Here is a 57671-nt window from a genome sequence, read left to right as displayed (position 1 = left end):
TTTAACATGATTGTTAAACCATTTTAAACTTGACAAGGGCAATGAAAATACTCATTCCCTGTGAAGGTTCTGTATGTTGAGAAAACCAGACAATGTACATGCCGACACTTATTTAAGCAACAACCAAGTTCATAGCAAGAGGAGGTGAAAGTATGACCCCAATTATGATGGTTCTCATCTCCATTTTGCTGATTCTACTCGGTTTAGTTGTTGGCTACTTTGTTCGTAAAACCATTGCCGAAGCGAAAATTGCAGGCGCACGCGGTGCAGCCGAGCAAATTCTTGAAGATGCAAAGCGTGATGCTGAAGCACTGAAAAAAGAAGCTCTGCTTGAAGCAAAGGATGAAATCCACAAACTTCGAATAGATGCTGAACAGGAAGTTCGTGAAAGACGAAATGAGCTTCAAAAACAAGAAAACCGTTTACTCCAAAAGGAGGAAAACCTTGATCGGAAACATGAGGGAATAGATAAACGGGAAGCGATGTTGGAGAAGAAAGATCATTCTCTGAATGAACGACAACAACATATTGAAGAGATGGAAAGCAAAGTGGATGAGATGATTCGTATGCAGCAGTCAGAGTTGGAGCGAATTTCGAGCCTGACTCGTGACGAAGCTAAACAAATCATTCTTGAGCGGGTTGAAAACGAGCTTTCACATGACATCGCCATCATGACAAAAGAAACTGAAAACCGTGCGAAAGAAGAGGCGGATAAGAAAGCGAAAAACATTCTTTCACTCGCCTTACAGCGCTGCGCAGCGGACCACGTTGCCGAAACAACGGTATCAGTTGTTAATCTTCCAAATGATGAGATGAAAGGACGTATCATCGGACGGGAAGGGCGTAACATTCGTACGCTTGAAACGCTGACAGGAATTGACCTGATTATTGATGATACGCCTGAAGCTGTCATTCTTTCCGGATTTGATCCGATCAGACGTGAGACAGCAAGAATTGCTCTTGATAAACTCGTTCAAGATGGCCGAATTCATCCGGCACGGATTGAAGAAATGGTTGAAAAATCTCGCCGCGAGGTCGATGACTATATTCGTGAGATGGGTGAGCAAACGACGTTTGAGGTTGGCGTTCATGGCCTCCACCCAGATCTTATCAAGATCCTCGGCCGCTTAAAGTTCCGTACAAGCTACGGTCAAAATGTGCTTAAGCATTCCATGGAAGTCGCATTTTTGGCCGGTCTAATGGCATCGGAGCTCGGAGAAGACGCAAAGCTTGCTAAGCGCGCAGGCCTTCTTCACGACATTGGGAAAGCAATTGACCATGAAGTAGAAGGAAGCCACGTTGAAATCGGGGTGGAGCTTGCGACCAAATATAAAGAGCACCCAGTCGTGATTAACAGTATTGCGTCACACCACGGGGATGAGGAGCCGACTTCTATTATCGCTGTGCTGGTAGCTGCAGCAGATGCACTTTCAGCTGCAAGACCTGGCGCGAGAAGTGAGACGCTCGAGAATTATATTCGAAGACTTGAAAAGCTCGAAGAAATTTCTGAGTCCTATGAAGGTGTTGAAAAGTCATTTGCCATTCAGGCTGGACGCGAAGTGCGTATTATGGTGAAGCCGGATTCAATTAATGATCTTGAAGCTCACCGACTGGCGCGAGATATCCGTAAGCGAATTGAGGACGAGCTCGATTACCCTGGTCATATTAAAGTGACAGTAATCAGAGAAACTCGAGCCGTAGAGTATGCAAAATAAAGTGATGCGCTAAGCATCACTTTATTTTTTTGATGGACAAGGAACTTTGAAAAAGGAAGGATATGCAATATGAGAATTTTATTTATCGGAGATGTTGTCGGTTCACCAGGACGTGACATGGTAAAAGAATATGTCCCAAAGCTAAAAACAAAATATAAGCCTCACTTTACAATCATTAATGGTGAAAACGCCGCACATGGAAAGGGCTTGACAGAAAAAATTTATCACAGCTTTATCCAAGCTGGCGCAGATGCAATTACAATGGGGAACCACACATGGGACAAAAGAGAAATTTTCGATTTTATAGATGATGTTCCAAACTTGGTTCGCCCCGCAAACTTTCCTGAAGGAACACCGGGAAAAGGGATGACCTATGTGAAAGCAAACGGTAAAGAGCTTGCCATTATGAACTTACAGGGCCGTACGTTTTTACCGCCGCTTGACGACCCGTTTTTAAAAGTAGATGAATTAATTGCCGAAGCTGCGAAAAGAACACCGTACATTTTTATCGATTTCCATGCTGAAGCGACAAGCGAAAAGCTCGCACTCGGCTGGTATACTGACGGCCGGGCTTCAGCTGTTGTCGGAACTCATACTCACGTGCAAACAGCGGATAACCGCATTTTGCCGAAAGGTACTGCATATATTACGGATGTAGGAATGACTGGCCCATATGACGGTATTCTGGGGATGGACAGAGAGACGATTATTAAGCGATTCAAAACGAATCTTCCAGTCCGATTTACTGTCGCTGAAGGGAAAACAACACTGAGCGGTGTTGTCATCGATATCGATGATCAAACGAAAAAAGCTGTGAAAATTGAGCGTGTTTTAATCAATGATGATCACATGTTCTTTGAATAATTGAACATATGGTTATTTTATAAAAATATTAAAAAGAAAAGCAGGAATATAGCAACTTCTTAGTGAATATAGTAAAAATGGAAGGTAGCCCGCTATTTTTGAAAAGCATGTGGGGATGGCTTTTTGGATAGCAACATCTAATAATGATTGTTCTAATGAACACTCACTTATCCATTGTAAAACTAAGGGGGAGCAGAAATGGAAATCTTAAAAGTTTCAGCAAAATCGAGTCCAAATTCAGTGGCAGGTGCGCTTGCGGGTGTGTTAAGAGAACGAGGAGCCGCGGAGATTCAAGCAATTGGAGCGGGTGCACTAAACCAGGCTGTAAAAGCTGTGGCGATTGCCAGAGGATTTGTGGCGCCAAGCGGCGTTGATTTGATTTGTATTCCGGCTTTTACAGATATTCAGATCGATGGGGAAGAAAGAACGGCGATTAAATTAATCGTAGAGCCTCGCTAAAAACAAATAAAGCATTCACCTGTTTGCGTCATGCAAACAGGTTATTTTTCGTTGTTGTTATATTTTCTTCCGATAATATTCTTATGCATATTTATGGAAACTGTAAAAATCTGAAATGATCTAAAATATTTCAGGAAAAAATCCGCCTATTTTTCAAGACGGACACTTTTGTCTTTTTCAGAAAGACAGTGCTGTTTACGCTTATTCCATATCATGGTACAATCCGAATGTAACAAGAACTTTTTAAGGGGGATTGTACATGCAGGGTGGAAAGATGAAAGCGCTAATGAAAAAGGACAGGGCGTTCGGTGCTGTGCTGACTGAAGTTCCCATTCCTGAGATTGATAAACATGAAGTCCTCATAAGAGTAAAAGCTGCTTCCATATGCGGAACGGATGTGCACATCTATAATTGGGATCAGTGGGCGCAACAGAGAATTAAAACTCCTTATGTTTTCGGCCATGAGTTCAGCGGCATTGTTGAAGCTGTGGGAGAGAATGCCGGTCATGTAAAAGCGGGAGAACATGTATCTGCTGAGACGCATATTGTCTGTGGTGAATGTGCCCCTTGTGTAACCGGAAAATCTCATGTTTGCACCAATACTGCTATTATCGGAGTGGATACGGCAGGCTGTTTTGCGGAATATGTAAAAGTTCCTGCTAATAATGTTTGGAAGAACCCTGTTGATATGGATCCGGCGCTTGCTTCCATTCAAGAGCCTCTGGGAAATGCGGTTCATACAGTGCTCGAGAGCCAGCCGGCAGGAGGAACGACTGCAGTCATCGGGTGCGGACCGATTGGCCTTATGGCTGTTGCGGTTGCAAAAGCAGCAGGTGCTTCGCAGGTAATAGCGATTGATAAAAATGAATATAGGCTGGCGCTTGCTGAACAAATGGGAGCAATCCGTACTGTTTCTATTGAAAAAGAAGATCCGCTTAAAGTTGTAAGCGCTTTAACGGGTGGGGAAGGAGCGGATCTCATTTGTGAGATGTCGGGACATCCTGCAGCAATCGCCCAAGGTCTTTCGATGGCTGCAAATGGAGGGAGATTTCATATTCTCAGCCTGCCTGAACATCCTGTGACAATTGATTTGACGAATAAAGTAGTATTTAAAGGACTGACGATTCAAGGAATCACAGGAAGAAAAATGTTTTCAACATGGCGGCAGGTGTCTCAGTTGCTCAGCTCAAACGTGCTCGATCTTTCACCTGTTATTACCCATCAGTTTCCGTTAGAGGAGTTTGAAAAGGGATTCGAACTGATGAGAAATGGCAAGTGTGGAAAAGTGATTTTCATTCCATAAAAGGGGGATAAACATGACGAAGGAATTTGACTTTTTAAAAACAGAACTTGATAGGATGAAAGAAAATCATACATGGCAAGACATAAAACCGCTTGAATCCATGCAGGGCCCCTCTGTCACAGTGAATCACAAAAATATCATCCAGCTTTCTTCCAATAATTACCTCGGTTTTACTTCACACCCAAGACTCATCAACGCTGCACGGGAGGCAGTCCGGGAATTTGGAGCCGGCACTGGATCGGTCAGAACAATTGCTGGAACATTTACTATGCATCAAGAGCTTGAGAAAAAGCTGGCAGCCTTTAAAAAAACGGAAGCGGCACTCGTATTCCAATCAGGATTCACGACAAATCAAGGCGTTCTTTCAAGTATTCTTTCAAAAGACGATATTGTCATTTCAGATGAATTGAATCATGCCTCTATTATTGATGGAATCAGGCTGACAAAGGCGGATAAAAAGGTATATCAGCACGTCGATATGAGTGATTTAGAGAGTGTGCTGAGAAAGTCAATGAATTATCGGATGCGTCTGATTGTAACAGACGGCGTTTTTTCAATGGACGGCAATATAGCTCCTTTACCAGAAATTGTAGAGCTCGCTGAGACATATGATGCATTTGTGATGGTGGATGACGCCCATGCGTCTGGAGTGCTCGGCGAAAACGGCAGGGGTACGGTGAATCATTTTGGTCTGGATGGCAGAGTTCATATTCAGGTCGGAACGCTGAGCAAGGCAATCGGAGTGCTTGGCGGCTATGCTGCAGGTTCACAGGTGCTGATCGATTATTTGCGCCATAAAGGCCGTCCGTTTTTATTCAGTACATCCCATCCTCCGGCTGTCACCGCAGCTTGTATGGAAGCAATTGATGTCCTGCTTGAAGAGCCGGAGCATATGGAGCGCTTATGGGAAAATACAGCCTATTTTAAGTCAATGCTTCTAAAAATGGGTTTGACTCTCACGCGGAGCGAAACGCCGATTCTTCCTGTTTTAATAGGTGATGAAGGTGTGGCAAAACAATTTTCTGATCAGCTCCTTTCCCGCGGCATATTTGCTCAAAGCATCGTTTTCCCGACTGTAGCAAAGGGCAAAGCCAGAATTCGCATGATGATGACTGCTGAGCATACTAAAGAAGAACTGGATCAGGCGCTTGATGTCATCGAAAAGACGGCTAAGGAGCTCAAGCTATTATAAGAGGAAGAAGAGAACACTCTTCCTCTTTTGATTCCATATTGATTATTATTATCAACGAGTGTACAATGATAGGTTGCAGTTGTGCAGAGCGGCAATAACCTTTATACTGAAGGGTGGAAGTTTGGTTTGAAAGGAGAAATCATAACATGAATGAAAAACAAAAAGCAGAGAGCGGACAAGTTAATCCATCGGACAAAAAATCCGAGAAGGATTACAGCAAGTACTTTGAAGCTGTTTATATTCCGCCTTCCTTAAAAGATGCGAAAAAACGCGGCAAGGAAGCCGTTACTTATCATAATGACTTTAAAATCTCTGAACAATTTAAAGGATTGGGAGAAGGAAGAAAGTTCTATATCCGCACGTACGGCTGCCAAATGAATGAACATGATACAGAGGTCATGGCAGGGATCTTTATGGCGCTTGGCTACGAAGCGACAAACTCTGTTGATGATGCCAATGTTATTCTGTTAAACACATGTGCGATCCGTGAAAATGCCGAGAACAAGGTGTTTGGTGAGCTGGGGCACTTAAAAGCGCTAAAAAGAAACAATCCCGATCTGATTTTAGGCGTGTGCGGCTGTATGTCCCAAGAGGAATCAGTCGTGAATCGGATTTTGAAAAAGCATCCGTTTGTCGATATGATTTTCGGCACGCATAACATCCATCGCCTGCCAGAGCTTTTGTCAGAAGCATACCTTTCAAAAGAAATGGTCATAGAAGTTTGGTCCAAGGAAGGGGACGTAATTGAAAACCTTCCGAAAGTCCGGAACGGAAAAATTAAAGGCTGGGTCAATATCATGTATGGCTGTGACAAATTCTGTACGTATTGCATCGTGCCTTACACACGCGGAAAAGAAAGAAGCCGCCGCCCTGAAGAAATCATTCAGGAAGTAAGAAGGCTCGCCAGCGAAGGCTATAAAGAAATTACATTATTAGGCCAAAACGTCAATGCATACGGAAAAGATTTTGAAGATATGACATACGGTCTCGGTGATTTAATGGATGAACTGAGAAAAATCGATATCCCGAGAATCCGTTTTACAACAAGTCATCCGCGTGACTTTGACGACCATCTCATTGAAGTGCTGGCAAAAGGCGGCAACCTGCTTGACCACATTCATCTTCCGGTTCAATCAGGAAGCTCAGAGGTTCTTAAGCTTATGGCCCGTAAATATGACAGAGAGCGTTACATGGAGCTGGTGCGAAAAATTAAGGCGGCAATGCCGAACGCATCTTTGACAACGGACATTATCGTCGGATTCCCGAACGAAACGGATGAACAGTTCGAAGAAACACTTTCTCTTTATCGTGAAGTGGAGTTTGACAGTGCTTATACGTTCATTTACTCTCCGCGTGAGGGCACTCCTGCTGCCAAAATGAAAGATAATGTACCGATGCGTGTGAAAAAAGAACGTCTGCAGCGTTTGAACGCACTAGTGAATGAAACTTCTGCTAAAAAAATGAAGGAATACGAAGGCAAGGTTGTCGAAGTATTAGTTGAGGGTGAAAGCAAAAATAACCCTGAAATTCTTGCTGGCTATACTGAAAAAAGCAAACTTGTCAATTTCAAAGGGCCAAAGGAAGCTATTGGAAAAATTGTCCGCGTGAGAATCCAGCAAGCGAAAACATGGTCGCTTGACGGAGAAATGGTAGGAGAAGCAATCGAGGTGAAATAAGATGACGCTCTACTCAAAAAAAGACATTGTGCAGCAGGCTCGAAGCCTTGCAAAAATGATCTCTGAAACAGAAGAGGTTGATTTTTTCAAACGGGCTGAAGCACAGATTAATGAGAATGACAAAGTGTCTGCGATCGTTAACCAGATTAAAGCCTTGCAAAAGCAGGCTGTCAATCTGAAGCATTATGAAAAGCATGAAGCACTCAAACAAGTAGAAGCAAAAATTGACGCGCTGCAAGAAGAGCTTGAAGAGATTCCTGTCATCCAGGAATTCAGAGACTCGCAGATTGAGGTAAATGATCTCCTGCAGCTCGTGGCACACACCATTTCCAACCAAGTCACAAATGAAATCATCACGTCAACCGGAGGCGATCTGCTGAAAGGGGAAACCGGTTCGAAGGTGAAGCATTCAAATAATAGTTGTTCTTTCTAAACACGGTGCCTTATTAGGCCCGTGTTTTTTTATATTCACTCAGCTATAAAACGAACTAAATGATCTATGTACTAAATATTCATTATGTTTTTTGTGTTTAGCCGCTAAGAAACTTTATCGCACTTAAAAGTAAAGTTTCTAGGCACCAGTGCATACAATGAAACAGAAACTTGGTATTTTTATATTTTATTTATAAAAATGCACACTAGACAAATGCCCAGCATAAGATAACACGAAGAAGAACAAGGAGGCATGCCGGAATGTCTGAATACAGGGAAATTATTACGAAGGCGGTAGTAGCGAAAGGCAGAAAATTCACCCAATGCACCAACACGATCTCTCCTGAAAAAAAACCGAGCAGCATTTTGGGTGGTTGGATTATTAACCACAAATATGACGCTGAAAAAATCGGGAAGACAGTAGAAATTGAAGGGTATTATGATATAAACGTATGGTACTCTTACGCTGACAACACAAAAACAGAGGTTGTCACAGAACGGGTGAAATACGTGGATGTCATTAAACTCAGATACAGAGACAATAATTACTTAGATGATGAGCACGAAGTGATTGCCAAAGTCCTTCAGCAGCCTAACTGTCTTGAAGTGACCATTTCACCGAATGGAAATAAAATTGTTGTGCAGGCAGAAAGAGAATTTTTGGCGGAAGTGGTAGGAGAAACAAAGGTAGTTGTTGAGGTCAATCCTGACTGGGAAGAGGATGACGAAGAGGATTGGGAAGATGAGCTGGACGAAGAGCTGGAAGACATCAACCCGGAATTTTTAGTGGGAGATCCCGAAGAATAAAAAAGGGACTAGGGGAGACAATACCCCAAGTCTCTTTTTTATGTTGATATATCATTCTTTTATCACTTTTCGTTTATGTTATAATAAGGTTAGAAAATAGAAACGTTGATACATAGTGAGGGATTAAACAATGGCAGGTTATACGCCTATGATACAGCAATATTTAAAAATAAAGGCAGAGCATCAGGATGCCTTTTTATTTTTTCGCCTAGGTGATTTTTACGAAATGTTTTTTGATGATGCCAAAAAAGCGTCACAGGAGCTGGAAATTACATTAACAAGCAGAGACGGCGGTGCAGCTGAAAAAATACCGATGTGCGGGGTGCCGTATCATTCTGCTTCCGCGTACATTGAGCAGCTGATTAAAAAAGGGTATAAAGTGGCGATCTGTGAACAGACCGAAGACCCGAAAGCTGCAAAGGGTGTTGTGAAACGTGAAGTGGTTCAGCTTATTACACCCGGAACTGTAATGGACGGCAAAGGCATCCATGAATCAGAAAACAACTTTATCGCATCAGTTTCCACCTGTTCTAACGGATACGGGCTGGCGCTGTCTGATTTAACAACGGGAGAAAATTTAGCTGTCTTGATTGAACGGCTTGAAGATGTCATATCAGAAATTTATTCTGTCGGCGCACGGGAAATTGTTGTTTCAGGAAGCCTCGATGCCGATACCGTTACACAGCTGAAAGAGCGTTGCGGTGCAACAATCTCAATTGAAGATGGTCAAACAGATGAGCACATAACGATCATTGAGCACTTAAATAATAAAGAGATCACAAAAACGTTTTTGCGTTTATATACGTATCTGAAAAAAACCCAAAAACGCAGTCTTGATCATCTTCAGCCTGTACAGGTGTATGAGCTCGAGGAAGCGATGAAAATTGATTTGTACTCCAAAAGAAATTTAGAGCTGACTGAAACGATTCGCTCGAAAAGTAAAAAAGGTTCTCTTTTATGGCTGCTGGATGAAACAAAAACTGCCATGGGAGGCCGGCTGCTTAAACAGTGGATTGACCGTCCGCTTATTAGAGTCAATCAAATTGAAGAGCGTCAGGAAATGGTAGCAACATTGATGTCCCATTTCTTCGAACGAGAAGATCTGCGTGAACGATTAAAAGAAGTTTATGACTTAGAACGCCTTGCCGGCCGCGTCGCATTTGGAAATGTGAATGCACGGGATTTAATTCAGCTGAAGGAATCATTAAAGCAAGTGCCTGGCATTAAACAGCTGGTTGCTTCACTGCATCATGACAAGGCCAAGGAACGCGCGGAGCGGATTGACCCTTGCGGAGATGTGCTTGAATTGCTGGAAGAAGCACTGTACGCAAACCCTCCTTTATCGTTAAAAGAAGGGAACCTGATTAAAGACGGATACAATCAAAAGCTGGATGAATATCGTGATGCAAGCAGAAACGGAAAAGACTGGATTGCACGGCTGGAACAGCAGGAACGAGAATATACGGGCATTCGTTCCTTAAAGGTCGGCTTTAATAAAGTTTTCGGTTATTATATTGAAGTGACAAGAGCGAATGTACATTTGCTTGAGGAAGGGCGTTATGAGCGAAAGCAGACGTTAACGAATGCAGAACGCTACATTACACCTGAGTTAAAAGAAAAAGAAGCGCTCATTTTAGAAGCGGAAAACAACATCTGCGAGCTGGAATATGAACTATTCACCAAGCTTCGTGAGAAAGTGAAGATGTATATTCCGCGCCTGCAGCAGCTTGGCAAACAAATGAGCGAGCTTGATGCACTGCAATGTTTTGCAACGATCAGTGAAAATCGTCACTATACCAAACCGGAGTTTTCTACAGATGAAGTCGAAGTGATTGAAGGCAGACACCCGGTTGTAGAAAAAGTGATGGACAGCCAGGAATATGTTCCGAACAATTGTATGATGGGCGATAACAGACAAATGCTTCTCATTACTGGTCCAAACATGTCTGGTAAAAGCACGTATATGAGACAAATTGCGCTCATTTCCATCATGGCGCAAATCGGCTGCTTTGTACCTGCAAAAAAAGCGGTGCTTCCGATTTTCGATCAGATTTTCACGCGAATCGGTGCTGCAGATGATTTGATTTCCGGACAAAGTACATTTATGGTGGAGATGCTTGAGGCTAAAAATGCGATTGTCAATGCGACCAAAAACAGTCTTATTCTGTTTGATGAAATCGGCCGGGGAACGTCCACATATGACGGCATGGCGTTGGCACAAGCAATTATCGAATATGTTCATGATCATATCGGCGCTAAGACTTTGTTCAGCACACACTACCATGAGCTGACTGTTCTAGAGGATAACCTGCCTCAGCTAAAAAACGTACATGTTCGTGCTGAAGAATATAACGGTACGGTTGTCTTTCTTCATCAAATAAAAGAAGGTGCCGCTGACAAAAGTTATGGTATCCACGTAGCCCAGCTTGCAGAGCTTCCAGAAGATCTTATTTCGCGCGCTCAACATATTTTAAAAGAGCTTGAACATTCAGGGAACAAACCTGAGGTGCCTGTGCAGGAAGCTCAGGTGAAAGAAGAGCCTGCACAGCTATCTTTTTTTGATGCAGCGGAAAAGCCGGCTGAAGCGCCGAAGCTTGCAAAAAAAGAAAAACAAGTGCTCGATGCCTTCAAATCACTTAATATACTGGATATGACACCGCTTGAAGCGATGAATGAAATGTACAAGCTGCAAAAGAAATTACATTAAAACGGGGTGATGAATGTGGCAAAAGTCATCCAGCTGTCAGATGAGCTTTCAAATAAAATAGCGGCGGGCGAGGTTGTGGAACGGCCCGCCTCAGTCGTCAAGGAATTGGTGGAAAATGCGATCGACGCTGACAGCACAGTCATTGAAATCGATATTGAAGAAGCAGGTCTTGCATCCATTCGAGTGCTGGATAACGGCGAAGGAATGGAAAATGAAGATTGCAAGCGTGCTTTTCACCGCCACGCAACGAGTAAAATAAAAGATGAAAATGATTTATTCAGAGTAAGAACACTTGGCTTCAGAGGAGAAGCACTGCCGAGTATCGCGTCAGTTTCTCATCTGGAGATTACGACAAGCACTGGTGAAGGAGCGGGAACGAAGCTCGTGCTCCAAGGGGGAAACGTAATTTCTGAATCGCGTTCTTCCAGCAGGAAGGGAACTGAAATTGTGGTTTCCAGCTTGTTTTTTAACACACCGGCCCGCTTGAAATATATGAAAACTGTTCATACAGAGCTTGGGAATATCACCGATGTCGTCAACCGTATTGCGCTGGCGCATCCGGAGGTATCAATCCGCCTGCGTCACCATGGGAAAAACCTGCTTCAAACGAATGGAAACGGTGATGTGCGCCAGGTCTTAGCAGCGATTTATGGCACAGCAGTCGCAAAAAAAATGCTTCCGCTGCATGTGAACTCTTTGGATTTTGAAGTCAAGGGATATATCGCCCTTCCAGAGATTACAAGGGCATCAAGAAACTATATGTCGTCTGTGATCAATGGGCGTTACATTAAAAATTTTCCGCTCGTGAAAGCAGTGCATGAAGGATACCATACGCTTCTGCCGATTGGACGCCACCCAATTACTTTTATAGAAATTTCGATGGATCCGATTTTAGTGGATGTCAATGTGCACCCATCAAAGCTTGAGGTCCGTCTCAGCAAGGAAACAGAGCTTCACGATTTAATTCGTGACGGTATAAAAGGTGTATTTAAACAGCAGCGGCTGATTCCGAGTGCACAGCTCCCGAAAAAATCAGCATCTGCTATTAAAAATGAGCAGCAGTTCATCACTTTTGATGAAAAGCCTGCGGAAAGAAAGGTTCCCGAACAGGCACCTGCTCCATCTTATTCGCCAATGAAGCTCAGCTCAGTCGTGAAAGAGCCGGTTGATGTGGAGGAAGAATTGCCGCCTCTTCAATTTGATGCGCCTCCTATCGCTGATCATGAACAAAGTATTCAAGCACCTGATGATTCAGAAGAACAGCCTGAAGCCTTTGAGACTGAATACCAAGAGGAGCAGCCGCAGCCAACGTCGGAGCGGGTTCCAATTATGTATCCGATCGGCCAGATGCATGGGACTTATATATTGGCACAAAACGAAAACGGCTTATATATTATTGACCAGCACGCTGCGCAAGAACGTATTAAATATGAATATTTCCGCGAAAAGGTGGGAGAGGTTGAGTCTGAGGTGCAGGATATGATCGTGCCGCTGACGTTCCACTACTCTATGAACGAGGCACTGATTATCGAACAGCACAAACAAGAGCTTGAAAGCGTCGGTGTCTTTTTAGAATCATTCGGCTCTAACAGCTACATCGTCCGCTGCCATCCGGCCTGGTTTCCAAAGGGAGAAGAAGCTGAGCTGATAGAAGAAATCATTCAGCAGGTCCTTGATGATTCCAAACATATTGATATAAAAAAACTGCGCGAGGAAGCAGCGATTATGATGAGCTGCAAGGGCTCCATCAAAGCAAACCGCCACCTCAGAAATGACGAAATCAAAGCGCTTCTGGACGACCTTCGAAGCACATCAGACCCGTTTACATGCCCGCACGGCCGTCCGATTATCATTCACCATTCGACATATGAGATGGAAAAGATGTTCAAACGCGTGATGTAGCGGGGGTTTGGCGAAGGGGAATATACCCTTTGCCCATATATTTTGCCCATACATTTTTCAAGCATTGATTTATTCAAAGAATAGATCAATGCTTTTTTATATTGTTTATATATTGACTGTATGATAACAAACTCGTTCGCTTACATCATTACTTAAGATCAGCCCTGCTTTTTCATGAGAGAGGAGGAATCCTCCTCGGAGTTTTACTGCTCACCTTTAACGCTAAGAAAAGTAATGATTGCTGCTTCGTATTTGTGCTTTGAAATCATTACCGCCATTTTACGTTCTGGTTTATAAATGACAAAAAGCCCTTTTCCAGCGGAAAGGACTTTTATTTTTGTTATGTTACCTTTTGAGAGTCTTTGACGCTTTTTCTTTTTTCGGCCAAATAAAATAGCTGGCGGTAAAGAGGAAATCAATGCCTAGGATGACTGTCCACATTTTAAGAATGCCGCTCAATGCCACGGTACGAGCAGGATCATTGATGAAATAGATCATCCCTGCTAATAGCCCTCCGCCAATAAGGTAAGCCCGTACGTGCTTTATCCAGCTTTTTAGATAGTGTTTGGCGTGATCCATTCCATAGCGTTTCAGCGGTTTGCACCCTTGTTTTGTCACGTAATATTGAAATCTTTCATCCGCCCATTGAATCATTTGTTTCCCATAGGCGATCGATATTCCGATGTAAACTGCTGCGATCCCGTGTGCAGCAGTCGCTGAAGCTCCGCGATAAAGATCCGCACCGGTTGCCGCCAATAAAATCAAATCGATAACAGGAGTTAAGGCAAGAAACAGCAGTCCTAATGTACGCTGTTTGAATAGGTAACGTACAGCCAGCCCTAAAACAATCACAACCCAAAACGCAATTTCACAGAAGACAATCATCCATGCGATACCGTTCAATCCATTCCCCTCTTTTCAATACAGTTGTATTATTTAAATCATATGTTATCATCTTTATTTTTGCAACACAACTGTATTATAAAATTGCCCTCTTATTTTATTCTTGCTACAATAAGGCTATGCCAAAACAAATTGATCATGAAAAAAGAAGAAGACAAATTGCAGAAGCGACGTGGCGTGTGATTTTAGAACGGGGGATGGAGGGAGCCTCAGCGAGAAACATTGCAAAGGAAGCGGGACTGTCATTAGGTGCGCTGCGCCATTATTTTTCTACTCAGGATGAACTGCTTGTTTTTGCCATGAGGCTCGTTCAAGAAAAGGTAATGGCCCGAATTAAGGATATTGCTATGAAGGATTTGCCCCCTAAGGAAAAAGTGTTACATATTTTGCTTGAAATTGTCCCCACAAATGAAGAATCAAGTAGAGAGATGGAGGTGTGGTTTGCTTTTACGGTTTACGCCAGAACTAAAAAGAATATGTTTGATGCGAATCATGACGGGATTTACAGCGGTGTGCGGAATCTGATTGCCTATTTAGATGAAACCGATTTACTTAAGCGGAATGCTGATAAAGACATTGAAGCTGAAAGACTATACGCGCTTATTGACGGTTTGGCATTGCATGCGATGCTTGATCCTGTTCGAGTGAATACAGACAGGGTCACACGTGTCATTATGCAGCATGTTGAATCAATTTGCGTGGAAGAAGCATAAGAGACGAGAGGGAGGGAATATGAATAGTGCTGTAAAAAGAAACGGATCATGACGAAGTATAAAATGCATAAACGATGTACTCCGCGTGTTAGTTTTGAAAAAGATCCATTTAAAGAAAAGCGCCTTTGAATGAAAGCTCAAAGGCGCTCAGCTGTATGATTCTGAGAAAGGTGTCTGTCAGCTGTCCTGGATATCAATTGTATATACTGCGCGATCAGTTACAACCTTCAATCCTTCGTTTTCTTGGTGAATATGAATATCGCCTAATAAAGGAATTTCATAGGCGTTTTGCGGAAGCGGTACATCGCCTTCCTCCGTGTAAGTTGTTCCTTCGCCTTCTAGAACGAGTTCTTCTTTTGCAACATAATCATCAGGGTGATTTGTGCTGCGTATGCCCACTTTTTGAAGGTGGAGAATAATCTGATCCAAATCTGAAATTTCTTCATCATGGGTCAATTCACCTTTTCTAATATCAAGCGTCTGGCCGACTTTTGATTCCAGCCATTGAGAAAGTTGTGTATTCGTATGTGCCATCACTATTCCTCCTTTTACTCTACACGATACTATTCCCAATTGCCTCATCTTTTACACAGAAAAGAGCTGGCTCATTCTCTATGTATGAAACAATTTGCGGTTTTAACGACTTGATATAACGGCTTCGTCGGTATTTTCTTAAAAGCAGTAGAAATACGATTGAATTGGGTTTTACTCTGGCTGCTATTTCTGCAACTTCGGTGGCTGGATCGATTCCGATCGGCTCCCGCAGTAATGTGATCCCCAGTCAATGAATCCTTAAAGCCCTTTTGCCAGATCAAAGGTGAATCGAAAACTCTGGTTCAGTTTTGATGCTGTAAAGATGTTCTTCTTCCTCTTTAAGTGTTTTGAAAGTGTCCTTCGCCTTTTGAAAACCAGTCTCACAGCTTGGTTTTGAAAAACCCAAAAGGTTATTTGAAGGGTTTGTAAAGCTAGCTGCAAGATGCCTATCCTTACGGCCAATCTAGCTAATGATCAGAGTACCCGCCTATGTTATTTTCTTATGTTTTATTGCTTCTCTGTATACTCTATGAACAGACAGCAGGTATGTAAGTTTATTTGTCTTTTATAAATAGACGGTTAAGAGTTGTTTTAAGCATCTTCAAATCGGGTATGAAAGATTCAGAGTGTGAGAGAATCATTGATGATCGAATAAGAATCTAATTTCTGTTGCGATGTGGTCATATCAAACAGGCAAGGAGAGAGCGGTTGTAGGGATTTTTCTTGCATCGGTCCGCGGAAAGCCAAATACCAATCAGCACTATATAGTGAAGAAAGGCAGAATGAATAATAAAAGAGATGTAAGACAAAAAAGGAAAACGCAAATCAAAACTTATGTTTTTCGAAATAACAGATCAAAACCTTTTGTTGGTTTCGATCCTTTCCTGCGACTTTGTGAGAGCCAATAAACCGTTACCAGGCTGTTCGTCTCAGTAGTCGAACAGCTACTCATAACCTTCTCCTTATACCTCTTTATACTTAATTTCCAATTCAGGATAATACTACCTTTTCTTCTCTTTCTTCTCAATCTTTTTTCACTCTTGTATAAAACGAACTGCTATTAATCGTGACCATCAATTGATTTTTTGAAACCGGGAACATTTTCACTGATGATATCGTGTATACAATGGTAAGATAAAACCTATTGACTAGATCTCATATCAATAATCGTGCCATTCTTATGAAAGGAGTTACAAATGAGAAGATTTTTACTAAATGTTATATTTGTCTTAGTCATTGTCTTATTTTTGAGATATGCTCATTACTCACTAGAGCCTGAACCAACTAATCAACCAGATACATATGCAAATTTTAGCAGATTGGAAGAAAATGAAAGCTCAGCCGATTATGATATTTCTTATAATGAGAAAAAAGGAAGCAAAGTTTTAATTATGTCTCCTCATGGCGGAAGAATTGAAGGAGGAGTAAGCGAGCTTGTGCGGTTTTTCAATCATGAATACTCCACATACCTGTTTGAAGGGCTGAAGTCAGATGATAATCAAACGCTGCACATTACAAGCACTAACTTTGATGAACCCTTGGCTGAAAAGAAAATCAAAGAGCATCAATACGTTGTGGCGTTTCATGGTTATAAAGGAGAGAACAAGAATACACTTGTTGGAGGCACAGATCGAAAGCGGGCTAAAATGATCGTGCGAGCCCTTGAGAGAAGAGGATTTTCTGCTGAACTAGCACCATCCCAAAGCGGTCTTGCTGGATTGAGTGCCGGCAATATTAACAATAAAGGAGAAACAGGGCTAAGTATCCAGCTGGAGATCAGTCGTGAGCAGAGAGAAGCGTTTTTTGATGATTTTTATTATAAAAATAGGAAATACACAAAAAATAGGGAATTTTATGATTATGTGCGTGCAATCAAAACTGTCCTTGAAAGAGAGTATTCGTAACAAGCAGATCAGAAGACAAAATAAGTGGAGACCAGTAGACTGAAATAGGATTATAAAAGGAGGCAAGACATACGATGGCAGATCATCATTTTTATTTAAAAGCGGACTGGCCGGGCAACCGCAATGACGTCGGTACGATCGAAAGCGGAAACTTAGCCACATCCATTTCCATCCCTAAAGAAATGGATGGACCGGGAGAGGGGACCAACCCAGATGAAATGCTTCTCGGGGCGGCGGCGACCTGTTACATTATTACACTTGCTGCAATGATGGAAAGAAGCGGGCTGGAAAAGAAAAACCTGCAAATGGAGTCGGAAGGTATTGTTGACGTCACAAAAGGAGTTTTTACATACAAAAAGATCATTCACCGTCCTTCCGTCGTGCTCAAATACGATGCCTCACAAGAAGATGTCGCATTGGCGCACAAGCTTTGTGAAAAAGCGGAGTCGTCATGCATGATTTCACGTGCCATTCAAGGAAATGTCGACCTGCAGCTTGAAGCTTCCGTAAAACGTGCTGGCGAATAATAAAACAGACGGTTACTCACAGACCGTCTGTTTTTGATCTTTTTGTGCGGGCTTTCGACAGATTTAACACGATCACACCTGCAATGATAAGCGCGAGACCGGATGCTTCCTTTAACCTGATGGTTTCGCCAAAAAGCAAAAACCCGACAATGGCTGTAAGTGCCGTTCCAATACCCGACCATGTCGCATATGCGCTTGATAAGTTAATTGTTTTTAAGGCCAGGCTTAGAAAAGTAAAAGCAGAAAGAAATCCGGCAATGACGCCGGCGATGGGCCAAGCTTGTGTAAATCCTTCTGAAAGCTTCAGCATCGTACTCCCGAAAACTTCCGATCCAATGGCGAGCGCCAAATAAAACAATCCTTTCATCATCTTCACTCCTTTACTGCCAGTTAAGTAATACGACCCCTGATAATAATAAAAGAATCCCGATAAGCCCTTTGGCATTCAGTTCTTCCTTAAACCACTTCACACCGATCACTGCTGCCAGCACTGTACCCACACCGCTCCAGGTCGCGTACGAGAGGCTGAGGGGGATATACTTTAAGGTTAGCGATAGCATATAAAAGGAGAGGGAATAGCCAATCACGACTAAAGCGCCTGGCTTCCACTTTTTGAAACCGTCAGACATTTTTAGCATGGCTGCTCCTAACGTTTCTGAACATATGGCAATCGTGAGGAATATATATCCTAGCAACATCACAAATTCTCCTCACTGTATTTTTTTTAGAAAAGAACTTCAGCTAGAAAAATATTAGTGTATGTATATGTATGAGTCAAGAGATTCATTTTCACACACTTAAAAAAGACCCCTTTTGAAGAGGTCTTTTGCACTTAATAGTAATACGGAAACGGAGCATAGGGGTAATATCCATATCCGCCATACATATAAGGGTTAAATAGGGCGCTTCCTAAAAGCCCGCCCGCAAGGCCGCCGATAAACGGTCCTCCGTAAAATCCGAATGGGCGGCCAAAACCATAACCAAACCCAGGTCTTCCAAATCCGAAAGGTCTCCCAAATCCAAAAGGTCTTCCAAACCCAAAAGGTCTTCCGAAAATTCTTGTATCTTCAGGATTAAAATTCTCTAACTCATTCATGTTTTCTTTCCTCCTGTAATAAAGTGTTGATGATGCAGTGTATTCAGGCTGCCCGAATTTGATTGGGCGAATCGAGGAAAGAAGGGTGTGGACACATTGGGCCTGTATCAGTCTGACTGGTCAAAATCACCGCCTCACGCACATGCTTATCATATCAAAACAACGAGAGAACACGGGCATCGTCATTGCATTGAAGGGTTCACTCAGCCTGCTAATGGATCAAATACAGATAAGCATACACATTATTTTGCAGGAATTACGTCTTTTGAAAATGGTCATTTTCACCGGTATTATGGAATCTCTGGGCCTGCGATTCCCTTAGCAGACGGCACCCACTATCATGAAATCGAAGAAACGACATACCTGGCCTATAATGAACCGATTGAGATCCAGTTCGGAGGTGTGGTGTATGATCCGAAAGATGATGAAAAACAAACACATCAGCATGTCTTGATAGGAAAGACGAGAGAAATTGTCGGCAATGAGCCGCTCGGGTGGTAGAAGATGTTTACCGGTGTAAAAAAAGGGCAAAATGGATAGGTGGTTGACCATGATGAATGCTATAATGGGGGGAGATTTTTAAAAGAGAGTGATACATATTGAATAATACGAAGCAGCCCGTTGTCATTTTAGTCGGACCGACGGCAGTGGGGAAAACAAATTTAAGTATTCAGCTGGCTAAATCCTTGAACGCGGAAATTATTAGCGGAGATTCGATGCAGGTATATAAAGGGATGGACATTGGAACAGCTAAAATCACTGAACAGGAGATGGAAGGAATACCCCATCATCTGATTGACATTTTAGATCCTAAAGATTCCTTCTCCACTGCCGATTATCAAAGTTTAGTGAGAAATAAAATCAGCGAGATCGCCAAAAAAGGAAAGCTCCCGATGATTGTCGGCGGCACGGGTCTCTATATACAATCTGTGCTTTACGATTATACATTTACAGAAGAGGCGAACGATCCTGCGTTTCGAGAAAGTATGCAAATGGCTGCGGAGCGGGAAGGCGCTGAATTCCTTCATGCCAAGCTTGCCGCAGCAGATCCCGAGGCGGCAGCTGCGATACATCCCAATAATATAAGAAGAGTCATTCGTGCGCTGGAAATTTTACATACGTCTGGAAAAACAATGTCTCAGCATTTGAAGGAGCAAAAGCGAGAACTTCTCTATAACGCAGTGTTAATCGGGCTGACAATGGATAGAGACACGCTTTACACAAGGATTAATAAGCGTGTCGACATGATGATGGAGGAAGGTCTTCTTTCAGAAGTGAAACGCCTCTATGATCAGAACGTGAGAGACTGTCAGTCAATACAGGCGATCGGGTATAAGGAGCTCTATGCATACTTTGACGGTTTTGTGACGCTTTCTGATGCCGTCGATCAGCTAAAGCAGAACTCAAGACGATATGCGAAACGCCAGCTGACATGGTTCCGCAATAAAATGCAGGTTGATTGGTTTGATATGACACCGCCCGTTGATATGGAGCTGAAAAAAAAGGAAATTTTCACACATATAGCAGGAAACCTCGAACTTTAATCGAAACTGTATGATATAGAGAAACAAGGAGGACGAAACATGAAACCGATTAATATTCAGGATCAGTTTTTGAATCAAATCCGAAAAGAAAATACGTATGTCACTGTTTTTTTGCTGAATGGCTTTCAGCTGCGCGGTCAGGTGAAAGGCTTTGATAATTTTACCGTATTGCTGGAAACGGAAGGGAAGCAGCAGCTTATATATAAACATGCGATCTCGACGTTTGCGCCGCAAAAGAACGTTCAGCTTGAACTTGAATAGACCAAAAAGTTCCATGCCAAGGCATGGAGAGGCTGTCGGGGGACCTCGGCAGCCATTTTTAGATCGAACCCGTTTTTTGAAAAGTGACCATGCTGAGGCACGGTCTTTTTTTATGCGGCAAACATATGTAAGACTGAATCGAATATCATATAAAAATCCGATTGTGGGAGTGAAGCGACCTTGTTTGAAAGTGAAGCAGAACTGAGGCGAATTAGAATAGCCCTTGTGTGGATAGCTGTTTTTTTACTGTTCGGTGCGTGCGGGAATCAAGATACTATTATTGAAACAGATAGCGGTAATTCAGGTTATGAAGAGCCTCGGCCAACCACGTTTCCGCTGGAACATAATCATTTTGGGGTTGTGGAGGACGGCTATATCAAAATTTATGAGTATCATGAGTCCCGCAATGAGGTAAAGCTGAAAAAAGAATATACGGATCTGGATATGGAGCTTGAATAAAATTCACAAGCGTCCGAATTTACAAAGCGGATGCTACCCGCTAAACTAAATATAGACACAGATCAAACAGAGGGTGAAAAAATGAAGCATAAAGTGATTGTGAATCATTGGGAAGAAACTTGCGAAGATGATTCTTGCTATGAATACGGAACAAGTATTATTGTGAATGGAAAAGAATTAATCAGAGAAGCCTCCATTATCAGCGCCTTAAAGGCGGTTTTAGAAGAGATCGGGGCGGATGTTGAAATAGAAGAAACAGTTGAGAGTGAAAATCGCTGTGATCGTTTAAGAAAAAAAAATCTAGACTACTAAGCAGTTTTTTTTCATGTTATGATATACATCGGCTTAAACACGACACTCCGAGTAGGACGAGAGATGATTCTCGTTCTGCTCTCTTTTTTGGGCCCTAATGAGGGTGCCTATTGGCTTGATATGATCAAAATATGAATTTTTCATAAAAACAAATCTATATATTGTGTTTTTGCTAGAGGGTAGTATACTATATATAGTGTTAATAATGAGAGATTCATATTTTTTGATAGGTCGTGATAAAACGTGGTACAAATCATATTTGATTCGAAGACAGGGAATGTCCAGCGGTTTGTGAATAAAATAGGCTTTCAGCAGATACGCAAGGTGGATGATATTGACCACCTAGACACTCCGTTTGTTTTGGTCACCTACACGACAAACTTCGGTCAGGTACCGGCATCAACACAAACCTTTCTCGAAAAATACGCCCACCTTTTGTTAGGAGTCGCTGCGAGCGGCAATAAAGTATGGGGCGATTACTTTGCAAAAAGCGCCGATACCATTTCAAGACAATATCAGGTGCCGATCTTGCACAAATTTGAACTCAGCGGCACATCTAAAGACGTTGAATTGTTTACTCAGGAGGTAGAAAGAGTTGTCACAAAATCAAGTGCCAAAATGGATCCAGTTAAATAACGAAATCATGATCCAAAAAGATGGAAAATTCCAGTTTGATAAGGATAAGGAAGCTGTACATAGCTATTTTGTAGACTATATCAATCAAAACACGGTTTTCTTTCACGATTTAAAAGAGAAGCTGGATTATTTGATTGAAAACCAATACTATGAAGAGGAATTCTTAAGCCTTTATTCTTTTGAAGATATTAAAGAAGTATTTAAGACAGCTTACGCTAAGAAGTTCCGTTTTCCTTCCTTCATGAGTGCGTTTAAATTTTATAATGACTATGCTTTGAAGACGAATGACAAGACAAAAATCCTTGAGCGTTATGAGGACAGAATCTCCATTGTTGCCCTATTCTTCGCAAACGGCGACACTGAGAAAGCAAAAGAATATGTGAACTTGATGATCAACCAGGAATATCAGCCGAGCACACCGACATTTTTAAATGCCGGCAGAAAACGCCGCGGTGAACTGGTGAGCTGCTTCTTGCTTGAAGTTAATGATTCATTAAACGACATTTCACGGGCGATCGATATTTCCATGCAGCTTTCTAAACTGGGCGGCGGGGTTTCTCTTAACCTGTCCAAGCTTCGTGCGAAAGGTGAAGCTATCAAAGATGTTGAAAATGCCACAAAAGGCGTTGTAGGCGTTATGAAGCTTCTCGATAATGCGTTCCGTTATGCTGACCAAATGGGCCAAAGACAAGGATCCGGTGCGGCGTACTTAAACATTTTCCACCGCGATATCAATGATTTTCTTGATACGAAAAAGATTTCAGCGGATGAAGATGTACGTGTCAAAACGCTTTCAATCGGGGTTGTTATTCCGGATAAGTTCGTTGAGCTTGCACGTGAGGACAAAGCGGCTTACGTATTTTATCCGCACACGATTTATAAAGAGTACGGCCAGCACATGGATGAAATGGACATGAACGAAATGTACGACAAGTTTGTCGACAATCCTCGGGTGAAAAAAGAAAAAATCAATCCGCGGAAATTGCTTGAAAAACTGGCGATGCTCCGTTCTGAATCAGGCTATCCATACATCATGTTCCAAGATAATGTGAATAAAGTGCATGCGAATAACCATATTTCGAAGGTGAAATTTTCTAACCTCTGCTCTGAAGTGCTACAGGCTTCTCAGGTTTCTGCATACACAGACTACGATGATGAAGATGAAATCGGTTTGGATATTTCCTGTAATCTGGGCTCGCTTAACATTCTCAATGTCATGGAGCAGAAATCAATCGAAAAGACAGTTAAGCTCGCAACAGACTCTTTAACACACGTGTCTGAAACGACTGATATTCGCAATGCGCCTGCTGTTAGACGAGCAAACAAAGCGATGAAATCAATCGGTCTCGGCGCTATGAACCTTCACGGCTACCTGGCGCAAAACGGCATTGCGTATGAAAGCCCGGAAGCTCGCGACTTTGCAAACACGTTCTTTATGATGGTGAATTTCTACTCCATCCAGCGTTCTGCGGAAATCGCAAAAGAAAAAGGCGAAACGTTTGATCAATATGAAGGATCAACTTATGCGACAGGTGAATACTTCGACAAATACGTTTCAACTGATTTCTCACCGAAATATGAAAAAATCGCGAACCTGTTTGAAGGTATGCATATCCCGACCAAAGAGGACTGGGAAAAGCTAAAAGCATTTGTTGCTGAACACGGCATGTATCACAGCTACAGATTATGCATTGCGCCGACAGGCTCTATTTCATATGTTCAATCAAGCACAGCATCTGTCATGCCGATTATGGAACGGATTGAAGAAAGAACATACGGCAACTCAAAAACGTACTACCCAATGCCTGGGCTTGCATCTAATAACTGGTTCTTCTATAAAGAAGCCTACGATATGGACATGTTCAAGGTTGTAGATATGATCGCGACTATCCAGCAGCACATTGATCAGGGAATCAGCTTCACATTGTTCTTAAAAGATACAATGACGACTCGTGATTTAAACCGAATCGATCTGTATGCACATCACAGAGGAATTAAAACCATTTACTATGCGAGAACAAAAGATACTGGGCAAGACAGCTGCCTTTCTTGTGTTGTTTGATTAAAGGAGAGTTTATAGTGACAAAAATTTATGATGCAGCAAACTGGTCAAAGCATGAAGACGATTTTACCCAAATGTTCTATAACCAAAACGTGAAACAGTTCTGGCTTCCGGAAGAGATTGCTTTAAACGGCGATCTCCTCACATGGAAGTATCTTGGGAAAAATGAACAGGACACTTATATGAAGGTACTCGCCGGGCTTACTCTTCTTGATACAGAGCAGGGGAATACGGGAATGCCGATCGTGGCTGAACACGTAGACGGCCACCAGCGGAAAGCGGTGCTGAACTTTATGGCGATGATGGAGAACGCTGTCCATGCGAAGTCATACTCTAATATTTTCATGACTCTGGCGCCGACTGAAACGATTAATGAAGTCTTTGAATGGGTGAAACAAAATAAATATTTGCAGAAAAAAGCGCAAGTCATCGTCGGCTTTTACCAAGCTATTCAAAAAGATGACGAGATTTCACTATTCAAAGCGATGGTCGCTTCCGTCTATCTGGAAAGCTTCCTCTTCTACAGCGGTTTCTATTATCCGTTATACTTCTATGGCCAAGGGAAGTTGATGCAAAGCGGTGAAATCATCAACCTGATTCTTCGTGATGAAGCGATTCACGGCGTTTATGTAGGGCTGCTTGCTCAGGAAATCTATAATAAGCAGACAGATGAGAAAAAAGCGGAGCTTCGCGAATTTGCGATCGATCTTCTGAATGAATTATATGAAAATGAGCTTGAGTATACAGAAGACTTGTATGATCAAGTCGGGCTCTCACACGATGTAAAGAAATTCATTCGCTATAATGCCAATAAAGCGTTGATGAACCTAGGATTTGATCCATACTTTGAAGAGGAAGAAATTAATCCAATCGTTTTAAATGGATTAAATACAAAAACAAAATCACATGACTTCTTCTCTATGAAGGGGAACGGCTACAAAAAGGCGACAGTAGAGCCGCTTAAAGACGATGACTTTTATTTTGAAGATGAAAAAGAGCAGATTTAATATCTGCTCTTTTCGGCTTGGAGATTCAGATGAGGAGGACGCAGCAACCATGGGAAAAATGGACGAAATGATTTTGGTCGCCCCGCGCGATGATGTGTTTAAGAAAGAAAGCTTAACCTTCCAGGGAGTGAACAGTGAAGACAGCAGAGTAGCAGAAATCATGGCTCAGATCGAAGCTGGCTATCGTGTAATGAGAAGGGGAGATGCGGAAGAAGATCCGCATTTCAAGCAGCCGATTCCTTATGTCATCATTAAGCGCGAAGATGAAGTATTCCTTTATGAGCGGCTGGCCGGCGGAGGAGAAGCACGTCTTCATAACAAGCTTTCTCTCGGTTTTGGAGGTCATATGAATTCGATTAAAGGGACAGCCTCATTTGCTGAAGTCTTAAAGCTGAACACAGACCGTGAGCTTGACGAAGAACTGCAAATCAACGAAGAGGATAAACAGGCGATTGTCACTCTGGGGCTCATCAATGATGATGGGAACAGTGTCGGCAAAGTGCATATCGGTATTCTGTCTGCGCTTCAATTAAAGTCTGGTTCACAAGTGGAAGTCAAAGAGAAAGAGCAAATTGCGGGAAAATGGATGAAAGTCTCTGAATTAAAACGGGACGACATCTATAACCGTCTGGAAACATGGTCACAATTTGTTGTAGATATTCTCTAATAAAAAAACCGGTTTCTCGTAATGAGGAGCCGGTTTTTTTATAAGACGCTTGTCCGCGTCTTGATGATGATTCTAGAGCGGCAATAACGTTAAAGGCTGTATTTCTGGCTTTGGCAGCAAAAGTGTCTGCATTGTTTTGGATGAAAATGCGCCAATTAAAAGGACAATCATATCAAAAGCCTTTAGCTTTTGTTCTGCCCGCGAGTGAGCCCCCATTCGTTAATTGCGAAACTAGATCTAAATGCTTTTTTAAGATTAAAGGCTCGCTCAAGCCCATTTGCATGGCCTCTCGCTAAGCTTTGAATAAAACGGCTCATTTTCAGTTTATTTGCATCCGTGAAGTTATCAATGAATCCATTTTCAGTCAATAGCGCAGGCATTGCTGATTCCCTAAGAACATGCAAGTTGGCTCTTTTTCTGCCGCGGTCGGTTAAGTTGACAGCCCGTATCACATTAGAGTGAATTGTCGATTGAAAAGTCGTTGTCGGTGATCCCACATTTGGATAAATGTAGCTTTCAAAACCTGTACCGCCTCCAGAGTTAACATGAATAGATAAAAAGAAATCTGCTCTCCATATATTTGCAGCGTTTGTCCGAGCACTTAAGCTGACATATCGGTCGCTTGTCCGGCTCAGCATCAACGATATGTTTGTATACTCATTTAACAATATTGTCCGTAATGCGAAAGCGATTTGCAGGGTTAACGTTTTTTCTTGAAGGCCATTTCCTATTGCGCCTGGATCAGACCCGCCATGGCCAGGATCAATAAAAATCTTAACCATTCTTTATCACCTCATTACAGAATATGAAAAGACACAGCGCCTGCTTGTACGATTATCATTCATGAGGAAATAACCCTTTTATATGCGGAAATTATTTCTCGGGAAAGCGCACAATTCAACATGTAGCGACATTTCATTTCATTTTATAGGAATAGGTCATTTGTTTGTGAGTATGACAGGTTCATCTTTATTCATCCGCTTTTCGGTTTTATGTCAGCGCGTGGAACGTAAATGAACCTTGTGAAGACACCTCTTTGTTAATAGAAGAAAAAATAAAGAAGGGCGTATTTTGGTTTGCTTTCTGTTTAAAACTGAAAGCATCGTGCAAAACAGGCTACGGTATGAACAAAGGGTATCGCTTGGGGTGAGGTCTCGATAGCAGAGCTGTTTTGACTGTCAAGGAATGATAGAAATCGTGAGTAGGATGTTGATATGTCAAAAGCATATTAACATCTCCGTAGCTCCTGTCTTCCTTACAAAATTAATAAAAACAAAATCTCTTGGTTTGTCCACCCGATGTCCGTGAATACAATAAGAAATAAAGTATTTCTCGGGAAAGCGCAGGATTCCTTATTATTCCCGAAAAAAGCAATTGCTTCGACAAATGATAGGCGTTTGTCACAAACGGCATCCGCTTGAATATCTTATAGAGAGAACAGAGAGGTGAAAATGTTGGAGCGCGCTGTAACATATAAAAATAACGGACAGATCAACATTATTCTTAACGGGCAAAAGCAAGTGCTGACGAATGCGGAAGCAGAGGCGGAATATCAAGCCGCATTGCAAAAAAATGAGGCGAAGCATGGTATTTTGAAGGAAATCGAAAAAGAGATGAGCATACTGGTTGGGATGGAGGAAATGAAACGCAATATCAAGGAAATATATGCCTGGATTTTTGTGAACCAAAAACGTGCGGAGCAAGGCCTGAAGGTGGGGAAGCAAGCGCTGCACATGATGTTCAAAGGTAACCCGGGAACAGGCAAAACGACCGTCGCACGGCTGATTGGCAGGCTGTTCTTTGAAATGAATGTTTTATCAAAAGGCCACTTAATAGAAGCGGAGCGGGCTGATCTGGTCGGAGAATATATTGGCCACACCGCCCAAAAGACGAGAGATTTAATCAAAAAGTCATTAGGAGGCATTTTGTTTATAGACGAAGCTTATTCACTGGCAAGAGGCGGCGAAAAAGACTTTGGAAAAGAAGCAATCGACACACTTGTAAAGCATATGGAAGACAAACAGCATGAATTTATATTAATCCTTGCCGGATATTCTCGGGAAATGGATCATTTTCTCTCATTAAACCCCGGCCTCCAATCAAGATTTCCCATCTCCATTGATTTTCCGGATTATTCTGTGACCCAGCTTATGGAGATTGCCAAACGAATGATCGATGAAAGAGAATATCAGCTCAGTCAAGAAGCGGAATGGAAATTGAAAGATTACTTAATGACAGTGAAAAGCACGACAAGCCCTATTAAATTCAGCAATGGCCGTTTTGTCAGAAATGTGATCGAAAAATCGATCAGAGCGCAAGCCATGAGGCTTTTAATGGGTGATCAATACTTAAAAAGCGACTTGATGACGATTAAAAGCCAAGATCTTTCTATTCAAGAGGAGGCATCTGGCGCTATATAGACCTCTCTTTTGTTGGGAGGTCTGTTTTTCTAGTATTTCCTGCTTTTCAAAGCAATCGATGTGTGGTATACACATGCAGGGTTTGGTATGATAATACTACTGCCCAATATGCAAAAGAAAGGAACATCCATTTGAACGAACAAGAAACTATTCAGGAAAAAGCGATTTTAGTCGGATGTCAGCTGCCGCATATCACAGATGAGCATTTTGAGAATTCCATGGAAGAGCTAGCATCTCTTACAAAAACTGCAGACGGAAAAGTATTGACCAGCGTCACACAAAAACGAAACAGGGCTGACGCGGCTACATATATAGGGAAAGGAAAGGTAGAAGAGCTGAAGGCATTGGTGGAAGAGCTTGAAGCTGATCTCCTTATCTTTAACGATGAGCTGTCGCCAAGTCAGCTAAAGTCATTGGCAACAGCGATTGAAGTGAAAATGATTGACCGCACGCAATTGATATTAGATATTTTCGCGAAGCGGGCAAGAACGCGAGAAGGCAAACTTCAGATTGAGCTGGCTCAGCTGCAATATGCACTTCCGCGTCTGACGGGACAAGGGATCAATCTCTCCCGGCAAGGCGGAGGAATTGGGGCGAGAGGTCCCGGGGAAACCAAACTGGAAACTGACCGCCGCCATATCAGAAACCGCATTCATGAAATCAATACCCAGCTTTCAACTGTTATTCGCCATAGAAGCCGATACCGTGAAAGAAGAAAGAAAAACGGCGTGCTTCAAATTGCGCTTGTGGGCTATACAAACGCAGGGAAATCAACCTGGTTCAATCGTCTGACAAGTGCTGACAGCTATGAAGAAGACCTTCTGTTTGCTACACTGGATCCGATGACGAGAAAAATGGTCCTGCCAAGCGGCTACAGCGTGCTTCTGTCAGATACAGTAGGATTTATTCAGGATCTTCCGACGACACTGATTGCTGCGTTCCGGTCAACACTTGAGGAAGTAAAAGAAGCGGATTTGATCCTGCATTTGATCGATTCCTCAAATGAGGATTACGTCGGACACGAAAAAACGGTGCTAAGCTTGCTTGAGGAGCTAGAAGCCGATGACATCCCGATCCTGACAGCTTACAATAAACGTGATCAAAAGCTGCCTGATTTTATACCGTCAGCCGGAAGGGATCATATTATGGTCAGTGCAAAAAGTGAGGATGACGCTGATCTCTTTAAAGGAGCGATTCAGCGCTATTTGCGCCAAGAGCTGTTAACGTCTTTTGAAGCGCATGTGCCGGCAAGTGAAGGAAAACTCCTTGCGAGAATCAAATCGGAAACGATGGTTGACCGCTTCTATTTTAATGAAGAAAATGAACGGTACGATATATCGGGCTATGTACAAGAGGAGCAAAGTATTATCGGCGAATTAAAGAAGTATATGTAGGAAGGAAACTCAAAAATATGTTTGATACATTAACACACGGAAATTTATTAAAAAAAACGTCAATGGAAGTGGAAGCGGATATTGCGGGTGTTCATAAACAAATAGAAGAAATCAGCGAGCGCAATGAATGGAGAGTGCTTCAAAGCTATAGAAAACATAAAGTAAGCGACACACATTTTACACCATCTACTGGATACGGCTATGATGATATCGGAAGAGACACGCTAGAAAGTATTTATGCAGATGTGTTTGGCGGAGAAGCGGGCCTTGTAAGACCGCAAATTATCTCAGGCACGCATGCTATTTCGATTGCTTTGTTCGGTGTTCTCAGACCGGGGGACGAGCTCCTTTATATAACCGGCAAGCCATATGATACGTTAGAAGAAATTGTAGGTGTCAGAGGCGGAGAAAACGCTGGATCACTAAAGGATTTTCAAATCGGCTATCATGCGGTTGATCTGACGGAAGACGGAAAAATAGACTACGATGCAGTCGCCGCTGCGATCAATCCGAAGACGAAAGTAATCGGCATTCAGCGCTCAAAAGGATATGCAAATCGTCCATCTTTCTTAATTAGCGAAATAAAAGAAATGATCCGTTTCGTAAAAGAAATCAATGAAAATCTGATCGTCTTTGTGGACAACTGTTACGGAGAATTTGTGGAAGAGCTTGAGCCTTGCCATGTCGGCGCCGATCTGATGGCGGGATCTCTCATTAAAAACCCCGGCGGCGGTCTTGCGAAAACAGGGGGTTATCTCGTCGGAAAAGAGAAATGGATTGAAGCATGCTCATACCGTATGACGTCACCTGGCATCGGCAGAGAAGCGGGGGCATCTCTTTACTCGCTCCAAGAGATGTATCAAGGCTTCTTTTTGGCTCCGCACGTTGTGTCACAAAGCTTAAAGGGAGCGGTGTTTACTGCAAGGTTCCTTGAAAAACTAGGCTTTACTTCAAACCCCAAATGGGATGTGAAAAGAACAGATTTAATACAATCCGTTGAGTTTTCTGACAGAGAAAAGATGATTGCTTTTTGCCAGGCGATTCAATATGCATCGCCGATCAATGCCCACGTGACGCCTTATCCGGCCTACATGCCGGGGTACGAGGACGATGTCATTATGGCAGCGGGCACATTTATCCAAGGAGCAAGCATCGAATTATCAGCGGATGGCCCTATCCGCCCGCCGTATGTAGCGTATGTTCAGGGAGGATTAACCTATTCACACGTAAAAAATGCGATATGCAGTGCAGTGGATTCACTCATGGAAAAGCAATTAGTTTAAATTTTTTAAAAATTTCACTGAATTTGATGTTAAGAATCCTTACATCGTATTGACACAAAATATAACATGACCTATAATGAAACTAAGTTAAGAAAAGGAGGAAATTGAGATGAGTGATAATATTCGCCGCTCAATGCCTTTATTTCCAATAGGAATTGTCATGCAGTTAACTGAGTTATCAGCAAGACAAATTCGATATTATGAGGAGAATGGACTGATATTTCCAGCTAGAAGCGAAGGAAATAGACGATTATTTTCATTCCATGATGTAGATAAACTGTTAGAAATCAAGCATCTGATTGAACAAGGTGTGAACATGGCAGGAATTAAACAGATTTTGGCGAAAGCGGAAGCCGAGCCGGAGCAAAAACAAGACGAGAAGACGAAAAAACCAATGAAACATAATCTGTCTGATGACGAACTGAGAAAGCTCCTGAAAAACGAGCTCATGCAAGCCGGCCGTTTTCAACGAGGGAATACATTCCGCCAAGGCGACATGTCCCGTTTCTTTCATTAATCCGTTAGCAACTGTTTTGCTATATACATTTACCTTTTAAGAGGAGGAGTTTTACGAAATGGCAAAGTATACTAGAGAAGATATCGTAAAATTGGTAGAAGAAGAAAACGTGAAGTACATCCGTCTTCAATTTACTGACATTCTGGGGACAATCAAAAATGTTGAGATTCCTGTAAGCCAGCTTGAAAAAGCGCTTGATAATAAAGTCATGTTTGACGGCTCTTCTATTGAAGGATTCGTTCGTATCGAAGAATCAGACATGTACCTGTATCCAGATCTGAATACATTTGTTATCTTCCCATGGACAGCTGAAAAAGGTAAAGTAGCACGTTTTATCTGTGATATTTACAATCCAGATGGCACTCCTTTTGAAGGTGACCCGCGAAACAACTTAAAACGGATTTTAAAAGAAATGGAAGACCTCGGCTTTACTGATTTCAATCTCGGACCTGAGCCTGAATTCTTCTTGTTCAAATTAGACGAAAAAGGCGAGCCGACGCTTGAATTAAACGACAAAGGCGGATATTTCGACTTGGCTCCAACCGACTTGGGAGAAAATTGCCGCCGCGATATCGTTCTTGAGCTTGAAGAGATGGGCTTTGAAATTGAAGCATCTCACCACGAAGTAGCGCCTGGTCAGCACGAAATCGACTTTAAGTATGCTGGTGCAGTTCGCTCTTGTGATGATATCCAAACCTTTAAACTAGTTGTCAAAACAATTGCCCGCAAACATGGTTTGCATGCGACATTTATGCCAAAACCGCTGTTCGGTGTGAACGGTTCCGGTATGCACTGTAATCTATCACTCTTCACAAATGGCGTTAACTCATTCTATGACGAAAACGCAGATCTTGAGTTAAGTGAAACAGCGAAACACTTCATTGCAGGTATCGTGAAGCACGCAACAAGCTTTACAGCAGTAACAAACCCGACAGTAAACTCTTACAAACGTCTGGTTCCTGGCTATGAAGCGCCGTGCTACGTAGCATGGAGCGCACAAAACAGAAGTCCGCTTATCCGTATCCCGGCTTCCCGCGGCATCAGCACACGTGTTGAAGTACGCAGCGTAGACCCAGCTGCTAACCCATACCTAGCACTTAGTGTATTGCTTGCTGCAGGCTTAGACGGAATCAAAAACAAACTGGAAGCGCCAGCTCCAATCGACCGCAACATCTATGTGATGAACAAAGAAGAGCGCATGGAGAACGGAATCGTTGACCTCCCAGCAACACTTGCGGAAGCGCTAGAAGAATTCAAATCAAACGAAGTGATGGTCAAAGCGATGGGCGAGCACCTATTTGAACACTTCATCGAAGCAAAAGAAATCGAATGGGATATGTTCCGGACACAAGTTCACCCTTGGGAGCGCGAACAATATATGTCTCAATATTAATCTTTCAATCCCTTGGCACTATTGGTGTCAGGGGATTTTTAAATTTTGGTCAAAAGATTAAGAGAACAATACTTTTGGTCTTTGACCAAAATATGACCAAATTTGAAATGGAGACCTAATTCTACGATTGACGGAACATAATTCTTTAGCGGGCTTTGGTCAAGTTTTGTTTTTGGTGACCTAAAAGCTCTGAGAAATAAGAGTAAAGATAAAATCCACAACGGGGAGGCTTATGATTACATATTAACTAAAGAGTAAGTAAATGAAACAATGAACAAAAAATACGATGTATAAGAAAGTGCTTTTGACGAACGTGTTTTATGTTTTTGGAATGTATAGATAAGTGCAAAACCTAGAAAGAAAGCTGTTACAAACCAAGGCGTGTATTGAGGAAAGATGGCGGCCAGCAATATCACGATGGTTGAAAAAAGAAATGAAGCGTAATGAGTATCTTTACGATCATGAATCAAAGAAATCACCTCTGCAAAGTTTTACCCAATTTAGTGTGTATGAAAACGTGAGGCAAAAGGGGATTAGAAAAATGTCAAACATTATTTTCTGCAGAACAAGATAAAGCAATTAAATACTAAAAATTATTAAGGCTTTGGAAACTCCAATGACCATTTTGCGTGACTTGAGACAAGCATGAACTGACTATCTATATATATAATGAGGTAGGATAAAATGGATTTTATAATGAATTTATAGAAAAAGCCAAAAATCTAAAGAGTTAGACATTGTTCCGTTATTATCCGGCTCTTTGACTTGAAAAGGTAACTGCTATAATAACCTAGGGGGTTTTGAAGTTGACAGCGCGGCATATCACTTGCTAACTGTTGATGATTACCTTAAGGTTTATAACAAGTCCTTATTAGATAACTATAGGAATTCAGAATTAATGTTTATTATTCATTTTGGTATTAATTTTATATATTATAGCTGGTAGATTAGTTAATAGACTAGAGAGTTCCTTCTATACTTTCTGGCTTTTTATATTTCACAAAACAGAAAAATCATCACTCTAGTTAGCCATTCAAGGCAGGGTTCAAGTAGGTACAGCTAGCTATGCTTGTGTGAATACTGCAGGTATGATTGACATTAATATATTCTTTGATGGTGGGGAAATGTAAATGATCAATATTCTAAGTAAAATACTATTTGTTTTGTCAGGTTTCGCATTATTGTTTTTTGGGATGATCTTAAAAAATGGGTCAATGGCTTTTGGATTGTTCGTATTATTGTTCGTTGCGGCAATCATCGTTCGTGTATTTCATAAACGGACTGAAGAACATTAGAAGCGGGCGTGTGGTAGGAGAGGAACCTTTCCTACTGATATAAAATAAGTGAACAAGCGAGAAAATCACATAAATCATTCGCAGTGTGGATTTATAAATGTTGAAACGCGACCGTCAGTTTAATGGAGTTTGAAATCGCATTTAGCCAAGTCATGTTTTCAAATTCTTCAATGTAGCATCTCATCTGATGCTACATTGATACGCGATCTTTCTTAAGTTTGAGAAACGAAATATAAAATGAAGGCATCAATCAATATCTGTCTTAGGACTTTTTATTTTTCAGAAAAAAACGTTGAAAAACCGGAAAGGATTTAATAATATGAAGTCAAGTTAGTTTGTTTAGTCGACAAACTAATATGTCCCAAGATAAGGTTCTTGCTAAATAAGGATGGAAGGGGGGGATGAGGCTCGTTGTAACGGGAAGGAAACCAGTACTGTTGTCTTTTTCTAAGTATATAAGGTGCGCTTCTGCTTGCTGATAACCGCTTATATGGAGAAAATGCGCCGAGAAAGTAAGCGGTATTATTTTTTGCTGTTTTGAAAGCGCTTTTACGACCGTTCATTCGCCATACTGTTTCGTATTCATCCAAAAAGGGAGGGGAAATCATGCCCGGTGAAAAAACTGTGAAGAAGATCAGAATGGCTGAAAAAGTTGGATATGCATCTGGAGATTTTGCATGTAATTTAATTTATGCAACGGTGTCCACTTATCTTTTGTTTTTCTATACAGATGTGTTTGGTTTATCGGCAGCAACAGCTGGAACTATGTTCTTAGTGGTTAGAATCATCGACGCTCTCGCTGATCCTTTCATTGGCACAATAGTCGACAGAACGAATAGCAGATTTGGACGCTTTAGGCCGTATCTTTTATTCGGAGCTTTTCCATTTGTCGTACTGGCAATACTCTGTTTTACAACCCCTGATTTTTCGGATATGGGAAAATTAATATATGCCTATATCACCTATGTTGGCTTGTCGCTTACATACACAACGATAAACGTTCCATACGGCGCGTTAACTTCTGCCATGACTAGAAATAATCAAGAAGTGGTTAGTATAACATCAGTTCGTATGTTGTTTGCGAATCTTGGGGGACTTGTCGTTGCATTTTTTGTTCCCTTACTTGCTGCTTATTTAAGTGATACTTCCGGCAACGAATCTCTTGGCTGGCAGCTAACCATGGCAATTATGGGATTCATAGGCGGATGCCTTTTAATCTTTTGTTTTAAAAGCACAAAAGAGCGCGTCACTCTTCAAAAATCTGAAGAGAAAATTAAATTTTCGGATATATTTGAGCAGTTCCGTATTAATCGTCCGCTTGTTGTATTAAGTATTTTCTTTATTATTATTTTTGGAGTGAATTCAATCAGTAATTCGGTTGGCATCTATTATGTAACGTATAACTTAGACAGGCCGGATTTAGTGAAATGGTATGGGCTGTTAGGAAGTTTGCCTGCTTTGGTCATTCTACCTTTTATTCCGAAGCTTCATCAATTATTGGGGAAGAAAAAATTACTAAACTATGCATTATTACTGAATATAATCGGTCTCTTAGCTTTACTGTTTGTTCCCCCAAGTAATGTATTCCTTATCCTCTCTTTTCGGTTAATTGCTGCTGCTGGAAGTCTGACTGCCGGAGGATATATGTGGGCGCTCATTCCTGAAACAATAGAATATGGAGAATATAAGACCGGAAAAAGAATGGGAGGGCTTATATATGCTATTATCGGATTTTTCTTTAAATTCGGCATGGCCTTAGGAGGGGTCGTACCAGGACTGGTCCTAGATAAGTTTGGATATGTGGCAAATCAGGTGCAAACGCCGGAGGCATTAACGGGAATTTTAATTACAACAACTATTATTCCTGTGTTCTTACTGATTCTAGCGATGGTGGATATTCATTTCTATAATTTAGATGAGAAACAATATAAAAACATGGTAAGAGAATTAGAGAATAGAGATAAAGTTTATTTGGATAATATCGATGAATTCAAGGCTTAAAAATTGATACGTGACATAAGCTGAGGAGGAGTTTTAAATGAAGATTAAAAATCCGGTATTAAAAGGGTTCAACCCTGATCCAAGCATTTGCAGGGTAGGAGAGGATTATTATATCGCTGTATCTACATTTGAGTGGTTTCCAGGCGTTCAAATCCACCATTCAAAAGATTTAGTGAACTGGCAATTAGTTGCACATCCATTACAGAGAGTTTCACAATTAGATATGAAAGGAAACCCTAATTCAGGCGGGGTTTGGGCGCCATGTTTAAGTTACAGCGACGGAAAGTTTTGGCTGATCTATACGGATGTTAAGGTAGTAGATGGCGCCTGGAAAGATTGCCACAATTATTTAGTGACTTGTGACACGATTGATGGTGATTGGGGGGAGCCGATCACATTAAATAGCTCGGGATTTGATGCTTCGTTGTTCCATGATACGGATGGGAAAAAATATTTATTAAATATGTTGTGGGATCAGCGTATTGATCGGCACTCATTCGGAGGCATTGTCATACAGGAATATTCTGATGAGGAGCAAAAACTAATCGGTAAACCGAAAGTGATCTTTAAAGGAACGGATAGAAAGCTGACAGAAGCTCCTCACCTTTATCATATCGGGAACTATTATTATTTATTAACCGCAGAAGGAGGAACACGGTTCGAGCATGCTGCGACAATTGCCCGTTCTGCAACTATTGAAGGGCCTTATGAAGTTCATCCTGATAACCCGCTCTTAACGTCATGGCATGATCCAGGAAATCCACTGCAAAAATGCGGACATGCATCCATTGTGCAAACACATACTGATGAGTGGTATTTAGCTCATTTAACGGGACGTCCTATTCATCCAGACGATGATTCAATTTTTCAGCAGAGAGGATACTGTCCTTTGGGCAGAGAAACAGCGATTCAAAAACTTTATTGGAAAGATGAATGGCCTTACGTAGCAGGCGGAAAAGAAGGAAGCTTAGAGGTGGAAGCACCTGCTATACCTGAAAAAATATTTCCTGCAACCTATCCGGAAGTTGATGAATTCAATGATTCAACCTTAAATATTCATTTTCAAACATTAAGGATTCCGTTTACAAAAGAATTAGGTTCATTGACTCAAGTTCCAAATCATTTACGACTATACGGTCATGAATCATTAACCTCAACATTTACTCAGGCATTTGTAGCTAGACGTTGGCAAAGTTTCCATTTTGAAGCGGAAACAGCTGTTAAGTTTTATCCGGAGAATTTTCAGCAAGCCGCTGGATTGGTGAACTACTACAATACTGAGAACTGGACGGCTCTTCAAGTCACACATGATGAAGAACTTGGACGCATTCTTGAATTAACAATATGTGATAACTTTTCTTTTTCACAGCCATTAAAAAATAAAATTGTAATTCCTAGTGAAGTAAAGTATGTATATATAAGAGTAAAGATTGAAAAAGAAACATATTTTTATCGCTATTCTTTTAATAAAGAAGATTGGCACGATATTGATATAGCATTAGAATCAAAAAAATTATCAGATGATTACATCCGAGGAGGCGGTTTCTTTACAGGAGCCTTTGTAGGGATGCAATGCCAAGATACCAGTGGTCATCATATTCCGGCCGACTTTAAATATTTTCGCTATACAGAAAAATAATGAGCACGAGAAATAGGAGCAGCTTTGAATAAAATGTCAAACACTCATCTTTGAAGATGAGTGTTGATCATAACAATTTAATCATACAGCGATATCCAGAAAATGTCCGATAACAATGGATGACATCCCTAATGCAGGTGCTTTTTTCCCTAAGGAAGATGGCAATAATTCATAGCTATTGCCTAATTGGGAATAAACCCTTGATGAAACTTCACTTCTAACTGAATGTAAAACCATTGGATGCGATTCAATTATGGTGTTTCTTAAAATAACAGCTTGTGGATTAAACGTATTTAGAATATTGGTAAGACCTATTCCTAAGTAGAATCCAAAGTTCTGTAAAGCATGTAAGGTGCCAATATCATTCAGGTGGGCGAGATCTATGATATCTTGATTGGACACTGTTTTATCTTTCGTTTGAAGAGAATTTATTAAAGCTTTCTCTGAAGCATACAATTCCCAGCAGCCGCGGTTTCCGCAACTGCATGCAGGGCCGTTAAAGTCTATTGTCATATGTCCCATTTCTCCAGAGAATCCGCTTACGCCTCTATATAAGTGGTGATTGATGATAACGCCGATGCCTATTCCAGTGCCGATGCTTGCATAAATAATGTTATCGTACTTTTGGGCAGCACCATATACTTTTTCTCCATATGCGCCAGCATTTGCTTCGTTTTCAATATAAACAGGCACATTAAACTTCTGGTGTATGAAAGATTTTAAGTCAATATCTCTCCAGTTGGAGTTAGGAGCGAAAACAACCTTTTGATGTTTATCAATAAGTCCGGGCACACATATGCCAATACCAATAAGCCCATACGGAGATGGAGGCATATGCGTAATAAAATGATGAATCATATCAATTAACATGTCTTTGGTTGTTTCTGGAGAATTGCTTTCTAAATGGTGGTGTTGGTCAAGAATAATCGTGCCTTCAAGATCTGTTAAAATGCCATTCATATAATCCACACCGACATCTATTCCTACAGAATACCCAGCCTTTTTATTAAAAACAAGCATGACGGGTCTTCTCCCGCCATTGGATTGTCCCTGGCCAATTTCAAATACAAGATTTTCTTTCATTAACGTGTTGACCTGTGAGGACACAGTTGATTTATTTAATCCAGTCATTTCTGATAATTTTGCCCTTGAAATAGGTGAATTCTTCAGAATTTCTTTTAATAATAACTTTTGATTTACTTTTTTGACAAAGGTTTGATCAGCGATAGTCACTTCATCCACTCCATTTGTATAGTCTTTCATGTTAGTTTGAGTTTTTAGTATGAGACACCGTTCATAGCTCATCTTGCCATTATTATATCTAATATGTTCATAAAAAACTAAAAAATATTGAAAATACTGAAGAGGTTATATAAGATGAAAATAAGTTAGTTTGTTTAGACGACAAACTAACTTGTAACCGTTTGCAATCCAGCGAAAATTGTGTTGGATTTGAGTCATCATGTTTTCAATTTATTTTTTAAGGGGGAAATCACATGGTTCAATCTCATTCTGGTTCAGTTAGTTTTGGAAGCGCAAACAAAGTGGTTTACGAAGGGAAAGGCTCCACTAATCCTTTAGCATTTAAATATTATAATGCTAAAGAGGTAATCGGCGAAAAAACGATGAAAGAGCATTTGCGATTTTCGATTGCCTATTGGCATACATTCACCGCTGACGGCACAGACATGTTTGGGGCTGCTACGATGCAAAGACCGTGGGATCACTATAAAGGCATGGATCTAGCGAAGGCAAGGGTAGAAGCAGCGTTTGAGATGTTTGAAAAAGTAGATGCGCCATTCTTTGCTTTCCATGACCGAGATATTGCACCAGAAGGAAGTACGTTAAAAGAGACAAATCAAAATTTAGATATTATTGTGAGCATGATGAAAGAGTACATGAGAACAAGCAGCATTAAGCTATTATGGAATACTGCAAATATGTTCACGAACCCCCGTTTTGTTCATGGTGCCGCGACTTCTTGCAATGCAGATGTGTTTGCGTATGCTGCAGCACAAGTGAAAAAAGGGTTAGAAACAGCAAAAGAGCTTGGTGCCGAGAATTACGTATTTTGGGGCGGCCGTGAAGGATACGATACATTGTTAAATACCGATTTGAAATTGGAGCTTGATAATTTGGCGAGATTCATGCATATGGCAGTGGACTATGCGAAAGAAATCGGATATACAGGGCAGTTTTTGATTGAACCAAAACCAAAAGAGCCGACGACTCATCAATATGATACAGATGCAGCAACAACGATTGCCTTTTTAAAGCAATACGGCTTAGACCATCATTTTAAGTTAAATCTTGAAGCGAATCATGCTACCTTAGCCGGACATACATTCGAGCATGAATTACGCATGGCAAGAGTACATGGCCTGCTGGGCTCTGTTGACGCGAATCAGGGTGATCCTCTTTTAGGCTGGGACACGGATGAATTTCCGACAGATTTATATTCTGCGACATTAGCAATGTATGAAATTTTGCAAAATGGCGGCCTTGGAAGCGGCGGATTAAACTTTGATGCGAAGGTCAGAAGATCTTCTTTTGAACCTGTTGACTTAATATATGCCCACGTTGCAGGAATGGATGCATTTGCAAGAGGATTGAAAGTCGCCCATAAATTGATTGAAGATCGTGTGTTTGAAGATGTGATTCAACATCGTTATCGCAGCTATACGGAAGGAATTGGTCTTGAAATTACAGAAGGGCGAGCTAATTTCAAAACGCTTGAGCAATATGCGCTTAATAATCAATCAATTAAAAACGAATCTGGAAGGCAGGAACGGTTAAAAGCGATATTGAATCAATATATTTTAGAAGGATAACAAATGAAAAGGAAACGCCAGATCCTGCCGCAAAAAGTTATAGCGGAGTAGCCAAGTGACCGCCGAATACCCGTCATGATTTCTTTCCTTTTTCTTATTGTTATGGCGGGTCATTTGCATAATTGGGGATTTATTTAGAAAGGAGGAGCGAAAACGTGAAGTATGTCATTGGAATCGATCTTGGGACAAGTGCTGTTAAAACCATTTTAGTGAATCAAAACGGAAAGGTCTGTGCAGAAACGTCCGAACGTTATCCGCTTATCCAAGAGAATGCGGGATATAGTGAGCAAAATCCTGAAGATTGGGTGCAGCAAACCATACGTGCATTGGCTGAATTGGTTTCTATCTCAAACATTGAAGCTAAGGATATTGACGGGATAAGCTTTTCAGGGCAAATGCATGGGTTAGTACTGCTTGATCAGGATCTGCAGGTATTGCGTCATGCAATTCTTTGGAATGATACGAGAACGACGCCTCAATGCATCAGGATAACCGAAACATTTGGCGATCATCTGTTTGACATCACGAAAAATCGTGTGCTGGAAGGGTTTACATTACCGAAAATATTATGGGTGAAGGAACATGAACCTGAACTTTTAAAAAAATCCGCAGTTTTTTTGCTTCCGAAAGACTATGTGAGATTCCGTATGACTGGTGCTCTTCACACCGAATACTCTGATGCAGCAGGCACTTTACTTTTACATATGACCCGCAAGGAGTGGAGCGCTGAGATTTGCGAGCGATTTGGTATTTCTACAAGTATTTGTCCTCCGCTTGTTGAATCTCATGATTGTGTAGGCTCACTGCTTCCAAACGTTGCGAAGAAGACCGGGCTATTGGAAAAAACAAAAGTGTTCGCTGGTGGAGCAGATAATGCTTGCGGTGCGATCGGAGCCGGTATTCTTTCAGCTGGAAAAACATTATGCAGTATTGGAACATCAGGAGTCATACTTTCCTATGAAGAAGATAAAGAAAGAGACTTTAAAGGGAAAGTGCACTTTTTTAATCATGGAAAAAAGGACTCTTTTTATGCGATGGGTGTCACGCTTGCTGCAGGATATAGCTTGGACTGGTTTAAAAGAACGTTCGCACCAAACGAATCGTTTGAGCAATTATTACAGGGAGTGGAGGCTATTCCCATAGGAGCATATGGACTGCTTTACACTCCTTATTTGGTTGGTGAAAGAACGCCGCATGCTGACTCTTCTATTCGGGGAAGCCTGATCGGAATAGATGCGGCTCACACAAGAGAGCATTTTTTACGGGCGGTAATGGAAGGCGTCACATTCTCTTTACATGAATCCATTGAGTTATTACGAGAAGCGGGAAAGTCAGTTCATACTGTTGTTTCTATTGGCGGAGGAGCGAAAAATGAAACGTGGCTTCAGATGCAGGCTGATATTTTCAATACGAAGGTGATCAAGTTAGAAAATGAACAAGGTCCAGCCTTGGGGGCTGCTATGCTGGCTGCCTTTGGAAGCGGTTGGTTTGAATCTCTTGAAGAATGTGCAGAGCAGTTTATTCGTGAGGCTGCTGTATTTTATCCAAAGGAACAAAATGTTCAAAAGTATAAAACACTATTCGATTTGTACAAGAACATTTACACTCAGACAAAGGATCTCAATACAGATTTGAAGCGTTTTCGAAAAAACTAAAGATAAATAGCGAAAGAAAATGAACTGCTAATCATATCAATGGCCTTGCAGGAACAATCATATAACAACAATGTAATCTGCTGCCTTCTGTCATTTTGAAAGGTGGTGAGAATAAACATTCCGGTAAGTCCTTAAGACAAAGACACAATCTAATCAAAGAGGAGGAATGCCAAATGAAACAAAATAGAATGAAATGTTTGTTAGCTGTTTTATTTAGTTTCGCGCTGTTATTACCTGCATGGTCCGCACAGGCGGCAACTACAATCACCTCCAATCAAACCGGCTCCCAAGATGGCTATGACTATGAATTGTGGAAGGATTATGGAAACACAAGTATGACGCTCAATAGCGGCGGCGCATTTAGTGCCCAGTGGAATAACATTGGAAATGCGTTATTCCGAAAAGGAAAGAAATTCGATTCAACCAAAACTCACTCGCAGCTAGGAAACATATCATTTCATTACAACGCATCCTTCAATCCTGGCGGAAATTCTTATCTGTGTGTGTATGGATGGACGAAGGACCCGCTCGTTGAATACTACATTGTCGATAACTGGGGCACCTATAGACCGACCGGAACACCTAAGGGGACAATTACTGTTGATGGGGGCACATATGACATTTATGAGACCGAGCGAATCAATCAACCTTCCATTATAGGTATCACAACCTTTAAACAATACTGGAGTGTCCGGCAGAATAAGCGAACGAGCGGAACTGTATCTGTCAGCGAACACTTCAAGAAGTGGGAAAGTTTAGGAATGCCAATGGGTAAGATGTATGAGACAGCGCTTACTGTAGAGGGATATCAAAGTAATGGAAGCGCTGATGTAACGTCTAACATCCTGACTATTAGCGGGACAAGCAGATAATCTGTTTCCGTGTTGATTTAAATCCTGATTTGGTATCAGTCAAAACACTTGTAACCCGAAATGTTGTGTGCACAGAAAACACCCCTCACATTAAGGTGCAGGGGTATTTGGCTATAACGATATGGACATGATTTGTGAGCGGAATTGTTTATGGAACTAATACTCAAAAATTAAAAAAGGGAATCGTCTCAATGCGGTCGATTCCTTGTTACATAAATCAGGAAGACGTTTAAGCAGGGAGATATAAAAAGAGGAATTCGTTTTCAAAATTTGAAGAGCTTGTTGACGTAATTGCGAACTTGTCCTCTTGATAGCATCTCATAACTGTGTCTTGATCTACTGTAAAAAAACAAAAATGCCATTGAAACGTTCCCCTTCAATGCGTTAAAGTATGATTATGAAGACGTTCAATTTATAACCGATGCACACAGTACAAGAGCGGGTCTTGCTGAATGATCATTCAAAAATATTAAAGGAGCAATACAAATGACAATGCAAATTAAAATCAAATATCTAGATGAAACACAAACAAGGATCAGCAAAATTGAGCAAGGAGATTGGATTGATCTTCGAGCAGCTAAAGATGTAACAATTAAAAAAGATGAATTCAAACTTGTCCCATTAGGTGTAGCAATGGAGCTTCCTGAAGGTTACGAAGCGCATGTCGTTCCGCGTTCAAGTACATATAAGAACTTTGGTGTGATTCAAACAAATTCAATGGGTGTTATCGATGAGTCATATAAGGGTGACAACGATTTCTGGTTCTTTCCTGCTTATGCATTACGTGATACAGAAATTAAAAAGGGAGATCGTATTTGTCAGTTTAGGATTATGAAGAAAATGCCAGTAGTAGAATTGGTTGAAGTTGAGCATTTGGACAATGAAAACAGGGGCGGGCTCGGTTCAACAGGAACGAAATAAACTATTATAAAACCTTGGCTGTTTGATGTATGATCTGAACAATGGAGATTACAGCCAAGGTATATATAATCAAATGAAACAATATCAAAATTATTCAATGTTTATTGATGAAGAGTTATTCTTAATATGATAACTCAATTTTTTATGAAATCTCCTTAAGATGTAAAAGAACCAATACCCTATTAAAGTACCTAGGGTATTAAGCATTAAATCATCTACATCAAAGCTTCTGTAAACTGAACCTAAATACACTGAAAACGAAAGCTGTGTTAATTCAATAAACAAAGATATGAAAAAACCTATTAGCAAAATTCTTTTTGCATTATTTAATTTCTTAAATAAAAGAGGAAACAACAAGCCAACAGGCAGTAATAATATTAAATTTCCTCCAATAGATCTAATTACATAAAATTGTAAACCTTCATGATAAACGTCTGCAAAAAAGTGAAATGGGATAAAATTATTTCCTGAAACAAATGGGATATAAGTGTCGTACTTCATATCCCTAATTAAATCAGCATCAATTGGCATAGGGAATAATGTAACACTTATCAAGTTGAAAAAGTAAACAAATAAACAAAAGATAACGAGATGTTTATGGATGGGGAGCCGGCTTTTTTTGTAAAGGACTCGTCTAATGAGTCTATAAAATATAAAGCAAAAATAAAGAGCTATTAAGTACGGCAAGAGAGAAGTTGAGTCTAGCATAAATACACCACAATTTCCTTTTTAATTCATTTTAACATAAATAGGGAAAAGAAGTTGACTCAGGTTTCAATAAAAGAATACTTTTAAAAAATTAATGAATAAGGAGGAAAGAGAGAGCATTACCAACAAATAAAGAGCTTTATAAGCCCTATTTTAATGAACAAAAGGCTTAATCAGTTTCAATTAATACAACGACAAAATCTTCAAAGTGCTCGAATTTTCTTATAAGGTTGCTGCAAATTTAATGTATCATAGTAAGCAAGATTGGAGATAAGAATGTTAAAATAAGCACAGAAAGATTTCAGATTAAAGATTGGATAAAGGAAGGTTTTATGACTCAATTCGATAAACAATACAACTCAATTATAAAGGACATTATGACGAATGGAATCTCAGACGAAGAATTTCATGTAAGAACGAAGTGGGACTCAGATGGAACACCGGCTCACACACTAAGTGTCATCAGTAAGCAAATGAGATTCGACAACTCGGAAGTTCCGATTTTAACGACAAAAAAGGTTGCTTGGAAAACAGCCATTAAAGAATTGCTTTGGATTTGGCAGCTAAAATCGAACGATGTTAATGAATTAAACAAGATGGGCGTACATATTTGGGATCAGTGGAAACAAGAAGATGGCACCATTGGACATGCATATGGATTTCAGCTGGGGAAGAAAAACAGAAATCTTAATGGAGAAAAAATGGATCAGGTTGATTATCTTCTACATCAATTGAAGAACAATCCATCTTCACGGAGACACATTACGATGCTGTGGAATCCAGATGAATTAGACTCAATGGCCTTAACGCCATGTGTGTACGAAACTCAATGGTATGTTAAGCAAGGAAAGATCCACCTCGAGGTAAGAGCGCGAAGCAATGACATGGCCTTGGGGAATCCATTCAATGTATTCCAGTATAATGTGTTGCAGCGCATGGTAGCTCAGGTTACTGGTTATGAGCTTGGTGAATATATTTTTAACATTGGGGATTGCCATGTATACACACGTCATATAGACAACTTGAAAATTCAAATGAAAAGAGAACAGTTCGAAGCACCTGAATTATGGATCAATCCTGAAGTCAAAGATTTTTATGACTTTACCATAGATGATTTCAAGTTAATCAGCTATAAACACGGGGACAAGCTTTCATTTGAGGTAGCTGTTTAATGCTGCCTCTTTTTTATTAAACGGTGATATGATCGAAAGATGGTGTTATATCAGATTGAAGAAGGTAAAGAATTGCGGTGGGCTGCTGAGAGAATGACACGAACAATTCCTCTTAAGAGATGAAAACTACGCCGCAGGCCATTTAGGATGAGGGTGAAGAAGACCCTCTTCACTCTGCGGCGATTGATTTATTCAGTCGTTTTTCAAATGAAAATAATGACAATAAAAAATGATATCAAGAACAAGGCCAACAATTAAACAAGAATAGGATGATATTTAAGTAACGTTTCTTTTTTTTGTTGTTATTTTTACACAAATCAGTTACACCTCTGGATAAAATTTTCATAGAAAATCATACCATGAAAAATTGTGGTAGTACAAGGTTGAAGTGATCAGGTGTTGAGAAGGCGAGAGAAGCTGTTAGGGGTTGGGAGAGAAGGGTCACTTCTTTTAGTCGGTTGTAGCATAAATAAAGAATCGACTTAAGGGCGAGACTTTTGTGGGGGCAGGTTAAAGAATGTGGAGAAAAGCTAAATCAAGATGACTGGCGCGGGGAATATGTTCTTAATAAAAAGATCAGCTTAAATAGCTAATCTTTTTTATTAAGAAGAAAATATCCTAATTTTGAAACTAGATACAAAGTAAAAGCGATCATAATTGTTCGAGATATCACAACTCCATGAATGGCTAAATCATAACCAGCAGGTATCAATGCGTTTGTATTAAACATAAAATACATTGATACTAGAAGAGCAATAACTACTAATATTATTCCGATAAGACTTGTTTTTGCGTATTTCATACAAACTCCACCCTACATGACATGATAGCTTGTTATAAAAAGAATATTCCGACAATTATACTTATAAAAAGAAGCCAAGGATATGAGCAACCAAGCTTTCATATATTTATATTGAAGTAAAAGAATAAGTAATTAAAATCATACTAAAGCTATTGTGAAATTTCAACCGCGGGTGCGATACAAATACTTAGGCTCATTGCCGATGACCATGAATATGTTTTTAATCCCTCTTTAACACTCACCGAAAGAAAACAAACCTGCTAACATTGGAAATTATGTTGAAAAGCTAATCACATTAATATAAACTAAATAAACTATGTACTAAATTTTCAATGCAAAGCAAAATTTAGTTAGTAAGGCAATTTTCATATTACATCAACAGACCTTAAAAAAACCCGGCATCTGCCGGGGGAAAACTGTAAACGAGGAGCTGGAAATAGAGTTTAGTGATGTTTCTTTTCCTTTTTATACTCTACAACATAATCATAGTCTTTTTTGTCGTGGTCATAATATTTTTTATCATAGTCGTCATGTTTTTTGTCATAATCATCATGTTTTTTATCATAGTCTTTTTTCTCGTATTCGTAATACTTCTTATAATACGTTTTTTTGACCGTATAAAACTCTTCTTTATATTTTTTGTAATAACCCATATTTACTCCTCCTTTTATTGTTAATACGCTTTATTATATGGCGAATAGATTATACGGCTTGGACAGTTAATATCGTTAAAGGAAAAAAGGGCTGTCCAAATCATAGAAAAAAGAAAGATGATACAAAAATAAGTCAAAACAAAGAGCCGATTATTCATCAGCTCAAATCAACTATCTTATATCTGTTTGTCTGCTGTATGTCTGATTACGCAGGTAAATCAAAAACCACAAGCATAAAAAAGGCGGTCAGCAGAGGTGTATATGCAAAAGAGAGAGCACCCTATCCTTTAATAGCCTTTGGCAGGCGTTGATTGACAATGACTGTCCAGCCTCCATCCATCTTTTCATGAATGACTGAGCTTTTCTCATTTGCTTTACCGATAATGTTATTTGGCTCCTTCCAGCCGCCGTGAATAAGGGTAAACCTTGTCTTTTCTCCCAAATCTTCTAATTGAAAGGTAACGACCCATCCATCTGTATCCCATGCAAAAGAAAGTTCATCGGGCGCTTGAACAGTCAAAACTTTACATGCAGACGGTCCAAACGGTGATTGTAAGTGGAATTCTTGTCTTTCCTTCAACTGAAAGTCATTGGGCATAAACCACTTGGCAATGCCTTCTGAAGTGGAGACTGTCTCCCAGACTTTTTGAATAGGTGCCTCAAGAGTAATGCTTTTCGTAATATCCGGTAATGAATTTTCATTGTTATGGTCCATTTTGTTTCCCTCTTGACATAAGATTATTTTTCATTTGAATCATATAATACATTATGTAATCATGTCCATAGCACGCCTTATTTATAATCTGTTGATGAATATTGGCTAAAGTGTGGCCTGTGAAAGAGGCTTGCAGAAAAAACATACAATGAGAGAGTATAAAGTGTCTATTTCGTTTTTGTTTCAGGAGGTTATATTTTTAGTTTAAAATCTAAAAGAGGAGGTAGTTTTATGCTAGGAAAAATCAAAGCAGCCATTGATAACAGTCCAGGAAAGCCGGCTAAAATTGTCGTCAGTGAAAAAGCGTTTCAGCAATTGAAGGAAGAAATGCGCTTTGTTTATGTTTCCAAACCAAAAACGATAATGGGAATACCTGTGGAGATGTCAGATCAGACAGAAAGCTTTAAGCTGGAATTTTAGCAGGATATGCGTGCGTTATTTATGTTATCTTCCTGCGTTTTTGCGGATTTTAAGTGCCTTTCCCCATTGGAATGCCTCTTTAACCTAATGGGGATCGTGCTTTTCAACATTTTATTTTCAGGTTTGGACAGGTGCGATCTTGAATAGCCTTTTAGAATCTATCTCCTTGGATGATTGTAATCACCGGTCTGATTGGCGGTTTTGCTGTGAAGTTTCTGGACATTGACTTCTATAAAGTGAAAACAATTCCGCAAAGGAGAAAATAAGAAAAAGTTAAAAATCATGAAACTGAATAAAAATGCGCGAGCCAAAAAAGGCAAGTGCGTTTTTTTTCTGTTTTATATGGGAAATGGGAAAAAGGGGTGCATTTACTTTTTATAAATTCAAAAATGTGAAGAACAGCGCCCGGGCTAATGGTATATAATATTTTGGATGTAACAAAAATTTAACAAGGAGGACGAGAAATTCGTGCTAAAGCCTCAAAGAATTCGACAGCCCGTTGATTTGGACTTAGGGGCGGAGTAGATGAAACCGACCAAAGTATCCCTGCTCCGCCGTTTGCTCCATTCCTTGAAGCAAGTTGATTGTAACATAGTCAAACGTTTTCCATCAACTTGTAAAATTGTGAAATTATTGTTAATTTTCATGGTATTCGTTCCGATTTCTCCAATATATGCTAAAGATATATATCAGAATTTTGAGACATTAAAAAACAATGAAGATCCTGCGAATTACAGCATTGTTACGAAAGAAACAAGAAGCGCTGTTCTAGTTTTAGCGATTCATGGAGGAGGTATCGAAGGCGGGACAAGTGAAGTAGCGAAAGAATTAAGCAATCAGTACTCGATGTATTTATTTGAAGGATTAAAATCGTCAGGAAATTCAATTTTGCATATTACGAGCACACAATTTGATGAGCCTCGGGCTCTGAAAATGACGGAAAGTCATGAATATGTCATTTCATTGCACGGGTATGCAGAAGAAGATCAACAAATCGAAGTTGGCGGTACAGATCGCGTGAGAGCGGCAGATTTAATTGAGAAACTGCAAAACGCAGGTTTTCCTGCTGTGTTGCTTAATAAAGATCATCCGCGTGCAGGTGTCAGTCCGAATAACATTGCAAATCAATCAAAAACAGGTTTGAGCATCCAGTTAGAAATGAGCACAGGTTTTAGAAAATCTTTGTTCGGAGTGTTTTCTTTAAAGGATAGATCTATTACCCAAAATGAGAGGTTTTATAATTTTACAAAAGTGTTATCCCATTTTATCAAAAATAGCTATTGAAAAATAGGAGGTACTAAGCCTCCTATTTTTCCTGCTTCTCATTCGTAACCTCAGGAAACAGCTCGTCTGCAGCTTCTGTTTGATACTGTAGTGTATGATCTTTGGCTGATAGTTCACTTCGAAAGGTTTCATCCAGCACATTTTTTAGCAAATATCGATGAAAAAAGTATTCAAACACAGTTAGACAAGCAGCGGAAAGCAGAGCAGCTGCAAATGGCGGGAAGTCGTTTCTTGTTTGGGTTAAAACAAAGACCCAAAGAATAACAAATGAAAGCCCAAAGTCCGCCAATGAAGCTGAAATATTGTTTGTTCTTGGAAGAACGAGTATATCACCGGATAGATAGGAAACAAAACCTAAGAAAAGTGCAATAAACATTACACTCAAAAAGGGCGCGTGGTAGACTCTGTCCAAAATCAAATATAAAAGGGCGAGAGTGAAAGCAATCTTTGAAGCAAGTGCAATGATATGTTTCATTTGACCACCTAAATTGTGTTATTTGTGAAAAAAGCATTAACAGTAAACAAATGATAAAAAATACAAGTCATAGAATTCAAACCGATAAAAGTTCATCGCTGTTACATTCTATATTTTAAACAATCCGTTTTTGTTTACACTGGTATTTTTTGCTGGCTGCATGAAATTTTCTTAAAAAACGATTTGTTATTTTCAATTTCTCATTTGGATACATCCCGAGAAATGACATGAAGGCATCTTATCCCCATATTGTATTTACTATTGAAGATCATGTGCTTGCAGAATTATAAGTAAAATATCATGTGAATATTTTGCCTAGCAGAGAATGAGATGAACGCGATTGAAAATCGATTGATTTTACTGGTCCTGGACTCACAGATGTGAATCCTTCAAGGCAAGCTCCGGTATTAATAAAGAGGAAAAAGCGCTATTGAAACAGCATCTGTAGAACATATTTATAAATATTCTGTATGATAAAGAAGTTTTGCTGTATTTTTTGGGCTGTGGTTTATGATCTTGGGAGCCGCTATTTGTTCAGAAAAGATTACACTTTAGCGATTTACCTGACACTAAGTACGAAGTAATTTAGCAGGAGCAGGTTTAATTTTAGCGCTCAGGATTAGGTTTCTGTGTTTGCAGAAAAGTATTCAAAAACTGCACAATTGTGCGGATAAAAGGGCAGTTATGGTATACAGTATGTTTATTTTGTCTTGAGCTCACACTGATAAAGAGAAGAGAGCTGTTTTTTCAGGGGATTTGAACAAAAATTACTGTGTACTAAATCTTCATTGTAATATCATTTCCTCGCCCCTCTCATAAACATAAAACAACGTTATTCCACGATCTAAGAGTATGAAACATTTTTAAGGAAATCACGTCTAATGTTTTAAACAGACCGTATTCTAATGAAAGTTTCCTTAAGGAAAGAAATTTTCTTGACTTCAACAATTATTTGGAGGATAATTGTGGTGTAAACATGATGTTCTTTTTCCTCCTATTGAGGCTCGCCCCTAAAAGTTGGGGCGGGCCTGCTTTTTTTTGCATAAAAAACCCCCTCTCCGTAAAGGAAGAGGGGGTTTTTCACGTACCTAATAGATCAATAGATTAATGGACAGTTCTGAATACGCCAATTACTTTTCCTAAAATGCTGACATTCTGCAAGATGATAGGTTCCATCGTTGGGTTTTCAGGCTGTAAACGAATGTGAGTATCCTCTTTATAGAAACGTTTTACTGTAGCTTCATCATCTTCTGTCATCGCAACTACAATTTCCCCGTTGAATGCTGTATTTTGCTGTTTAACGATGACATAATCTTTATCGAGAATACCAGCATCAACCATACTGTCCCCCATAATCTCCAGCATAAACACATGCTCGTCCGGAGGGACCATACGGTCAGGAAGCGGAAAATATTCTTCGATATTTTCTACTGCTGTAATAGGAGATCCCGCCGTGACTTTCCCGATGACAGGCACATTAACGACCTGACTTTGGGGAATGTCCACTTCTTCATCAAGTATTTCTATTGCTCTTGGTTTTGTCGGATCTCGTCTGATCAGCCCTTTTGTTTCTAAACGGGCCAAATGGCCGTGGACAGTTGAACTGGACGCAAGCCCAACAGCCTCTCCGATCTCTCTCACGGAAGGCGGATATCCTTTTGATTTAACCTCTGCTTTAATAAAACGGAGGATATCAAGTTGCCTTTTTGATAGCTTCGTCATTTTTCGCACCTCAAAACGTCGATTTTAAGAAGATTATAGCATGATTTTCCTTACAGTACAAACATAGGTTCGAAAAAACAATTGACAGAAACGTTTGTTCGTATATACTGAAATTATAAAAACGAACAAACATTCCTATTGGGGGTTATCATAATGAATAAAGAATCTATTATTTTTGTCGGTCTGTTCACAGTGATTTTGAGCACGGTTATCCTTTTGCTGTCATATACGAGTGGCGGTCAGGAGCTTAATCAGTATGTTAAAATAGAAGTCCAGCAAGGCGATACACTTTGGTCAATTGCTGATCAGGTATCAGATTCAAAAAAGATAAATAAAAATGATTTTATTGAATGGGTAGCTGATAAAAATCATCTTCAGACATCTGATCTCCAGCCGGGAGATGAGTTGGTTATTCCATTGAAAAAGAAGCACCAAGATGCATATGAATTGGCAATTGTAAGATAGAAAGGAAAGATAGAAAAAATGAAAGCACTCATTTATGCCCGCGTGAGCACGAATAAAGAACAGCAGGAGACTTCATTAAAACGGCAGGTGGAGGAGCTTACAGCCATTGCAGCCGAAAACGGCATGGAAGTCGTCAAAGTGATTTCTGAAAAAGCCAGCGGATATGAAATGGATCGGGACGGTGTATTTGAGCTGCTTGATGAGATCAAGAATATTGAAATTGATGTCATTTTAATTCAGGATGAGACAAGGCTTGGGCGAGGCAATGCGAAAATTGCATTGCTTCATTGTATTTACAGAGAAGGTGTGAAAGTCTATACAACGGCTCATAGAGGGGAATTGGAGCTTTCGGAGGCTGACTCGATGGTACTGGAGATCGTAAGCATTGTGGAAGAATATCAGCGGAAAATTCACAATATGAAAATTAAGCGGGGAATGAAGCGTGCAGTTAAAAACGGTTTTAAACCGCAAAAAAACCTAAAAAACCAACATGAAAACAGTGGGAAAGAAAGAATAGAGGTCCCCATATCAGAGATCGTCCGCTTAAGGGCGAATAAACTGACGTTCGCAGAAATTGCGGCGACGCTAAGAGGGTTTGGCTATGATGTATCTAAAGCGACCGTCCACAGGCGTTTTCAGGAATACACAGAGAATGCCGAGACAGCCGAATGAATCAGTTGTAAAACTCTTTTTGATCTAGTACTATATAGACAAAATGCAATAAAGGAGTTTAACATGATTTCAAACGCGAAAATTGCCAGAATTAATGAACTTGCTGCTAAAGCCAAAGCTGGCGTGATAACAGAAGAAGAAAAAGCTGAACAGCAAAAACTCCGTCAAGAGTATCTGAAGGGTTTTCGTTCTTCTATGAAAAACACGTTAAAAAGTGTAAAAATCATTGACCCAGAAGGCAATGATGTAACACCTGAAAAGCTAAAAAAAGAACAAAAAAATAACAAACTTCATTAATATAAGAGGAATACGGAAATATCGTATTCCTCTTTTGCCTATACTATAGCTAAAACTCTCTTATGACAAAATTCAACAAGTTTCTCTCAAATTTAAGCTGAAACAGTTGAGAAAAAGTCGTCAGACATTTATGATGAAAGGGTACAACATATAAGGAAGGGGATTTTTATGGATACAATTGAAAAGAAATCAGTTGCTACCATTCGTACACTGTCAATAGACGCAATTGAAAAAGCGAATTCTGGTCACCCAGGGATGCCAATGGGAGCCGCTCCTATGGCATACACGCTGTGGACAAAATTTATGAATGTAAGCCCGGCAAACCCTAGCTGGTTTAACCGAGACCGTTTTGTTTTATCTGCTGGACATGGATCAGCACTTTTATATAGCATGCTTCATTTAAGCGGGTTTGATCTTAGCATTGAAGATCTTAAGGGATTCCGCCAGTGGGGCAGCAAAACACCTGGACATCCGGAATTCGGACATACTGCCGGTGTTGATGCAACAACAGGTCCGCTTGGACAAGGGATTGCCATGGCAGTCGGAATGGCTATCGCTGAACGCCATTTAGCGGAAACTTACAACCGTGACTCATTTAACGTAGTCGATCATTATACATACAGTATTTGCGGTGATGGTGACTTAATGGAAGGTATTTCTTCCGAAGCCGCTTCACTCGCAGGACATCTTCAGCTTGGCCGTTTGGTCGTATTATACGATTCTAACGACATCTCACTCGATGGAGATCTCGACCGCTCCTTCTCTGAGAACGTGAAACAGCGTTTTGAAGCAATGAATTGGGAAGTCCTTTATGTTGAGGATGGAAACAACATTGCAGAATTAACAGCAGCTATCGAAAAAGCACGTCAAAATGAAAAAAAACCTACATTAATTGAAGTGAAAACGACAATTGGTTTTGGTTCACCTAACCGTGCCGGCACTTCTGGTGTTCACGGGGCACCGCTTGGTAAAGAAGAAAGCAAGTTAACAAAAGAAGCTTATGCGTGGACATATGAAGAAGATTTCTATGTTCCGTCAGAGGTATATGAGCATTTTGCTGCAGCAGTTAAAGAATCAGGAGAGAAAAAGGAACAGGAATGGAACACCCAATTCTCTAAATATAAAGAAATTTATCCTGAACTTGCAGAACAGCTTGAACTGGCAATCAAAGGAGAGCTTCCGAAGGACTGGGATCAAGAGGTTCCTGTTTATGAAAAAGGAAGCAGCTTGGCATCTCGTGCATCTTCCGGAGAAGTTCTCAACGGGCTTGCGCAAAAAATACCTTTTTTTGTCGGAGGATCTGCTGACTTAGCCGGATCAAACAAAACAACAATTAAAAATACAGGTGACTTTACACCGATTGATTACTCAGGTAAAAACTTCTGGTTCGGTGTTCGTGAATTTGCAATGGGTGCAGCCTTAAATGGTATGGCGCTTCATGGCGGACTTCGTGTATTTGGCGGAACTTTCTTTGTCTTCTCTGACTACCTGCGTCCGGCGATTCGCCTTGCAGCATTAATGGGTCTCCCTGTCACTTATGTGTTTACACATGACAGTATTGCAGTAGGTGAAGACGGCCCGACCCATGAGCCTGTCGAACAGCTTGCTTCACTTCGGGCGATGCCTAACCTTTCCTTAATCCGCCCTGCAGACGGCAATGAAACAGCGGCGGCATGGAAGATGGCAGTGCAAAGCACTGATCAGCCAACAGCGCTGGTATTAACACGCCAAAATCTTCCTACGATCGACCAAACAGCGGAAGAAGCATTGACGGGAGTAGAAAAAGGTGCATATGTCGTTTCTGCATCTAAAAACGAAACACCTGACGCTCTTCTCATCGCTTCAGGCTCTGAGGTAGGTCTTGCGGTTGAAGCGCAGGCTGAATTAGCAAAAGAAAATATCGATGTTTCTGTTGTCAGCATGCCTTCAATGGATCGTTTCGATAAACAATCTGACGAATATAAAAACACTGTCCTTCCTGCGGATGTGAGAAAACGTCTTGCGATTGAGATGGGCGCATCATTTGGATGGGGCAAATACACAGGCCTTGAAGGAGATGTGCTCGGTATCGACCGATTCGGCGCATCTGCTTCTGGCGACACCGTCATCAAGGAATACGGCTTCACAGTACCAAATGTAGTGAGCCGAGTGAAAGCATTACTCAATAACTAAAGATTTTTTAAAGAGGATGAGTCAAATCATCCTCTTTTTCTTGTTTATCCGACAAAAATAGTATTGGCTGTTTAACAGTAATAGACAATTCTTTCTTTTCTTCTTTTGTATAATAGAGAGCAAATGAAATGCTGCTGGAAAAGGGGATGAAAAGATGGAACGTCACTACTACACGTACCTGATAAAAGAGGAGTTTGCTAATCACTATTTCGGACGGGAATCGGTTATGTTTGAGCTGTTTCAAGACTATCATTGGACAAGCCTGACAAAACAGCAGTATGAAATGACAGAAAAACAGATTCAATATGTTACACAACCAATCCCAATTTTACATATGCATCAGAGGCTAAAAATGAATTTAAACAAAACGGATTACAGGCAGCTGGATTATATTTATAGATTAGCCCTGCCTAAGGCAAAAGGCCACGCGACGTTTATAATGAAGGAAAACATGATAGAAATTGTGGCTTCGGGTGATTACGCGGCAGAAACCATTTTCTTTGAAGTATTGAGAAAAGTAAGCCCTTGCTTTCTGGCTATGGATTTCAGTTCGAAGCGTTATGGATGGCTAAATCCAGTGAAGGTAAGAAATTTTGTCTAAAACCGAAGAAAAAGAGATGTAAATGTTGTATAATAGCTTTTGGTTTAGTACACTTTAAACTAGACAACATGAAGGAGGAAATAAAATGACTTTATGGGTTGGCATCCTAGTGGGCGTTGTTGCATTGCTCGTAGGTGTTGCACTCGGGTTTTTTATTGCTCGTAAATATATGATGAGCTATCTCAAAAAGAATCCGCCTATTAATGAACAAATGTTACGCATGATGATGATGCAAATGGGAATGAAACCTTCTCAAAAGAAAATCAATCAAATGATGAAAGCCATGAATAATCAAGCGAAATAATACGTAAAGATTATGATATAGAGAAACATGGTTATAAAATAAAAAACCCTTATACGGGTTTTTTATTTTGTCATCATTCATCACCCGCTACTGCTCGAAGGCGCTGCTTTTGATATTGTATGAGAAGATGGTCAAGCTCCTGACTGAGCTCTATCGTAATATGTGATGTCGTTCCGTTCGCCATGACAATTTGCAGCAGCTCTGCTCTTTTTTTTTCAATTTCATTTAATAGATGCTCTCTAATCACAGGGATGTATCCTTTCATACATAGATCTTAAAAGTGAATATTTATATTATATCCATAATTATACTAATTTTCAAATGAGAAGGAGTACAATATCTCAATGTCAAATTAAATTATATAAGTTTTTTTGAAAAATAGAAATCCTTCAAGGGAAAGTGTTAAAAAAATGAAATGATTTTGTCATAACTTGAAGGATTTTCAAATTTTGAAGGGATGATGATATGGGCGACATCAATTATTTTTTGACATTCGGAGCTGGATTTTTATCCTTTATTTCGCCTTGCTGCCTGCCGCTTTACCCTGCTTTCTTGTCATATATTACAGGGGTTAGCTTGGATGATGTGAAAACAGAAAAGCTGCTGCTGCAAAAAAGAAGCTTGCTTCATACTTTGTGTTTTTTGCTCGGCTTTTCCATCATTTTTATCGCTTTAGGCTATGGAACATCTTTTATTGGCAGCCTGTTTAGGGATTATCATGATGCGATTCGGCAAATTGGTGCGTTGTTTATTATTTTATTCGGTTTCATTACACTTGGCGTGTTTCGGCCTGAGATGATGATGAAAGAGCGGAGAATCCATTTTAAGCATAAACCAAGCGGGTTTTTAGGCTCCATCTTAATCGGGATGGCATTTGCGGCAGGTTGGACACCGTGTACCGGTCCGATATTAGGTGCTGTTATCACACTTGCAGCTACTAATTCTGGATCAGCAATACCGTACATGATATTATATGTACTCGGTTTTGCTCTTCCGTTTCTATTATTGTCTTTCTTCATGACAAAGCTGAAATGGATAAGAAAGAACCAGCTTTTGATCATGAAAGCAGGCGGCGTTTTGATGATCATGATTGGTGTGCTGTTATTTTTTGATTGGATGAGCCTGATCATTATTTTGTTGTCAGATCTTTTTGGAGGGTTTACTGGTTTTTGACGGTGAATTCTTTTTCGTATTGCTAATAGTCCTTTTGTTTTTCGGCACAACAAGCCTATTATCTATGGAAATCGACTGCTGGAGGGGAATATGACAAGAGTTTTAGTTGTGGATGACGCCAAGTTCATGAGGG

Annotated in this window: 57 protein-coding genes and 4 pseudogenes (1 of these 61 running past the window's edge); 46 read left to right on the top strand and 15 right to left on the bottom strand. The window is 40.5% G+C overall.

The features are described from left to right. The first annotated feature begins 152 nt into the window (after positions 1-152). The 10 genes from rny to mutL all read left to right on the top strand — a co-directional run bounded on the left by rny (position 153) and on the right by mutL (position 13057). The gene (gene rny / locus AAGG74_RS05225) at positions 153-1715 is read left to right on the top strand and encodes a ribonuclease Y (RefSeq protein WP_003221010.1); all 1563 of its coding nucleotides are present in this window, start codon (positions 153-155) and stop codon (positions 1713-1715) included. Positions 1716-1784: 69 nt separating this feature from the next. Then, the gene (ymdB, locus tag AAGG74_RS05220; RefSeq protein ID WP_162101682.1) at positions 1785-2579 is read left to right on the top strand and encodes a 2',3'-cyclic-nucleotide 2'-phosphodiesterase; all 795 of its coding nucleotides are present in this window, start codon (positions 1785-1787) and stop codon (positions 2577-2579) included. A 198-nt stretch (positions 2580-2777) separates the two neighbouring features. Then, positions 2778-3038 carry a stage V sporulation protein SpoVS gene (gene spoVS, locus AAGG74_RS05215; protein ID WP_003154135.1) on the top strand — a complete coding sequence of 87 codons (261 nt, stop codon included), beginning with the start codon at positions 2778-2780 and terminating at the stop codon, positions 3036-3038. A 259-nt stretch (positions 3039-3297) separates the two neighbouring features. Continuing rightward, the gene (gene tdh / locus AAGG74_RS05210; protein WP_429674726.1) at positions 3298-4341 is read left to right on the top strand and encodes an L-threonine 3-dehydrogenase; all 1044 of its coding nucleotides are present in this window, start codon (positions 3298-3300) and stop codon (positions 4339-4341) included. A gap of 13 nt (positions 4342-4354) precedes the next feature. Further along, on the top strand, positions 4355-5533 hold the full coding sequence (locus AAGG74_RS05205; protein ID WP_429674725.1) for a glycine C-acetyltransferase: 1179 nt from the start codon (positions 4355-4357) through the stop codon (positions 5531-5533). Between the two features lie 146 nt (positions 5534-5679). Then, a complete protein-coding gene (gene miaB / locus AAGG74_RS05200) occupies positions 5680-7209 on the top strand; it encodes a tRNA (N6-isopentenyl adenosine(37)-C2)-methylthiotransferase MiaB (protein ID WP_162101685.1) in 1530 nt (509 codons plus the stop codon). Between the two features lies 1 nt (position 7210). After that, the gene (gene ricA, locus AAGG74_RS05195; RefSeq protein ID WP_162101686.1) at positions 7211-7642 is read left to right on the top strand and encodes a regulatory iron-sulfur-containing complex subunit RicA; all 432 of its coding nucleotides are present in this window, start codon (positions 7211-7213) and stop codon (positions 7640-7642) included. A gap of 260 nt (positions 7643-7902) precedes the next feature. Then, complete coding sequence (gene cotE, locus AAGG74_RS05190; protein ID WP_003231833.1) at positions 7903-8448, top strand: outer spore coat protein CotE; 546 nt, start codon at positions 7903-7905, stop codon at positions 8446-8448. A 130-nt stretch (positions 8449-8578) separates the two neighbouring features. After that, on the top strand, positions 8579-11155 hold the full coding sequence (gene mutS / locus AAGG74_RS05185) for a DNA mismatch repair protein MutS (RefSeq protein ID WP_429674724.1): 2577 nt from the start codon (positions 8579-8581) through the stop codon (positions 11153-11155). A gap of 15 nt (positions 11156-11170) precedes the next feature. Further along, on the top strand, positions 11171-13057 hold the full coding sequence (gene mutL, locus AAGG74_RS05180; protein ID WP_429674723.1) for a DNA mismatch repair endonuclease MutL: 1887 nt from the start codon (positions 11171-11173) through the stop codon (positions 13055-13057). 345 nt (positions 13058-13402) lie between these two features. Here mutL and AAGG74_RS05175 read toward each other — a convergent pair whose 3' ends face one another. Continuing rightward, a complete protein-coding gene (locus AAGG74_RS05175; RefSeq protein ID WP_429674722.1) occupies positions 13403-13960 on the bottom strand; it encodes a hypothetical protein in 558 nt (185 codons plus the stop codon). A 119-nt stretch (positions 13961-14079) separates the two neighbouring features. Here AAGG74_RS05175 and AAGG74_RS05170 point away from each other — a divergent pair, with 119 nt between their 5' ends. Continuing rightward, complete coding sequence (locus AAGG74_RS05170) at positions 14080-14673, top strand: TetR/AcrR family transcriptional regulator (protein WP_429674721.1); 594 nt, start codon at positions 14080-14082, stop codon at positions 14671-14673. 177 nt (positions 14674-14850) lie between these two features. On the opposite strand, the gene ymzB is transcribed toward AAGG74_RS05170, so the two are convergent. Beyond that, entirely contained in the window at positions 14851-15207 is a 357-nt protein-coding gene (gene ymzB, locus AAGG74_RS05165) for a protein YmzB (protein ID WP_162101691.1), read from the bottom strand. Positions 15208-16403: 1196 nt separating this feature from the next. Between ymzB and AAGG74_RS05160 the strand changes: the two genes are divergently transcribed. Together AAGG74_RS05160 and AAGG74_RS05155 are read left to right on the top strand one after the other, a co-directional pair. Beyond that, positions 16404-17111 carry a poly-gamma-glutamate hydrolase family protein gene (locus AAGG74_RS05160; protein ID WP_162101692.1) on the top strand — a complete coding sequence of 236 codons (708 nt, stop codon included), beginning with the start codon at positions 16404-16406 and terminating at the stop codon, positions 17109-17111. Positions 17112-17185: 74 nt separating this feature from the next. Next, positions 17186-17638: an OsmC family protein gene (locus tag AAGG74_RS05155; RefSeq protein WP_429674720.1), complete on the top strand. Its 453-nt coding sequence runs from the start codon at positions 17186-17188 to the stop codon at positions 17636-17638. A gap of 12 nt (positions 17639-17650) precedes the next feature. Here the strand turns inward: AAGG74_RS05155 and erbB are convergent. From erbB to AAGG74_RS05140, 3 genes and pseudogenes are all read right to left on the bottom strand, one after another. Further along, positions 17651-18005: pseudogene (gene erbB / locus AAGG74_RS05150) on the bottom strand (SMR family multidrug efflux transporter EbrB). A gap of 13 nt (positions 18006-18018) precedes the next feature. Then, positions 18019-18336, bottom strand: coding sequence for an SMR family multidrug efflux transporter EbrA (erbA, locus tag AAGG74_RS05145; RefSeq protein WP_162101695.1), 318 nt, complete (start codon positions 18334-18336; stop codon positions 18019-18021). Positions 18337-18470: 134 nt separating this feature from the next. Beyond that, positions 18471-18734, bottom strand: coding sequence for a hypothetical protein (locus AAGG74_RS05140; RefSeq protein WP_429674719.1), 264 nt, complete (start codon positions 18732-18734; stop codon positions 18471-18473). Between the two features lie 87 nt (positions 18735-18821). Here AAGG74_RS05140 and AAGG74_RS05135 point away from each other — a divergent pair, with 87 nt between their 5' ends. The 9 genes from AAGG74_RS05135 to AAGG74_RS05095 all read left to right on the top strand — a co-directional run bounded on the left by AAGG74_RS05135 (position 18822) and on the right by AAGG74_RS05095 (position 25682). Continuing rightward, complete coding sequence (locus AAGG74_RS05135) at positions 18822-19235, top strand: YmaF family protein (RefSeq protein WP_162101697.1); 414 nt, start codon at positions 18822-18824, stop codon at positions 19233-19235. A 98-nt stretch (positions 19236-19333) separates the two neighbouring features. Then, positions 19334-20278, top strand: a complete 945-nt coding sequence (gene miaA / locus AAGG74_RS05130; RefSeq protein WP_162101698.1) for a tRNA (adenosine(37)-N6)-dimethylallyltransferase MiaA — start codon at positions 19334-19336, stop codon at positions 20276-20278. 39 nt (positions 20279-20317) lie between these two features. After that, on the top strand, positions 20318-20539 hold the full coding sequence (gene hfq, locus AAGG74_RS05125) for an RNA chaperone Hfq (protein ID WP_162101699.1): 222 nt from the start codon (positions 20318-20320) through the stop codon (positions 20537-20539). A gap of 180 nt (positions 20540-20719) precedes the next feature. Beyond that, positions 20720-20998, top strand: coding sequence for a YmzC family protein (locus tag AAGG74_RS05120; protein ID WP_225494026.1), 279 nt, complete (start codon positions 20720-20722; stop codon positions 20996-20998). An 81-nt stretch (positions 20999-21079) separates the two neighbouring features. Then, the gene (locus AAGG74_RS05115; protein ID WP_162101701.1) at positions 21080-21310 is read left to right on the top strand and encodes a DUF936 domain-containing protein; all 231 of its coding nucleotides are present in this window, start codon (positions 21080-21082) and stop codon (positions 21308-21310) included. 243 nt (positions 21311-21553) lie between these two features. Beyond that, on the top strand, positions 21554-21946 hold the full coding sequence (gene nrdI, locus AAGG74_RS05110; protein WP_162101702.1) for a class Ib ribonucleoside-diphosphate reductase assembly flavoprotein NrdI: 393 nt from the start codon (positions 21554-21556) through the stop codon (positions 21944-21946). After that, the gene (gene nrdE, locus AAGG74_RS05105; RefSeq protein WP_162101703.1) at positions 21906-24008 is read left to right on the top strand and encodes a class 1b ribonucleoside-diphosphate reductase subunit alpha; all 2103 of its coding nucleotides are present in this window, start codon (positions 21906-21908) and stop codon (positions 24006-24008) included. The genes nrdI and nrdE overlap by 41 nt, the downstream gene beginning before the upstream one ends. 17 nt (positions 24009-24025) lie before the next feature. Beyond that, positions 24026-25015 (top strand): class 1b ribonucleoside-diphosphate reductase subunit beta, encoded by a 990-nt coding sequence (nrdF, locus tag AAGG74_RS05100; protein WP_162101704.1) that lies wholly within the window; start codon positions 24026-24028, stop codon positions 25013-25015. A 49-nt stretch (positions 25016-25064) separates the two neighbouring features. Next, a complete protein-coding gene (locus AAGG74_RS05095; protein ID WP_429674718.1) occupies positions 25065-25682 on the top strand; it encodes a hypothetical protein in 618 nt (205 codons plus the stop codon). A 67-nt stretch (positions 25683-25749) separates the two neighbouring features. On the opposite strand, the pseudogene AAGG74_RS05090 reads toward AAGG74_RS05095, so the two are convergent. Beyond that, a pseudogene (locus tag AAGG74_RS05090) lies at positions 25750-26464 on the bottom strand (N-acetylmuramoyl-L-alanine amidase); the annotation flags it as partial. 669 nt (positions 26465-27133) lie between these two features. Here AAGG74_RS05090 and spoVK point away from each other — a divergent pair. From spoVK to glnA, 5 genes are all read left to right on the top strand, one after another. Next, positions 27134-28102, top strand: a complete 969-nt coding sequence (gene spoVK, locus AAGG74_RS05085) for a stage V sporulation protein K (RefSeq protein WP_162101707.1) — start codon at positions 27134-27136, stop codon at positions 28100-28102. A gap of 131 nt (positions 28103-28233) precedes the next feature. After that, the gene (hflX, locus tag AAGG74_RS05080) at positions 28234-29496 is read left to right on the top strand and encodes a GTPase HflX (RefSeq protein ID WP_429674716.1); all 1263 of its coding nucleotides are present in this window, start codon (positions 28234-28236) and stop codon (positions 29494-29496) included. A 17-nt stretch (positions 29497-29513) separates the two neighbouring features. Further along, complete coding sequence (locus tag AAGG74_RS05075; RefSeq protein WP_429674714.1) at positions 29514-30779, top strand: methionine gamma-lyase family protein; 1266 nt, start codon at positions 29514-29516, stop codon at positions 30777-30779. A 109-nt stretch (positions 30780-30888) separates the two neighbouring features. Beyond that, positions 30889-31296: a transcriptional repressor GlnR gene (glnR, locus tag AAGG74_RS05070; protein ID WP_429674713.1), complete on the top strand. Its 408-nt coding sequence runs from the start codon at positions 30889-30891 to the stop codon at positions 31294-31296. A gap of 58 nt (positions 31297-31354) precedes the next feature. Then, complete coding sequence (glnA, locus tag AAGG74_RS05065; protein ID WP_162101711.1) at positions 31355-32689, top strand: type I glutamate--ammonia ligase; 1335 nt, start codon at positions 31355-31357, stop codon at positions 32687-32689. A gap of 236 nt (positions 32690-32925) precedes the next feature. On the opposite strand, the gene AAGG74_RS05060 is transcribed toward glnA, so the two are convergent. Then, positions 32926-33159 carry a hypothetical protein gene (locus tag AAGG74_RS05060; RefSeq protein WP_225494024.1) on the bottom strand — a complete coding sequence of 78 codons (234 nt, stop codon included), beginning with the start codon at positions 33157-33159 and terminating at the stop codon, positions 32926-32928. A gap of 311 nt (positions 33160-33470) precedes the next feature. Between AAGG74_RS05060 and AAGG74_RS05055 the strand changes: the two are divergent. The 3 genes and pseudogenes from AAGG74_RS05055 to xynB all read left to right on the top strand — a co-directional run. Continuing rightward, positions 33471-33635: pseudogene (locus tag AAGG74_RS05055) on the top strand (hypothetical protein); the annotation flags it as partial. Positions 33636-34590: 955 nt separating this feature from the next. Continuing rightward, on the top strand, positions 34591-35985 hold the full coding sequence (locus AAGG74_RS05050) for an MFS transporter (RefSeq protein WP_429674712.1): 1395 nt from the start codon (positions 34591-34593) through the stop codon (positions 35983-35985). Positions 35986-36022: 37 nt separating this feature from the next. Beyond that, on the top strand, positions 36023-37624 hold the full coding sequence (gene xynB, locus AAGG74_RS05045) for a xylan 1,4-beta-xylosidase (protein WP_429674711.1): 1602 nt from the start codon (positions 36023-36025) through the stop codon (positions 37622-37624). An 81-nt stretch (positions 37625-37705) separates the two neighbouring features. Here xynB and xylR read toward each other — a convergent pair whose 3' ends face one another. After that, positions 37706-38857 carry a transcriptional repressor XylR gene (gene xylR, locus AAGG74_RS05040; protein ID WP_429674710.1) on the bottom strand — a complete coding sequence of 384 codons (1152 nt, stop codon included), beginning with the start codon at positions 38855-38857 and terminating at the stop codon, positions 37706-37708. Positions 38858-39120: 263 nt separating this feature from the next. Between xylR and xylA the strand changes: the two genes are divergently transcribed. The 4 genes from xylA (at position 39121) to dutA (ending at position 43903) form a co-directional block, all read left to right on the top strand. Beyond that, a complete protein-coding gene (xylA, locus tag AAGG74_RS05035; protein ID WP_429674709.1) occupies positions 39121-40455 on the top strand; it encodes a xylose isomerase in 1335 nt (444 codons plus the stop codon). Between the two features lie 155 nt (positions 40456-40610). Beyond that, on the top strand, positions 40611-42110 hold the full coding sequence (xylB, locus tag AAGG74_RS05030) for a xylulokinase (RefSeq protein ID WP_429674708.1): 1500 nt from the start codon (positions 40611-40613) through the stop codon (positions 42108-42110). Between the two features lie 173 nt (positions 42111-42283). Then, positions 42284-42982, top strand: a complete 699-nt coding sequence (locus AAGG74_RS05025; protein WP_429674707.1) for a glycoside hydrolase family 11 protein — start codon at positions 42284-42286, stop codon at positions 42980-42982. A gap of 486 nt (positions 42983-43468) precedes the next feature. Beyond that, positions 43469-43903, top strand: coding sequence for a dUTP diphosphatase DutA (gene dutA / locus AAGG74_RS05020; RefSeq protein WP_162101750.1), 435 nt, complete (start codon positions 43469-43471; stop codon positions 43901-43903). 90 nt (positions 43904-43993) lie between these two features. Here the strand turns inward: dutA and AAGG74_RS05015 are convergent, their stop codons facing one another. Next, positions 43994-44611 carry a VanZ family protein gene (locus AAGG74_RS05015; protein WP_162101751.1) on the bottom strand — a complete coding sequence of 206 codons (618 nt, stop codon included), beginning with the start codon at positions 44609-44611 and terminating at the stop codon, positions 43994-43996. Between the two features lie 332 nt (positions 44612-44943). Between AAGG74_RS05015 and AAGG74_RS05010 the strand changes: the two genes are divergently transcribed. Beyond that, on the top strand, positions 44944-45783 hold the full coding sequence (locus AAGG74_RS05010) for a thymidylate synthase (protein WP_429674706.1): 840 nt from the start codon (positions 44944-44946) through the stop codon (positions 45781-45783). Positions 45784-46372: 589 nt separating this feature from the next. Here the strand turns inward: AAGG74_RS05010 and AAGG74_RS05005 are convergent. The 3 genes from AAGG74_RS05005 to AAGG74_RS04995 all read right to left on the bottom strand — a co-directional run bounded on the left by AAGG74_RS05005 (position 46373) and on the right by AAGG74_RS04995 (position 47953). Then, the gene (locus AAGG74_RS05005; RefSeq protein ID WP_429674705.1) at positions 46373-46585 is read right to left on the bottom strand and encodes a hypothetical protein; all 213 of its coding nucleotides are present in this window, start codon (positions 46583-46585) and stop codon (positions 46373-46375) included. A 443-nt stretch (positions 46586-47028) separates the two neighbouring features. After that, positions 47029-47238 (bottom strand): spore coat protein CotC, encoded by a 210-nt coding sequence (gene cotC / locus AAGG74_RS05000; protein WP_162101754.1) that lies wholly within the window; start codon positions 47236-47238, stop codon positions 47029-47031. Between the two features lie 280 nt (positions 47239-47518). Continuing rightward, positions 47519-47953: an SRPBCC family protein gene (locus tag AAGG74_RS04995; RefSeq protein ID WP_429674704.1), complete on the bottom strand. Its 435-nt coding sequence runs from the start codon at positions 47951-47953 to the stop codon at positions 47519-47521. Between the two features lie 231 nt (positions 47954-48184). Between AAGG74_RS04995 and AAGG74_RS04990 the strand changes: the two genes are divergently transcribed. Then, positions 48185-48373, top strand: coding sequence for a hypothetical protein (locus tag AAGG74_RS04990; protein WP_162101756.1), 189 nt, complete (start codon positions 48185-48187; stop codon positions 48371-48373). A gap of 525 nt (positions 48374-48898) precedes the next feature. Next, entirely contained in the window at positions 48899-49657 is a 759-nt protein-coding gene (locus AAGG74_RS04985; RefSeq protein ID WP_429674703.1) for a poly-gamma-glutamate hydrolase family protein, read from the top strand. A gap of 22 nt (positions 49658-49679) precedes the next feature. Here AAGG74_RS04985 and AAGG74_RS04980 read toward each other — a convergent pair whose 3' ends face one another. Then, complete coding sequence (locus AAGG74_RS04980; RefSeq protein WP_429674702.1) at positions 49680-50132, bottom strand: YndM family protein; 453 nt, start codon at positions 50130-50132, stop codon at positions 49680-49682. Between the two features lie 165 nt (positions 50133-50297). Here AAGG74_RS04980 and AAGG74_RS04975 point away from each other — a divergent pair. Beyond that, positions 50298-50458 (top strand): annotated as a pseudogene (locus AAGG74_RS04975) (metallothiol transferase FosB); the annotation flags it as partial. 778 nt (positions 50459-51236) lie between these two features. On the opposite strand, the gene lexA reads toward AAGG74_RS04975, so the two are convergent. Continuing rightward, positions 51237-51854: a transcriptional repressor LexA gene (lexA, locus tag AAGG74_RS04970; protein WP_162101759.1), complete on the bottom strand. Its 618-nt coding sequence runs from the start codon at positions 51852-51854 to the stop codon at positions 51237-51239. Between the two features lie 147 nt (positions 51855-52001). Here lexA and yneA point away from each other — a divergent pair, with 147 nt between their 5' ends. The 6 genes from yneA (at position 52002) to AAGG74_RS04940 (ending at position 56365) form a co-directional block, all read left to right on the top strand. Continuing rightward, positions 52002-52319: a cell division suppressor protein YneA gene (gene yneA, locus AAGG74_RS04965; RefSeq protein ID WP_429675240.1), complete on the top strand. Its 318-nt coding sequence runs from the start codon at positions 52002-52004 to the stop codon at positions 52317-52319. Between the two features lie 18 nt (positions 52320-52337). Then, a complete protein-coding gene (locus tag AAGG74_RS04960) occupies positions 52338-52991 on the top strand; it encodes a YneB family resolvase-like protein (protein ID WP_162101760.1) in 654 nt (217 codons plus the stop codon). 63 nt (positions 52992-53054) lie between these two features. Continuing rightward, complete coding sequence (locus AAGG74_RS04955) at positions 53055-53288, top strand: DUF896 domain-containing protein (protein WP_162101761.1); 234 nt, start codon at positions 53055-53057, stop codon at positions 53286-53288. A gap of 168 nt (positions 53289-53456) precedes the next feature. Beyond that, on the top strand, positions 53457-55460 hold the full coding sequence (gene tkt / locus AAGG74_RS04950) for a transketolase (RefSeq protein WP_429674701.1): 2004 nt from the start codon (positions 53457-53459) through the stop codon (positions 55458-55460). A 154-nt stretch (positions 55461-55614) separates the two neighbouring features. After that, on the top strand, positions 55615-56061 hold the full coding sequence (sirA, locus tag AAGG74_RS04945; RefSeq protein ID WP_162101763.1) for a sporulation inhibitor of replication protein SirA: 447 nt from the start codon (positions 55615-55617) through the stop codon (positions 56059-56061). A gap of 85 nt (positions 56062-56146) precedes the next feature. Next, a complete protein-coding gene (locus tag AAGG74_RS04940) occupies positions 56147-56365 on the top strand; it encodes a YneF family protein (RefSeq protein ID WP_162101764.1) in 219 nt (72 codons plus the stop codon). 73 nt (positions 56366-56438) lie between these two features. Here AAGG74_RS04940 and ynzD read toward each other — a convergent pair whose 3' ends face one another. After that, a complete protein-coding gene (gene ynzD / locus AAGG74_RS04935) occupies positions 56439-56612 on the bottom strand; it encodes an aspartyl-phosphate phosphatase YnzD (protein WP_162101765.1) in 174 nt (57 codons plus the stop codon). Positions 56613-56830: 218 nt separating this feature from the next. Between ynzD and AAGG74_RS04930 the strand changes: the two genes are divergently transcribed. Both AAGG74_RS04930 and AAGG74_RS04925 read left to right on the top strand, forming a co-directional pair. Next, positions 56831-57538: a cytochrome c biogenesis protein CcdA gene (locus AAGG74_RS04930; RefSeq protein WP_162101766.1), complete on the top strand. Its 708-nt coding sequence runs from the start codon at positions 56831-56833 to the stop codon at positions 57536-57538. A 90-nt stretch (positions 57539-57628) separates the two neighbouring features. Beyond that, positions 57629-57671: the start of a response regulator gene (locus tag AAGG74_RS04925; protein WP_162101767.1), read on the top strand. The gene runs 335 nt beyond the window's last position; 43 of the gene's 378 nt are visible here — the first part of the coding sequence; the start codon lies at positions 57629-57631; the stop codon falls past the right edge of the window.

The sequence above is a fragment of the Bacillus mexicanus genome (assembly GCF_050445615.1).
GTDB lineage: Bacteria > Bacillota > Bacilli > Bacillales > Bacillaceae > Bacillus > Bacillus mexicanus.
The sequence above is the reverse complement of the archived record's forward strand: the minus strand, read 5'-3'. Positions and strand labels throughout refer to the sequence as shown.

Excerpts from the sequence above, each read along its gene's own strand:
- sirA (WP_162101763.1), top strand. The coding sequence starts at position 55,615 with ATGGAACGTCACTACTACACGTACCTGATAAAAGAGGAGTTTGCTAAT.
- xylA (WP_429674709.1), top strand. The coding sequence starts at position 39,121 with ATGGTTCAATCTCATTCTGGTTCAGTTAGTTTTGGAAGCGCAAACAAA.
- AAGG74_RS05115 (WP_162101701.1), top strand. The coding sequence starts at position 21,080 with ATGAAGCATAAAGTGATTGTGAATCATTGGGAAGAAACTTGCGAAGAT.
- hfq (WP_162101699.1), top strand. The coding sequence starts at position 20,318 with ATGAAACCGATTAATATTCAGGATCAGTTTTTGAATCAAATCCGAAAA.
- erbA (WP_162101695.1), bottom strand. The coding sequence starts at position 18,336 with ATGTTGCTAGGATATATATTCCTCACGATTGCCATATGTTCAGAAACG.
- rny (WP_003221010.1), top strand. The coding sequence starts at position 153 with ATGACCCCAATTATGATGGTTCTCATCTCCATTTTGCTGATTCTACTC.
- cotE (WP_003231833.1), top strand. The coding sequence starts at position 7,903 with ATGTCTGAATACAGGGAAATTATTACGAAGGCGGTAGTAGCGAAAGGC.
- AAGG74_RS05170 (WP_429674721.1), top strand. The coding sequence starts at position 14,080 with ATGCCAAAACAAATTGATCATGAAAAAAGAAGAAGACAAATTGCAGAA.
- AAGG74_RS05010 (WP_429674706.1), top strand. The coding sequence starts at position 44,944 with ATGACTCAATTCGATAAACAATACAACTCAATTATAAAGGACATTATG.
- glnA (WP_162101711.1), top strand. The coding sequence starts at position 31,355 with ATGGCAAAGTATACTAGAGAAGATATCGTAAAATTGGTAGAAGAAGAA.
- AAGG74_RS04990 (WP_162101756.1), top strand. The coding sequence starts at position 48,185 with ATGCTAGGAAAAATCAAAGCAGCCATTGATAACAGTCCAGGAAAGCCG.
- lexA (WP_162101759.1), bottom strand. The coding sequence starts at position 51,854 with ATGACGAAGCTATCAAAAAGGCAACTTGATATCCTCCGTTTTATTAAA.
- spoVK (WP_162101707.1), top strand. The coding sequence starts at position 27,134 with ATGTTGGAGCGCGCTGTAACATATAAAAATAACGGACAGATCAACATT.
- AAGG74_RS04995 (WP_429674704.1), bottom strand. The coding sequence starts at position 47,953 with ATGGACCATAACAATGAAAATTCATTACCGGATATTACGAAAAGCATT.
- AAGG74_RS05075 (WP_429674714.1), top strand. The coding sequence starts at position 29,514 with ATGTTTGATACATTAACACACGGAAATTTATTAAAAAAAACGTCAATG.
- AAGG74_RS04985 (WP_429674703.1), top strand. The coding sequence starts at position 48,899 with ATGAAACCGACCAAAGTATCCCTGCTCCGCCGTTTGCTCCATTCCTTG.
- AAGG74_RS05050 (WP_429674712.1), top strand. The coding sequence starts at position 34,591 with ATGCCCGGTGAAAAAACTGTGAAGAAGATCAGAATGGCTGAAAAAGTT.
- dutA (WP_162101750.1), top strand. The coding sequence starts at position 43,469 with ATGACAATGCAAATTAAAATCAAATATCTAGATGAAACACAAACAAGG.
- glnR (WP_429674713.1), top strand. The coding sequence starts at position 30,889 with ATGAGTGATAATATTCGCCGCTCAATGCCTTTATTTCCAATAGGAATT.
- ymzB (WP_162101691.1), bottom strand. The coding sequence starts at position 15,207 with ATGGCACATACGAATACACAACTTTCTCAATGGCTGGAATCAAAAGTC.
- cotC (WP_162101754.1), bottom strand. The coding sequence starts at position 47,238 with ATGGGTTATTACAAAAAATATAAAGAAGAGTTTTATACGGTCAAAAAA.
- AAGG74_RS05005 (WP_429674705.1), bottom strand. The coding sequence starts at position 46,585 with ATGAAATACGCAAAAACAAGTCTTATCGGAATAATATTAGTAGTTATT.
- AAGG74_RS05155 (WP_429674720.1), top strand. The coding sequence starts at position 17,186 with ATGGCAGATCATCATTTTTATTTAAAAGCGGACTGGCCGGGCAACCGC.
- AAGG74_RS05015 (WP_162101751.1), bottom strand. The coding sequence starts at position 44,611 with ATGCTAGACTCAACTTCTCTCTTGCCGTACTTAATAGCTCTTTATTTT.
- xynB (WP_429674711.1), top strand. The coding sequence starts at position 36,023 with ATGAAGATTAAAAATCCGGTATTAAAAGGGTTCAACCCTGATCCAAGC.
- ymdB (WP_162101682.1), top strand. The coding sequence starts at position 1,785 with ATGAGAATTTTATTTATCGGAGATGTTGTCGGTTCACCAGGACGTGAC.
- AAGG74_RS04940 (WP_162101764.1), top strand. The coding sequence starts at position 56,147 with ATGACTTTATGGGTTGGCATCCTAGTGGGCGTTGTTGCATTGCTCGTA.
- ricA (WP_162101686.1), top strand. The coding sequence starts at position 7,211 with ATGACGCTCTACTCAAAAAAAGACATTGTGCAGCAGGCTCGAAGCCTT.
- mutS (WP_429674724.1), top strand. The coding sequence starts at position 8,579 with ATGGCAGGTTATACGCCTATGATACAGCAATATTTAAAAATAAAGGCA.
- tdh (WP_429674726.1), top strand. The coding sequence starts at position 3,298 with ATGCAGGGTGGAAAGATGAAAGCGCTAATGAAAAAGGACAGGGCGTTC.
- AAGG74_RS04955 (WP_162101761.1), top strand. The coding sequence starts at position 53,055 with ATGATTTCAAACGCGAAAATTGCCAGAATTAATGAACTTGCTGCTAAA.
- miaB (WP_162101685.1), top strand. The coding sequence starts at position 5,680 with ATGAATGAAAAACAAAAAGCAGAGAGCGGACAAGTTAATCCATCGGAC.
- spoVS (WP_003154135.1), top strand. The coding sequence starts at position 2,778 with ATGGAAATCTTAAAAGTTTCAGCAAAATCGAGTCCAAATTCAGTGGCA.
- AAGG74_RS05160 (WP_162101692.1), top strand. The coding sequence starts at position 16,404 with ATGAGAAGATTTTTACTAAATGTTATATTTGTCTTAGTCATTGTCTTA.
- tkt (WP_429674701.1), top strand. The coding sequence starts at position 53,457 with ATGGATACAATTGAAAAGAAATCAGTTGCTACCATTCGTACACTGTCA.
- AAGG74_RS05025 (WP_429674707.1), top strand. The coding sequence starts at position 42,284 with ATGAAACAAAATAGAATGAAATGTTTGTTAGCTGTTTTATTTAGTTTC.
- AAGG74_RS04980 (WP_429674702.1), bottom strand. The coding sequence starts at position 50,132 with ATGAAACATATCATTGCACTTGCTTCAAAGATTGCTTTCACTCTCGCC.
- AAGG74_RS05205 (WP_429674725.1), top strand. The coding sequence starts at position 4,355 with ATGACGAAGGAATTTGACTTTTTAAAAACAGAACTTGATAGGATGAAA.
- AAGG74_RS05140 (WP_429674719.1), bottom strand. The coding sequence starts at position 18,734 with ATGAATGAGTTAGAGAATTTTAATCCTGAAGATACAAGAATTTTCGGA.
- AAGG74_RS04960 (WP_162101760.1), top strand. The coding sequence starts at position 52,338 with ATGAAAGCACTCATTTATGCCCGCGTGAGCACGAATAAAGAACAGCAG.
- AAGG74_RS04930 (WP_162101766.1), top strand. The coding sequence starts at position 56,831 with ATGGGCGACATCAATTATTTTTTGACATTCGGAGCTGGATTTTTATCC.
- AAGG74_RS05095 (WP_429674718.1), top strand. The coding sequence starts at position 25,065 with ATGGGAAAAATGGACGAAATGATTTTGGTCGCCCCGCGCGATGATGTG.